Raw genomic sequence first — 56401 nt, forward strand, 5'->3', positions numbered from 1 at the left:
CGGGCATCCCCACGATGGTGGCGCATTCCGGGGGCCCGCCGCTGGCGATGTATCTGCTGCCGCTCGGACTGCCCAAGCTGGTCTATGCCGGCACCACCAGCCTGTTCTTCACGGTGGGCAATGCGCTGAAGGCCGGGCCGTGGCTGTATCTGGCGCAGCCTGATGCGAAAACCTGGTGGCTGATCGCCAGTTGCCTGCCGGTGGCGCCGCTCGGCGTCTGGCTCGGCTGGCGCCTGCATGAACAGCTCGACCAGCGCCAGCTCTATCGCCTGTGCTACGGTCTGCTGATGGTGACGGCTTTCAAACTCTTATGGGACGGCCTGTCAGGCTTCCTGCACGGCTGACCAGAAATCTTCGGCGATGCGCGTGCCGCGTTCGCGCGCGCGATAGAGCCGGATCTCGACCGGAATGCTCCAGCTGTCATCGCCGGCCGGCACCAGGGTTTTGGCAGAGAGATCGTCGACGATCAGGCTTTCCGGCAGCCAGGCGATGCCGCGGCCGTCGCGCGCCATGGCGCGCAGCACCGTGCCCTGCGGCGCGATGAAGCTGACGCGCAACGGCAGGCTGGTTTCGCGCCGGCCCAGCATCGCCGTGACGATGCGGCCGAGACCGGAATCCTCGGCATAGGCCAGATAGGGCAGGGTCTGGGGCGCATCATCCAGCGGGTGGCGCGGCTTGCCATTGCCATCCGCTGCACAGACAGGCAAAAGCCGATCCTGCGCCAGCCGGCGATAATGGAAACGATCGGGCGGCAGGCGGTTGGCCACGGCGTCGTGGCCATGGCAGAGCAGGAACTGGCTCTGGCCCTGCAGCAGAGCCTCTTCGCCGGCCTGCATGCTGCCCGACATCAGGCGGATGGCGCCGAGCCTTGCCGCGATATCGAGCCGGCGCAGCCAGTCGGGGAAAAAGGTCAGCGACAGCGCCTGGGTGGCGGCGAAGATCAGCGTCGCGGTTTCCGCCTGCTCGGCCTGGCGCGCCTCTTCGCGTGCCTGTGCCAGGCGACGCAGCATGTCGCGCACCGCCGGCATGAATTGTTCGCCGGCGGCGGTCAGCCGCACCGGCTGGGCCGAGCGGTCGAACAGCATGACGCCGGCCCAGTCCTCCAGCGCGCGGATGCGGCGGCTGAAGGCCGGCTGGGTCATATGCCGGGCCTCGGCCGCGCGGGAGAAATTGCCCGCTTCGGCCAGGGCCAGGAAATCCTCCAGCCAGTTGAATTCCATAAGCGGGCCTGTTCGTGCTGCGATGCGATATCGGAATGATCAATTCCGAATCTGGCATTGGCGCGCCCCGACTGTCCATGACTAGGATGCAGGCAGCAGAAAAGGAGCCTGTATTTTTCCATGCGTATCGTCGAAGTCCGCGAGAAAACCGCCTCGATCGCCTCGCCGATCGCCAATGCCTATATCGACTTTTCCAAGATGACCTGTTCGGTGGTGGCGGTGATCACCGATGTGATCCGCGATGGCCGGCCGGTGGTGGGCTTCGGCTTCAACTCCAACGGCCGCTACGGCCAGGGTTCCCTGATGCGCGAGCGTTTCCTGCCGCGCCTGATGGAAGCTGATCCCGACGACCTGGTCGACGTGGCGCACAACAACCTGGATCCGTTTGCGATCTGGAAGACGCTGATGACCAACGAAAAGCCGGGTGGCCATGGCGAACGTTCGGTCGCCGTCGGCACGCTCGACATGGCGATCTGGGATGCGATGGCGAAGATCGAGGGCGTGCCGCTCTGGCGCCTGCTGGCCGACCGTTACCGCGACGGCGTCGCCGACGACAGGGTCTGGGTCTATGCCGCCGGCGGCTACTACTATCCCGGCAAGGACCTTGGAGCTTTGCAGGATGAGATGAAAAGCTATCGCGACCGCGGCTATCGCGTCGTGAAAATGAAGATCGGCGGCGAACCGCTGAAGGACGATCTGAAGCGCATCGAAGCCGTGCTGAAGATCGTCGGCGACGGGCAGAATCTCTGTGTCGACGTCAACGGCCGCTTCGACCTCAAGACGGCCATCGAATACGGCAATGCGATCCGGTCGTATAATCTCTACTGGTACGAGGAAGTCGGCGATCCGCTGGATTATGCGCTGCAGGCGGAGCTCGGCAAACATTACGACAAGCCGATGGCGACCGGCGAGAACCTGTTCTCGCATCAGGATGCGCGCAACCTGATCCGCTTCGGCGGCATGAACAAGGAGCGCGACTTCCTGCAGTTCGACTGCGCGCTGTCTTACGGTCTTGTCGAGTATCTCCGCACGCTGGATGTGCTGAAGGAGCATGGCTGGTCGAGCCGCCGCGTGGTGCCGCATGGCGGCCACCAGATGTCGCTCAACATCGCCGCCGGCCTGCATCTGGGCGGCAACGAGAGCTATCCCGATGTGTTCAAGCCGTTTGGCGGTTTCGCCGACGGCATCGCGGTGCACGACAGCTATGTGTCGCTGCCGCAGATCCCCGGTGTCGGCTTCGAGGCCAAGGCGGAACTCTACAAGGTGATGAAGGGTCTGCTGGATTGATCAGATTGGGCATGGCCGCGCGGCAGGCGATGCGCTACACATCGTCTGCCGCTTACTCATGCCGGAACGCCGATGCGCCAGAAACTGCCTGCCCGCTACAATGCCATTGCCATGCCGCTGGCGCTGTCGTTCCTGATGACCTTCATCGTCTCGGGGATATCGACCTTCAGCGGCATCGGTTTCATTTCCGGCGCGGTCGAAAAGTGGATGCAGGCCTGGGGCCTGTCCTGGATCGTCGCCTTTCCCACCATGCTGTTCGTGTTTCCGCTGGTGCGGCGCCTGGTCGGCCTGATGGTCGAGCCGCCGAAAGGCTGATCGCGGACGGCTAGGCTTTCTGCACACAGACGGCGAAGAAACCGTCCATGCCACCGCGGCCCGGCCACATGGATGGCAGGGTGCGCAGGGCGCCGTCATGCGCCACGGCTTCGGATGGCAGATGCAGCTTTCCCGCATCGGCCGGGATCAGTTCGGCGCCCGGCAGCGCCAGCAGATGGCGGATCTGGTATTCGGCTTCCTCGGGCTGCAGCGAGCAGACGCAGTAGACCAGCCGGCCGCCGGGCTTCAGCAGGCTCCAGCTTTTGACGATCAGGCGGCGCTGCAGCTCGGCCAGCTTGGCGATATCGGTTTCGTCTTTCAGGTAGGGCAGGTCGGGATGGCGGCGGATCGTGCCGGTCGCCGAACAGGGGGCATCCAGCAGGATGGCATCGAAGCTCTCCTCCGGTTGCCACTGTTCGATCTCGGCGGTTCTCACGTCGACTTTGAGATTCAGGCGCTTCAGATTTTCCTTCAGCCGCTTCAGTCGCGGCTCCGAGCGGTCCACCGCCATGACACTGGCGCCCAGGGCGGCCAGCTGCGCGGTCTTGCCGCCGGGTGCGGCGCAGAGATCGGCCACGCGCTTGCCGGCCACATCGCCCAGCAGCTTCACCGGCAGGGCGGCCGCGGCATCCTGCACCCACCATGCGCCGTCGCTGAAGCCCGGCAGGGTTTCGACGCCGCCGGCGGCCATGCGCCGCAGGCTGCCAGTCGGCAGAATTTCTGCCTCCAGCTTTGCCGCCCAGCCGGCGGCATCGCTTTTCACGCTGATATCCAGCGGCGCTTCCTGCAGATGCGCCAGGGCAATATCGCGCGCGGCATCCTCGCCATAAGCATTGATCCAGCTGCGCCACAGCCAGTCCGGCGTATTCGCCTTCGCCGCATCCTGCTCGGCGACGATGGCGGCGCCCTCGGTGGCCACCTTGCGCAGCACGGCATTGATCAGGCCGCGCGGCTTTTTCTGCTCCGGATGCATCAGTTCGACGGCGGAATCGACCGCCGCATGGGCCGGCGCGCCGAGGAACAGCAGCTCGGCAGCACCCAGCCGCATGGCCTCGCGCGGCAGGCCCTTGGGCCACAGCGTGAGGAATTTGCGCAGACACCCGTCGATCTGGCCGCGGCGGCGGAGCGTGGTGGCGACCAGGCGGCGGACGAAGCCGCGGTCGCGCTCGCTCAGGTCGCGGAAGCCGGTCTTGCCGTCCAGCAGCGCATCGTCCAGCGCGCGGCCCTTGCCCAGCACCATATCGACCAGGACGGCGGCCACACGACGCGAGGTGATGACGGGAACGGTTGGAAAGGCGGAGTTGTCGGACATCGCCGCTGTTCTAGCCCCCGACCGGGCCGGTGGAAAGGCGATTCGGCCATAAAAAGCCCGGATTCGCCGGAGTTTGTGACCGGATGTCGCGACCCCGCTTGCTTGGCGTAGACCCCCAAATTTGCTAAGCCTGCCCCATGCCGCAGCAAGCCACCCGAATCGCCCCCTCGATCCTCTCGGCCGATTTTGCCCAGCTGGGCGCCGAAGTCGCCGCCATCGACAGGGCCGGCGCCGATTACATCCATATCGATGTCATGGACGGCCATTTCGTGCCGAACCTGACCATCGGCCCCGGCGTGGTGGGTGCCCTGCGCAAGCACACGAAAAAGCCCTTCGACGTGCATCTGATGATCTCGCCGGTCGATGCCTTCGTGCCGCAATTCGCCGAGGCCGGCGCCGACATCATCACCGTGCATCCGGAAGCCGGCCCGCATGTGCATCGCACGCTGCAGCTGATCCGCTCGCTGGGCAAGAAGGCCGGCCTGTCGCTCAATCCGGGCACGCCGGTGGAAACCGCGCTGGCGGTGCTCGATATGGTTGATCTCGTTCTGGTGATGAGCGTCAATCCCGGTTTCGGCGGGCAGAAGTTCATCCATACCCAGCTCGACAAGATCCGCATCCTGCGCAAGGCCATCGATGCCCATAGCGCTGCTACTGGTCGCGCCATCGATCTCGAAGTCGATGGCGGCATCAATCCCGAGACGGCGCAGCTTGCCGTCGACGCCGGCGCCGATGTGCTGGTGGCCGGCACCGCCACCTTCCAGGGCGGTCCGTCGGCCTATGCCGACAACATCGCGCGGGTGCGCGCAAAGCCGAAGTGACATAGCGTGGCTGCGGCGCCGCTGCAGGACTCTCCCGGAGCGAAGTTACGGCGCCGCCTGGCGACCGCCTGGTACGGCACGCGGTTCTATGCGCTGACGCTGCCACGCCGCGCGCCGCTCGAATTGCCGGTGCTGCCCGACGATCCCTGGCTTGGCACAGTGGCCAATGCGGATCGCCTGTTCCAGGGACGATTTCTCTTTGCCGGTGCCGAAGTCGTCTCGCCGCATGCGGCACCCTGGGCCCTGTCCGCTGCCGATGCGGGTCTCGATCCGGTCAGCCATGCGGCCTGGGCGGCCGGTTTGCATGGTTTTGCCTGGCTGCGCGATTTCGCTACCCAGGGCGGCGACATGGCGCGACGCATGGCGCGCAGCCTGGTCGCCGACTGGATCGCCAGGCACATAGTGCCGATCTGCGGCCTGCCCTGGCAGCCGCAGATTGCCGGCCGGCGGCTGACCCAGTGGCTGCTGGCGGCGCATTTCCTGCTCGATGGTGCCGACGAAAGTTTCGGTCATGACTTCCTGCTCGGCATTGCCCGCCATACGGCCCATCTAAAACGCGCCGCCATCACGGCGCCGCCCGGACTGCCGCGCTTCGATGCGGCTTTGGGTGCGGTCTATGGCACCGAGGCCCTCGGCGAAGGGCAGGATATGGCGGCGCTGCATGCGCTCTGTGCCGTACTTGATGCGCAGGTTCTGGCCGATGGCGGCCATGTCTCGCGCAATCCGTCCATTCTCTACCGCCTGCTGCGCGATGTGGTGGCGCTGTGGCGCTTTCTGCATGCGATCGATCCCGAACGTGCCGCCCTGCTGCAGCCGTATCTCGATCGCATGGCGCCGATGCTGCGGTTTTTCCGTCATGGCGATGGCGGCCTGGCGCTGTTTCATGGCGCCGAGGAGGAGGTTGCCGCCCAGGTCGATCTGGCCCTTGAACTCTCCGGGGCCAAGGGCAAGCCGCTCAATTCGGCAACGCCGAGCGGATTCGAACGCGCCGCTGCGAAACGTGCGCTGCTGTTGCTCGATGCCGGCGCGCCGCCCCCCGGTGGGAAGGCGCGCGGCCTCGCCGGCAGCACGCCGCATTCTGGTCTGCTGGCGTTCGAATTCAGCCACGGCAAGGATCGCCTGATCGTCAATTGCGGCGCATCGCGGCGTCCCGGCGGGGGCTGGGCGGCGGCGCTCAGCGGCGTGGCGGCGCATTCCACGCTCTGCCTCGGCAGCACGGAACCGGCCGCCAGCGCAACCGTGACGGTTACGCGCAACGAGCAGGATGGCGCGATCTGGTTCGAAGCGGAGCATGACGGCTGGCGCGCGACGTATCATCGCGTGTATCGGCGGCGCATCTATCTCTCGGCCGGCGGCGAGGATCTGCGCGGCGAAGAGATCGTCACCGAATCCCAGCCCTCGGCGAATGGCGGCATGCCGGTGGAAGCGGTGCTGCGGCTGCATCTGCATCCCGGCATGCATGCTTCGCTGATAGGCAGCGGCGATACCGTGATCCTGAAAACGGCGGGCGGCCAGGGCTGGCGCTGGCGCGGGATGGGCGGCATGGTACGTCTGGAAGACAGCGTCTACCTCGGCGGCGGCGGCGATCTGCGCCGCACGCAGCAGATCGTGATGGCGGGATCGGCCGGGACGGAAGCTTTGGTATTCAAATGGGCTCTGACAAAAATCAATTAGGCAAAGACCGGGCAGGTGGGGGCAGGCCCGTTTCCGGCGCGGTCGAGTCCAACACGCTGATCGCGCTGGGGTCGCTGGATGCGATGCCGTGGAAGAATGGCGGCGGCACCACCTATCAGATCGCGGTCGATCCGCCCGGTGCCGGCACCACCGGCTTCCGCTGGCGCATCAGTCGCGCGGTGATCGAAAAGGACGGGCCTTTCTCGACCTTCCCTGATGTGTCGCGCTGGATCGTGCTGGTGGCAGGTCCGGGCTTCACGCTCGATTTCGCCGATGGCACATCTTTCGATGTGGTCAAACCGTTTGAGGTGTACTGGTTCGATGGCGGTCTCGGCGTCGCCTGCCGGCTGAAGAATGACCGCCCGGCCACGGTGCTCAACGTGATGGCGCAGAACGATGCGGTGATGCGCGTCAATGTCGCGACCAGCCGCAGCGCGTTGCCGACCGCCGGTCATGCCATCGTGTCGGCTTTCGGCGCTTCCGTGCGGCTGGACGAGCGCCACGTGCTGACCGCGGCGGTCGACAAGCCGTTCTGAAATCCGGCGGCTTTGAATCTCAGCCCTTCAGGGCCTCGGCCACGAAGGGCTTCAGCGGCTTTTGCGGCCGCGGACCGATATGGCTGATCACTTCGGCGGCACAGAGCGAGCCGAGCCGGCCGGCGGCATGCAGGTCGAAATCATGCGTGAAGCCATAGAGGAAACCGGCGGCGTAGAGATCGCCGGCGCCGGTGGTATCGATCACATCGACGCCCTTCACTGCATCGATGATATGCACCTCTTCGCCGGACAGGATTACCGAACCCTTTTCCGAACGCGTCAGGGCCGCGATATCGACATGATGGCGCACATGCTGGAGCGCGGCGTCGAAATCGCCCACCTGGTACAGCGCGGTGATCTCTGCCTCGTTGGCGAACAGGATGTCGATATGGTGTTCGACCAGATGGCGGAATTCATCGCGATGGCGGTCGACGCAGAAGCTGTCCGACAGCGACATCGCTACCTTGCGGCCGGCATCGTGCGCCAGCCGCATTGCCTTGCGCATGCCTTCCTTGGCCATCGGCTGGTCCCACAGATAGCCTTCCAGATAGGTGATCTCGGCGGCATTCACCGAGGCCGGTTCGATATCGTCCGGCGTCAGGTCGATCGAGGCGCCCAGATAGGTATTCATGGTGCGCTGCGCATCGGGCGTCACCATGATCAGGCAGCGCGCCGTCGAGGGGCCGTCCGTTGCCGCCGCGGTGTCGTACTGCACGCCGAGCGCCTTGATGTCGCGGGCAAAGACCTCGCCCAGCGCGTCGTTGCGCACCCGGCCGATGAACTGCACCTTGCCGCCCAGCGCCGCGACGCCCGCCGCTGTATTGGCCGCCGAACCGCCGGAAACCTCCACGGTTTCGCCCATGGCGCCATAAAGCTGTTCCGCCCGGCCGCCATCGATCAGGGTCATGCCGCCCTTGGGCATGCCATGCTCGTCGAGGAAGGCGTTGTCGACGCGGGCCAGCACGTCGACGATGGCGTTGCCGATGGCGAGCACGTTGTTTCTGGGCTTGGTCATGGAGTGCTTTCCCGAGCAGGTCGAATCTCGTTACTCTGTAGCCGTTCGACAGAAGGAAGGCAAATATGGACGCGTTGATTAAGATGACCGCCCGCCAGGCCGTGGCCGCCCTCAGGGCCCGCGAGGTGACCCCGGGGGAACTGATCGATGCCGCGGCCGCCCGCATTGCCGAGGTCGAGCCCAGGATCAATGCCCTGCCGACGCTGTGCCTCGACCGCGCCCGCGCCATGGCCGAGCGGCTGACGCCGCCCGACCCGGCCCCGCCGGGCTATCTTTACGGCCTGCCGATGGCCACCAAGGACCTGGTGGATGTGGCCGGCGTGCGCTCCACCCAGGGCAGCCGGGTGTTCGCCGATCACGTGCCGACCAAATCCGGCTGGTCGGTCGAACGCCTGGAAGGCAACGGCGCGCTGATCATCGCCAAGTCGAACACGCCGGAATTCGGTGCCGGCTCGCAGACCTTCAACGATGTGTTCGGCACCACCACCAATCCGTGGAATACGGCGACCACGCCTGCCGGTTCGTCCGGCGGGGCCGCCGCCGCCCTGGCGGCGGGCGAGGTCTGGCTGGCCGATGGCTCCGATCTCGGCGGTTCCCTGCGCATCCCCGCCAGCTTCACCGGAGTGGTCGGCCTGCGGCCCTCGCCGGGTCGCGTCGCCTTCGGCCCGCGCGCGCTGCCCTTCGATCCGCTCTCGGTCTACGGCCCGATGGCGCGCACGGTCGGCGACTGCGCCATGATGCTGGACGCGATGAGCGGGTTTGAGCCGCGCGATCCGCTGAGCATTCCGGCGCCCGAGCGCAGCTTCGTTGAAGTGGTCGATCACGCCATGGTCACTGGCCGGCTTCCGAGTCGGTTTGCTAGTGGCTGTCGGGTCGGCTGGTCGGCGGATCTCGGTCTCTCGCCGGTCGATCCTGAAGTTCTGGCGCTGTGCGAGGCGGCGACCAGGACGATCGCCAGTCTCGGTGCCACCGTCAGCGACGATGTACCCGATTTCAGTGGGGCGGAAGAGTGTTTCCAGGTTCTGCGTGCCGCCAATTTCGCCGTGACCGTCTGGCCCAAGATCAAGGACAAGACCGATCTGGTGAAGCCGGAAGTGATCTGGAATGCCGAAAAAGGGCTCAAGCTCACCGGCATCGAAAAGGCCGATGCGCTGCGCATCCAGGGCGTGATCTACAATCGCGTCGCCGCCTTCTTCGAAAAACACGACTTCCTGGTGCTACCGACCTGCGTGGCGCCGCCCTTCGATCATCGCAAGCGCTATCTGGAAGAGGTCGCCGGCCGCAAGTTCGACACCTACATCTCCTGGCTGGTGCTGACCTTTGCCATCACCATCACCGGCACGCCGGCGATCTCGATTCCCTGCGGCTTCACGCGCAGCGGCCTGCCGGTCGGCCTGCAGATCGTGGCGCGACCGCGGGGCGAGGCGGAGCTGCTGGCCTTCAGCGCCCTGCTCGAAGCCGCGTTCGGCCTGAGCGGCCAGGTCCCCATCGATCCCCGCGAAGGCCAGATAGACGGGAAGGTGGCATGATCGCACCCGCTCTCCGCCGCGCCCTGGCGCAACTGCCCGATCCGACGTTTCGGCGGGTGCTGATCAAATCCCTGCTGGTCAGCCTCGTCGTCTTCGTTCTGCTCGGGATCGGGCTCTGGGCCGGGCTGCTGGTGGTGCCGCAAACCGGCTACGGCTGGCTCGACTGGGTGATCGGCGCACTGTCCAGCCTCGGTTTCCTGCTCGGCATGATGCTGCTGTTTCCCGCCGTGATGACCGCGTCGATCGGCCTGTTTCTCGATGATATCGCCGATGCGGTGGAGGCGCGCTATTACCAGGCCGATCCGCCGGGCCGGCCTCTCGCCACGCTGCCGGCGGTGTGGAGCGCGCTGCGCTTCCTCGGCATCGTTCTTGTGGTCAATATCGCCCTGCTGCCGCTTTATGCCATCCTGCTGTTCTTCCCGCCGCTGTTGTACGGCCTGTCGCTGCTGGTGAATGGCTGGCTGGTCGGGCGGGAATATTTCGAGGCCGTGGCCTTCCGCTATCAGCCCAGGGCGGAGGCCGATCTGCTGCGGCGTCGCCGGCGTGGCGATGTCTGGCTGTGCGGTGTGCTTATTGTCCTTCTGTTAACCATTCCTCTCGTAAATTTTCTCGTCCCGATTGTGGCAACTGCCTTCATGGTTCACGTCTACAAGCGGTTGCGGGCGACGGGCTGACCTGAGTTTCGGCATTGCGGGTTGGATGCCGGGTAGCGCATGTTGGGGATCAGAGGAGACCGCCCATGTTTGGTCGCAAGAAGCCGAGCACTGACAGTGCCGCGATGATGCCGCCGGCACCGCCTGCCCAGGCTGAACTGAAGCCGATCGAGCCGAAGCAGCCGGAAAAGGCCGTTGCCCCGATCAAGGCCGTCGATGACGAGTTGCCGCCGATGCCGAGCCATCTGCGTGCGGTCGGCAAACCCGTCCTCCCCGCCACTGCCCCCGTTACAACAGCAGGAGCCGCCGCCATGTCCGATACCAATCCGCCGACCCCGACCTTCCGTCCCGAAATTGCCAAGCGTCCGATGGATCTGGCGCCCAAGGCCGTGGTGCATGCCACTGCCGGCGCTGCGCCGGCGGTCGCTGCCAGGTCCGACACGCATGCCGAGCCCAAGGTGCTGCTGATCGGTCGTGAAATCAGCCTGAGCGGTCAGATCACTGCCTGCGACAAGGTCGTCGTCGAAGGCCGCGTCGAGGCCCAGCTGACCGAAAGCCGTTTCGTCGAGATCACCGAGACCGGCCAGTTCAAGGGCTCGGCCGAAGTCGAGGAGGCCGAAATCCGCGGTCGCTTCGAAGGCCGTCTCAGCGTGCGCGGCCGCCTGCTGATCCGCGGCACCGGCAAGGTCTCGGGCGAGATCGCCTATGGCCAGGTCGAGATCGAATGCGGCGGCGAGATTTCCGGCACGGTGCAGACCGTGGCTTCGGGCGGTCGCCTGGCGTCGCCGGCCGCTGCCGAATAGTTGTTCTCCGGCCATCGTTGCGTTTAAGCTGCGCGGCGTGAAAACGCCGCGCATTCTTTTTGTCCTGCCGCTTCTGCTCGCGCTGGCCGCCTGCGGTGGCCGGCCGGCGCCCAGCACCACCGGCGTCCTGCCGGGCGAAGACCTCGATCTCTCGCTGGTGCACCAGAAACCCGACGAAACGCCGCGCCGCGCGGTCAGCGCCGATGTGGTGCGCAAGACCGAAGCCGAGGCGCGCGCCCTGTTCGGTGCGCCGGCGGCGTTGCGCCGCGAACCGCCGGGCGAAGTCTGGCAGTACCAGGCCGAGGCGCCGCGCTGCACCCTGCTGCTGTTCCTCTACCCCGACGATGCCTCGGCGCGGCTGCGCGTCAGCCATGCCCAGGTGCTCAGCCGCGTGCGCGGCCAGACGGTGGATGACAGCGACTGCCTTGCGGCATTGCTGAAGACCACGCCGCTGCCGCAGCGGCCAGTGTCCTGAGATAGCAGGCTAAAAAGAGACACCCTCACCCCGGCCCTCTCCCGCAAGCGGGAGAGGGAGTCTACTAGACCCTCGCCCGCGTGAGCGGGAGAGGGAGGGGCCCACTGCGCAGCAGTGGGAGGGTGAGGGCTTTGGGCGCATGGTAGGCGCTACATCAGGTCAGAAATTCTGTTCTGAAATCTTCGTAAGTCAACACGCGCAGGGCGGGCGCTGTTTTGGCAAGCTGTACGATCAGCTGCCTGTCGTCGGTTACCAATATGTCTGCATACATCGCTGCTGTTGTGCCGATAATCAGGTCACGAGAGGCATTCCACGGCATTCCGGGTGCAACAACAGGCTGTCCCATCATAAAAAGCGACATCAGTTGGTTTCGCTTAAAACCGTCGCGGATTTGTGCGATTTCATCCTCTTGAGCATCTGTTCTGATCACCTCCAGATGAGCAGCTTTGATGCGCTCAGAGTCTCCGTTCTTCAGGATCGCGTCATAGGCGTTGCTGTCGAACATCACGCGGAGCGTCATGGCATATCCCGCCACTGCGTCGGGGTGACGCCGGTCCAGCTTTTGAAGGCGCGATGGAAATTGGCCACGTCGGCAAAGCCGAGCCGGGCGGCGATGGCGGCAATGCCCTGCGCCGGATCGCGCAGCAGGTCTTTCGCCAGCGCGCAGCGCAGCGTGTTCACCTCGGCCTGGAAGCTGGTGTCGCGTTCGGCCAGCCGGCGCTGCAGCGTGCGCGGCGTCAGCGCCAGGGCCGCCGCCGCCGCCTCGATGCCGGGCGTCTCGCCCGCGCCCAGCGCGGCGCGTAAGGAATCGGCCAGCCGGCCGCGCAGCGGGTCGTCATTATTCAGTCGCGCCAGTTCGGCCTGCACGAAACCGGACAGCACGGCCTTCAGCGCCGGATTGGCCTGCCGCACCGGCAGCCCCAGCACCGCGCTGCCGAGCAGGATGGAATCTTCATCGGCATCGAACTGCGGCACCACGCCGAAGATGCGGCAGTGTTCGCCGATCGTGCCCGGCGCCGCATGGCCGAAGCTGACCGAATGCGGCTGCACGGCATTGCCGCAGAGCCAGCGCGTGAAGGTGAGTGTCGCCGCCAGCACGGCTTCGACGCGCTGGCGGCGGCAGGGCCAGTCGGGATCGAACGGCAGATAGAGCAGGCGGATGCCGGTCGCCTCGGTCCTGGCCGCGAAGCGGCCGCCGCCGCCGACCAGCGCGGCGAAGCGGTCGGCCTGCTCGGCGGCTTCGCCCAGCGTGGCGCAGGTCATCAGCAGCTGGCCCAGCGCATCGAAGGAGCCTGGCCGCACCTGTTCGCCGACATGCAAGCCGAGTTGCGCATCGCCGGTCAGGCGCAGGGCGGCCAGCCAGATGGCGGAAACCGTGTCATGCGGCAGGCGGGCGACCTCGCCTTCCAGCAGGCCGGCGGGCAGTCCGGCCTCCGCCAGCACCGCCGCCGCCGTCACGGGGCCGGCCGCCAGCCTGCGCGCGGCAGCAGCACCATCCTGCACGGCGTCCAGCAGGGTGCGGACATAACCGGCGGCGACACTGCGCGGACTGGTGGTGGGCGGACTGGTATTGGGCGTATTGGTCTCGGCGCCCATCTCTCCCTCGGTTTGGCGGCAATCGGTCTGGCGGCAATTTGTCGTGCCCGGACAGTCCCTGTCGTCCGCAGCCATCGCTCTGCCCATGCTTCTGCCGCACAATGCCGCAGCAAACCGGCCGAAACAACAGCGCCGGACAGGGGGAGACCCCGGGAGGAACCATGGCCGACGCATCGATCGATGCCGTCCTGATCCAGATCGATTCCACCGGCCAGCTCGCGCTCGGCGTCGTGCTGGCCCTGATCATGTTCGGTGTGGCGCTGGATCTGCGCCTTGGCGATTTCATCGAGGTGTTTCGCCGCCCGCTGGCGCCGCTGTCCGGCCTTGCCGCGCAGCTGCTGGTGCTGCCGGCGGTGACCTGGGCGATCACCATGCTGCTCCAGCCGCAGCCCAGCGTGGCGCTCGGCATGATCGTGGTGGCGGCCTGCCCGGGCGGCAACCTGTCGAACCTAATGACGCATATGGCCAAGGGCAACACGGCACTGTCGGTGTCGATGACCGGCATGTCGAGCATCCTCGCCATCGTCACCACGCCGCTCAACATCCTGTTCTGGGCCTCGCTCAATCCGGCGACCGCCGTGCTGCTGCGCCAGGTCAGCATCGAGCCGGTCAGCTTCCTCGGTTCCACCGTGCTGCTGCTGGGCCTGCCGATGGCGGCCGGCATGCTGACCGTGCGTTACTGGCCGGTACTGGCGACCCGGCTGCGGCGGCCGTTCCAGATTCTCTCTTTCCTGTTCCTGATCGTCTTCATTGTCGGCGCCACGGTGGCGAATGGCCGCTCCTTCACGGCTTTTCTCAGCCAGGTACTGCCGCTGGTGGTGCTGCACAACACCATCGCCGTGCTGATCGGCTGGCTCGCGGCCAGGCTCTGGCGGCTGAACGATTTCGATACGCGGGCCATGACCATCGAGGTCAGCATGCATAACTCGGGTCTTGGCCTGGCACTGATTCTCAACCATTTCGACGCGCTGGGCGGCGCCGCGCTGATCGCGGCGGGCTGGGGCATCTGGCATATCGTCTCGGGCTGGGGCCTCGCCGCCTGGTGGCAGTATCGCGACCGCAGACGCGTCGCCGCATCATGAGCAATACCGGCGTCTTCATCACCGGCGCGGCCGGCTTCATCGGCCGCAGCCTGGTCGCCGCGCTGGCCGGCGATCCGCAATGGCAGCCGCTGGTCGCCTTCGACCTGCGCCCGGTGCCCGCGGCCGAGCGTCTGCCTGGCGTCGTCTACATCGCCGGCGATATCCGCGACCCCGCCATCGCGGCGCATGTTCTGCAGCACCGGCCGCGCAGCGTGGTGCATCTGGCCTCGGTGGTGGCGGCCGGCGGCGATCCGCAGCGCGATTACGAGATCGACGTGAAAGGCACGGAGACTGTGCTGCGCGCCTGCCGCGACAGCGGCGTGGCGCATCTGGTGGTCACCTCCAGCGGCGCGGCCTATGGCTATCATGCCGACAATCCGGTGCCGTTGCGCGAAAGCGATGCGCTGCGCGGCAACGAGGATTTCTCCTATGCCCGCAACAAGCGCCTGGTCGAGGAGCTGCTGGCGCAGTGGCGGCACGACTGCCCGGCGCTGGCGCAGACCGTGTTCCGGCCCTGCACCGTGCTTGGCCCCGGCACGTCGAACCAGATCACCGCGATGTTCCGGCGACCGCTGGTGCTTGGTCTCACCGGTACGGCGACGCCGTTTTCGCTGATCGCCGACAGCGACGTGGTCGCCGCGCTGGCGCAGGCGGTGCGCAGCGGCCAGGGCGGGCAATACAATCTCGCCGGCGACGGCACGCTCAGCCTGCGCCAGATCGCGCTGCGCCTGGGCAAACCCTATCTGGCGATTCCGCCCTTTCTGCTGAAGGCGGCACTCTGGCTGCTGCATGCGCTGGGCGTGACACAGCTCGGGCCGCAGCATGTGAAATTCATCCAGTACCGGCCGGTGCTGGACAACACGCAGCTCAAATCCGCTTTCGGCTATGTGCCGGAGCTGGATGCATCCGCCGTTTTCGAGCGCTACGCAGGGAGCATGTCATGACCTGGCTGGTGATCGGTGCGGGCCCGGCGGGCCTTGCGGCGCTGAAGAGTTTCAAGGCGGCCGGCCTGCCGGTCGAGGCGGTCGAGCGCCATGCCGATCTCGGCGGCCAGTGGCTGTTCGGCGCCGGGAGCAGCGCGGTTTATGCCTCCACGCATCTGATCTCGTCGAAAAAGACCACGGCCTTTGCCGATTTCCCGATGCCCGAGGACTGGCCGGCTTATCCCGGCCATGCCCAGGTGCTGCAATACCTGCGCGATTTCGCCGCGCATTTCGGCCTCACGCCGTTGATCCGCTTCAATACCGCCGTGCAGGCGCTGGTGCAGGCCGGCACCGGCTGGCGCGCGACGTTTTCGGATGGCAGCACGAAGGATTACGACGGCGTGGTGATCGCCAACGGCCATCTCACCGATCCGCTGCGACCGGAAATTCCCGGGCAGTTCTCCGGCACCCTGCTGCATGCCAAGGATTACAAGTCGGCGGATATCTTCGACGGCAAGCGCGTGCTGGTCGCCGGCATGGGCAATACCGGCTGCGACATCGTGGTCGATGCCATCCATCGCGCCAGATCGGTGCTGTGGAGCGTGCGCGGCGGCAATCATTTCGTGCCGAAATTCCTTGCCGGCAAACCGGCCGATGAAGCCAACCACAAGCCGAAGCGCTTCATCCTGCCGCCGCGCCTGCGCGCCATGCTGCATGAACCGATCCTGCGCCTGCTGGTCGGCCCGCCGGAACGCTTTGGCCTGCCGCGCCCCCGGCATCGCCTCTATGACCGCACGCCGATCGTCAATTCCCTGGTGCTGCAGCATCTGGGGCAGGGCGACGTGGCCCTGCGCAAGCCGATCCGCGAATTCCGTGGCGATACCGTGGTGTTTGCCGACGGGCGGCAGGATGCGGTGGATATCGTGCTGCTCGCCACCGGCTATCGCATCACCTTCCCCTTCCTGTCCGATCTCGCGCCGCTGAACTGGCAGGGCGGGAAGGATGCGCCGCGCCTGCATCTCAATATCTTCCCGCCGCAGGACAACAACCTGTTCGTCGCCGGCCTGCTGGAAGGCGCCGGAGTCGGCTGGGCCGGGCGGGCGCTGCAGACCGACCTGATCGCCGCCTATGTGACAGCGCGCGCGGCCAGGCCGCAGGCGGCAGCGGCTTTCCGCGACGGGATCGTGCAGGCCTGTGCCACACCGGCGGAAACCGGCCGCGGCGAGCATGGCATCTTCGTCGATTTCCTCACCTACAAGCGCGATCTGCAGCGCGAGATCGCGGCGCTGTCCTGAAGGACTAGTCTTCGTCCGGCGCTTTGGTCTTCGGCTTGAAGGAACAGTCTTCTGCCACGATGCAGCGCCAGCAATCCGGCTTGCGCGCCTTGCAGATATAGCGGCCGTGCAGGATCAGCCAGTGATGCGCATGCTGGCGGTATTTCGCCGGAATCACCTTCTCCAGCTTCAGCTCGACCTCCAGCGGCGTCTTGCCTTTCGCCATGCCGGTGCGGTTGCCCAGCCGGAAGATATGCGTATCCACCGCGATGGTCGGTTCGCCCCAAAGCACATTCAGCACCACATTGGCGGTCTTGCGCCCCACGCCGGGCAGGGCCTGCAGTGCGTCGCGGTCGCGCGGCACCTCGCCGTCGTGCTTGTCGACCAGGATCTGCGACAGTGCGATCACGTTCTTTGCCTTGGCATTGAACAGGCCGATGGTCTTGATGTGCTGTTTCAGGCCGTCCTCGCCCAGTTTCAACATCTGCACCGGCGTGGTGACTTTCTTGAACAGGTCTTTCGTCGCCTTGTTGACGCCCACATCGGTGGCCTGGGCCGACAGCACCACGGCCACCAGCAGGGTATAGGCATTGATGTATTGCAGCTCGGTCTGCGGCTCGGGATTGGCGGCCGACAGGGTGGCGAAGAAATGCTCGATCTGGGCGGGTTTCATGGATCGCGGATGGGGGCTTGTCTGGCGAAGGCTGGTCAGTGATCTTTAGACCGCGATGAAACACTTAGGCAAGCTTGCCCTGCTGGTGCTCCTGCTTGTCGCGCCGGCCGCGACGGCGCAGGAACAGTGCCGGCTGCCGTCGCGCATCGAGGTGGCGCCCTGCCCCAATGCCGCCCGTGAAGAGGCGCGCGGGCAGAAAGGCGATTTCGATCACTATATCCTGAGCTTCAGCTGGTCGCCCGCCTTCTGCGCCACCCCGGCGGGCCGGCGGGCCACGCTGCAATGTCGCGACAACAGTTTCGGCTGGATCGTGCATGGCCTGTGGCCGCAATATGCGCGAAAGCGCGCCGGCCAGAGCTGGCCGCAGTATTGCGGTGCCATATCCCCGGTGCCCGAGCTGGTGCTGCGCCGGCATTTGTGCAGCTCGCCCGATCCGCGGCTGATGCAATGCGAATGGGCCAGGCATGGCAGCTGCAGCGATTTCGCCACCCCGGCCGAGTATTTCGCCGCCCAGGCCGGTGTCGCAACCAGACTGACCCTGCCCGAGCCGCAGCCGGGCCAGTCGGCGCAGGCCTTTATGGCGGCCGTTGTCGCGGCCAATGATGCATCCCACGGCCATGATCGCCTCGAACGCCGGCATCTGCGCGTCGTCGGCGGGCCGGATGGAATCCGGGAATTGCGCATCTGCCTGGAGCGTGACCTGAGGCGGTATCGTGCCTGCTGATGTCTTCTAATACAAAACCACAGGGCGAATAAAATAGCCCGCTGTACCCCCGTCACTATTGTTAAGCCTGCTCGCTTCCTGTGAAATCGCTCCCGCAACCGTATGTTGCCGGGAGGAAACCATAATGTTGAAGCGCTCGATCGCGGCGCGGCTCATAGCCGCCATGCTCGGAATCACCTTTGCCGCCATCGCGGTCATTGCCGGCTATATGTTCATCAAGCAGGTGAGCACCGCCGAGGGCGACCTGCGCGACGATCTGCTGGCGAACTATGCCGCGGTGCTCGAAGCGATCGATTTCGAAGGCCGGACGGCGTCCAGTGTCAGCAGTGCGCTGAGCGGCCTGCGCGCCCTGCAGGAAGCCGTGGCCAGCGGTGATCGCGCTGCCGGTCTGGCTCTGCTGGCCGAGCCGATGAAGACCGTGCGCGAGCGCGAGGGCATCGGCCTGATCACCATCCAGACTCCCACGGGCGTTGCTTTCCTGCGCGCCCATTCGCCAGCGAACTTCGGCGACAACGTGCTGAGCCGGCGTCAGACGGTGAAGCAGACCATCGACACCGGCAAGGCCCATACCGGCATCGAGCCGGGTCGCGAAACACTCAGCCTGTTTTCGTCGCATCCGCTGCGCCTGGACGGAAAGCTGATCGGCGTGATCGACACCGGCATCGCGCTGGGCGAGGAATTCCTCCAGCGCATGAAGCGCCGGCTCAATGTTGAACTCACCATTCATCTGCTGGCGGATGACAAGCTCAGCGTTTATTCCAGCACCTTTGCCGAAAAGACCACGATCAGCGAGATTGAATATCGCGCCGCGCTGAATGGCGAAACCGTGCTGCGTCATACCCGTCTGAAGGGCCGCGACAGCGCCACGCTGGCCATGCCACTGAAGAATTTCTCCGGCAAGCCGATTGCCGTGGTCGAGATCGTTGCCGACCGCGAGAAGCAGGCCGCCACGCAGCGCCAGGAATTGCTGATCCTGTCGCTGCTGGCCCTGGTGACGCTGATCGCCACCGGTGCGGTCGCGGTGATCCTGGCGCGCAGCCTGGTTCGTCCGATTGCGGCGATGACCGGCGCGATGCAGACGCTGGCTGGTGGTGATCTGGATAGCGAGATTCCGGCGCAGGATCGCGTCGATGAACTCGGCGCGATGGCAAAGGCCGTGCAGGTCTTCCGCGAACAGGCGGTGGATAACCGCCGCATGTCGGCCGAACGCGCCAGCCAGCGCCAGGCCTTCGAAGAGCAGCGCCAGGCCCAGGAGGCCGAGCTGGATCGTTCGATCGGCGCCATCGTTGCGGCTGCCGCGGCAGGCGACATGGGCGCACGGATCGCCGTCGATAATATGGAAGGCGTGATGCGCCGGCTGGGCGATGGCGTGAACACGCTGGTTGCCACCACCGACGGGGCGCTGCGCGAACTCGGCCAGGTGCTCGCGCGCCTTGCCGACGGCGATCTCAGCGGCCGTGTGCAGGGCAACTATGCCGGGGTCTTTGCCGAGTTGCAGCAGGCAACCAACCGCATGGCTGAACGGATCAGCGAAGTGGTGCGCGGCCTGTCGGAAAATGCCGAGGCGGTGAATGCCGCGGCGGCGGAAATTTCCACTGGCAGCCAGGACCTGGCCAGCCGCACGGAATCGCAGGCGGCTTCGATCGAGGAAACCGCCGCCTCGATGCATGAGATCACCACCACGGTGAAGCAGAATGCCGACAACGCCCAGGCCGCCAATCAGCTGGCCACCGCGGCCCGCAGCACGGCGGAGAAGGGCGGCAGCGTGGTGGCCGATGCCGTCACCGCCGTGACCCAGATCGAAGAGAGTGCGCGAAAGATCTCCGATATCGTCGGGCTCATCGACGAGATCGCCTTCCAGACCAACCTGCTCGCACTCAATGCCTCGGTCGAGGCCGCGAGAGCGGGCGAGGCCGGCAAGGGCTTTGCCGTGGTGGCGCAGGAAGTGCGTGCGCTGGCGCAGCGCTCGGCCAATGCCAGCAAGGATATCAAGGGCCTGATCCAGGCCTCGAATACGCAGGTGAAGACCGGCGCCAGTCTGGTCAACCAGACCGGCGGGTCGCTGGCGGAAATCGTCGGTGCCATCAAGAAGGTGGCCGATATCGTCGCCGAGATCGCGGCGGCCAGCCGCGAACAGGCCACCGGCCTGGAGCAGGTCAATACGGCCGTCGGCCAGATGGACGAGATGACCCAGCGCAACGGCGCGCTGGTCGAGGAAACCTCGGCGTCAGCCCAAGCCCTGGCCGGGCAGGCGCGACAATTGGCCCAGTTGGTCGGCTTCTTCCGGCTCTAGGCTGCCCGCCCGCCTTGCAGCGATGGCGGAAAACCGCCATCGCTGCAGCTTTCTGCTGGCCCATGCTGTGTAGTTACCGGATAGTAACAGGCTGCCTGACGGTACATTCTGATAGAATCTAACGTGGAACAGCACAACCAATATCGGTAGTATTGTTTTCCGGGGAAGCCGAATCATCCAGGAGTAGCGTTGTGCGTCAGTCCGCGGAAAATGCCAGAGTACGGCGCGAAACCCTGCGCCTGCTGGCCCAGGTCGAAAAGCAGGGCCTCGCCATCGCCGAGGCCTATCGCAGCGGCCATGGCGTTTCCGCCCAGTTCATCGATTTCAAGCGCTTCATCGAGAAAGTCGATCATTTCTACGTCTTCATCGACCTGGTCGAGGAACGCCTGCCCGGTTTCGATGACGACAAGCGCGAGGCACTGACCCGCCACCTCGCCGATATCCGCTGGCGCATCATCGTCGTGGAAGTCGACACCACGCAGATTTTCCTGGTCCGCATCGGCGAGACGCACAAGCCCTGGCCGCTCGGCAGCCGCGAGTTCCTGCAGCGCCGGCTTGGCCGCCTTGGCGAGATCGCGGCCTATTACGACAGTTTCGGCGAGCAGCAGCAGCTGACGCCGCTCAGCGATGTCATGCTGCGCGCGGTTGAGGAACTGCTGAAGCAGCAGATCGACCGCGCACCGGCGCTGGCTGATTTCTCGGATAACGCGGCCAGCTATATGGCGGCCAGCAAACGTACCGAAGATATGACCCTGCGTCTCGACAGCGGCGGCCGGCGTCGCCGGCGGGAAACCAGGCCGCCGCAGCGCCGCGAACCGCCGCCGCCATTCCGGGTGCGCGAGATGGAAGGGCGGTTTTATGCCGAACGCGACGGCATCGTGGCGGTCAGCGAAGTCTGCCGCAACGCCAATTTTTCGCTCGACCAGCTGGCCAGCCGCATGGGCGTCAGCCGGCCGTCGCTGGTGCTGATGCTGAACGGCAGCGATCCGATGACCCGGCCGATGATGGAGCAGCTGCAGTCTTTCCTCGACAAGAACGGCCCAGCCTGACGGCAGCATACCGTGTCGCTTTCCTCCAGCCCCCCGCCGGCGACCAGCCAGCACCTGGCCTACGAAATCGACGAGGCGACGAATATCGTCACCATCGTGTATATCGGCTCGCTGACCGACGACGAAGTGGCGACCTTCTATGCCCGTCTGGTCGCGCGGCATCCCCGGGCGCCGGCGTATAACTACCTGCTGGACATGCGCTACACCGACTGGGCCGCGTCGCCGGCCCTGGTTGCCCGCGTCGATGCGATCTTCGACAGCACCGAACTGCAGACTCACTGCCGCCGCATCGCCATCGTGCGCAAGGATGCCGCTCTCGCCCAAAAGCACCAGGAAAGCATGCTGAGCCGGGGCATGAACGACCGGATCTTTCGCTACTTTTCCAGCCTGGACCAGGCGCGTGGCTGGCTGCTTGCCGGCGCCGGGCCTGCCTAGACCCGTCAGAGGCTATCGTTTGGATACCCTAAACGGAAAATAATATCGGCTGCGCCCGTTGTTCTTTAGTCTGGACTTACGGCGCTCCGCCGCAATGAAAGGTCTGCCATGCAGACGACCAGCAGCAAGGTTTCCGGCCGCGAGGCCGCGCTCGCGATGATCGCACAGGTCGAACGGCAGGCCGGCGGCATTGCCAGGCATTATGCCGGCGGCACCGGCATTTCCGACCGCTTCACCGATTTCCAGAGCTTTATCGGCCAGCTGGGTGAATTCCAGCTGTTCATCGATCTGGTCGAAAGCCGCCTCGGCGCCTTCGAGCCGGAGAAACAGGCGGCGCAGACCAAGAACCTGACCGAAATCCGCTGGGGCATGCTGCAGATGGAGGTCGAGGCGAGCAGCATTTTCCTCGATCGCATGGCAACAAGCGGCAAACCCTGGCCGATGGGCAGTCAGCCGTTTCTGCGCCGGCGCCTGAAACGGCTCGACGATATCGCGGCTTTCCATGCCGATCATGTCGCGCAGTATCAGCTGGCCGCGCCGAATGCGACGATGATACAGCAGATTCGCGACCATATCGGCGCGCAGATCGACAGCAGCCTGAATCTGAACGATTTCAGTATCGCCGCGCCGCCGTCGGCTTTCGAGCCGGCACCGCTGTCGGCCGAGCCCCGGGCGCGCAAGCCGGCGCCCCGGCCGGCCAAACCGGTTGTGGCGGTGCCCAAGGCACCGCTGCGCCTGATGGTGCGGGAAGCGGATGGCTACAAGTATATCGACGGCGAGGGCCTGGCGGTGATCACCGAAGCCTGCAAGGTGGCCAATACCAGCATCGACGAATTCGCCAAGGCGCTGGAACTCAGCCGGCCGGGCCTGGTGCTGATCCTGAACGGCCGCGATCCGGTCAGCACCGAACTGCTCAAAACGCTGCGGCGCTTTGTCACCCGCACCGGTGGACTTATCTAGGCGGCCTGACCTGACGTCAGAACTCGACGTCGAGCTCGTCGAGCTCGTCCGGCTCGGCTTTGGCGGCCTCGGCCCAGTCCTGGATGATCGGCCAGGCCATGATGGTGCGGCAGTAGGCGGCGCATTCCGGATCGAGCTTCACGTCATAGGTGAGGAAGCGCGAGCAGACCGGCGCATACATCGCATCGGCCACCGTCGGTTTGGCGCCGAACAGCCAGGGCCCGCCATAGGCGGTGAAGCAGTCGCGCCAGATCGAGACGACACGGTCGATATCGGCCTGGGCACCGGCCCAGACTTTGAAACCGGGATAATGCGCTTTCAGGTTCATCGGCAGCGCCGAACGCAGATTGGAGAAGCCCGAATGCATCTCGCCCGAGATCGAGCGGCAATGCGACCGCTGCGCCGTGTCGGTGGGCAGCAGATGGGCCGCGGGGAAGAGTTCCCCGAGGTAAGCCGCGATCGCCAGGGTGTCCCAGACCGACACCGCGCCATGGGTGAGGCGCGGCACCAGGAAGCTGGGCGACAGCAGGAGCAGCTCGGCCCGGGTGGAGGGATCGTCGCTGGAGAGCAGGACTTCCTCGAAATCCAGCCCGGCCATGCGGCAGAGCAGCCAGCCGCGGAGCGACCAGGACGAGTAATTCTTGCTGCTGATGGTCAGTGTGGCCTTCATCCGCCGGCGTCCCCCCACAGGTCCTCAGACTTTCGTCTGCTACATATATCTCGCATTGCAGCAAAAACTGCATTAGCTTTTTTAGCCAAGAGGCGGTGGGTCGTCATTTTCGTTCTCCGGGGGGAGGGCGGGGACCCCGGCCGTAACCAGCTGACCCGCACCCGCCGAACAGAAACGCCACCCGCCTCATGATGTATCTGGCCTACCAGACCCAAGCCAACCTGATGGCGCCGTTGCGCCGGATGGCCGAGCAAACCCTGCCCGGCCTGCAGCAGGCGGCCGGCAGCAACCCCTTCCTGCGCGGATTTGCCGCGGCCACCGAGATGCTGGCCCGCGCCGGCCTCAGCCATGGCCGCCCGCCCTACAGCATCAATCATGTGCGGATCGGCAACCGCGAGGTGCCGGTGGTGGAAGAACCGGCGCTGGTGACGCCGTTCGGCACGCTGCTGCGTTTCAGGAAGGACTTCGACGCCTCGCAGGCGCATCTGGGCGAACAGCCGCGCGTGCTGGTGATCGCGCCGCTGTCGGGCCATTTCGCCACCCTGCTGCGCGACACGGTGGCCACCATGCTGCCGGATCACGATGTCTATATCACCGACTGGCACAATGCCCGCGACGTGCCGCTGAGCGCCGGCCGCTTCGGCTTCGAGGATTATGTCGACCACCTGATCAAGTTCCTCGAGGCGATCGGCCCCGGCGCCCATATGGTGGCGGTGTGCCAGCCCTGCGTGCAGGCGCTGGTGGCGGCCGCCGTGATGGCCGAGGAGAAGAACAAGGCGGCGCCGCGCTCGATGACGCTGATGGCCGGGCCGATCGACACCCGCGTCAATCCGACCAAGGTGAACGATCTGGCCAAGGAAAACCCGATCGAGTGGTTCAAGGACAAGCTGATCGCCACCGTGCCGCCCGGCCTGCCCGGCGTGGGCCGCAAGGTCTATCCCGGCTTCATCCAGCTCACCGCTTTCATGAGCATGAACATGGACCGCCATGTGAAGGCGCATGTCGAGCTGTTCCAGAATCTGTGGAAGGGCGACCTCGACCAGGCGGCCAAGACCAAGGATTTCTACGACGAGTATTTCGCCGTGCTCGATCTCGATGCCGATTTCTATCTCGAGACCGTGGAATGGGTGTTCCAGCAGCACCGGCTGGCCACCGGCGAGCTGATGCATCGCGGCAAGCCGGTCAATCCGAAGGCGATCAAGAAGACCGCGCTCCTCACCGTGGAAGGCGAGCGCGACGATATCTGCGCCATCGGCCAGACCGTGGCGGCGCATGACCTGTGCACCGCCATCAAGCCGTATATGAAGCGGCACCACCTGCAGGCCGGCGTCGGCCATTACGGCGTGTTCAGCGGCAAGCGCTGGCACAGCCAGGTCTATCCGATCGTGAAAAACATGATCCTGGCGATGGAATAGGCGCCTCTTTCAGGCGCATTTCACGGCAAGCGATTGATTTCAAACGACCAGCGCAGGCCTGGCGGCTGCCGGTTGGCGGCCGGTTGAAGCCGGTTCGATGCCAATTGGATCCCGTTCGATGCCAGTTCGATCCCGTTCGATGCCAATTGGATCCCGTTGGATCCCATGCGATCCGGTTCGATCCGGCAAGCGGGCGTAACGACAGATTCACGATGGGCAAGAACAAGGTGATGGAGTGACACCACGCTAGCGATGTATGGCATCGCGTGCGATATTCAACACATTCACTATTCTTTCGGGATGCAAAATTTGGCAGCGAAGAATGTCAGTGGCTTCTCGGAAGGGGCTGTTTTATGGAACTCAGCCAATATCAGCGGATTCCGCGATCCGGATGCGGCATTACGACTAGAAATATTTCAGTATCTCCGAGAACTCGGCGGAGAGGATGGCCTTGTTACTGCAGCCCAATTAAGTGCTGGCTATATTCGTAACGATGGCGAGCACGTTGCATTGATTACGCGACCTCGCGGAATATTCAAACCGCGGCAAATGTCATCTCTTCTCTCGATAAAAACTGTCGTTCCACGGTCGGGGCGAGGTGTTTGGTACGATGACCAGCGTGAGGCACATAACCAAATTTATAACGGGCGAGAGGCGGTCAGTTATTCATTCATGGGACAGAATCCTGACGCCGGCGACAATCTTCTATTAAAGCAGGCCTGCGATGCAAAAATCCCAGTGGTTTATTTTCTGGGGATTTCGCCCGGAGTATATGAAGTTCTACTGCCGACATTCGTGGACCACTGGAGTGCAGATGATTTAAAAGTGCGTCTAGTGTTTGGGAATACCACACAGGATAAATTGCAGGACGAGATTGATACTTCTCCACCAAAGAATGATTTGCAGCGACGTTATGCATTAACTGCAGTGAAGCGTCGGCTTCATCAAGACGCTTTTAGGCAGGCTGTCATACATGCATACGGTGGCCGTTGCGCGTTCTCCGGGCTACCGGTTCCAATATTACTTGATGCGGCTCATATCGTTGCAGATAAGCATGAATTGTTGGGTCAGCCGGTTGTGACGAACGGCATTCCGTTATCCAAGACCCACCATGCTGCGTTTGATGCGCACCTTATCGGCATAGACCCAGATTATAAAATCCATGTCTCTCAGCGACTGCTCTTACAAAAAGACGGCCCAATGCTGGAAGCGCTAAAAGACCTGAAAGGGAGTAGCTTGCGCCGGCCAACGCGAGAAAAGGATTATCCTGACAAAGACAGATTAGCTGTCCGATTTGGCGAATATCGCTCCCGCCTCTGATTTATTGTTGCGAGGTCTTCGCAGCTACGGAATGCCGTGCGACAACAATCCCCCCGTATCCAAATCTCAACCTCCCGCCCGGCGCCCGGCTGCGGCATAGCTGCGGTCCCGATTAGTCAACCCCCGTTCGGACGGCCGATGATCCTCGAGGCCAATCCGGTGCTGCAGACCGCGCTTGAGTTCTGGCGCGACCTGCCCAAGCCGGTCAACATTCCCGATATCCGCCTGCTGGATGTGGCCGCCATCCCGCGCGCCCTGCTGCCGCATCTGATCATCGCCGAAACCACCAATGCCAATTTCGATCTCAGCCGCCTGCGCCTCGTCGGCGCCGAGATCGCGCGCTGGTTCCGCGAAATGCCCGAAGGCATGGATGCCCGGGCCTATGGCGCGCTGACCGATCCGGCCTATATCCGCCATATGCGCGACCTGATGGCCGAGCTGATCCAGCGCCGCAAGCCGATCTACTGCCGCAGCGTCTATACCCTGCCGGGCCTGACCGAGGGCGATGCCGAGAATATCGTCACCGCCGAACGCCTGGTGCTGCCGCTGGCCGACGGCGCCACCGCGGTGGAATGCGTCATCGTCGTCGAGACCCTGCATGCCAGCGACAGCCGCGCCGGCCCGATCCGCATGCTGCCGCCCGAGCCGGGCATCAGGGTGCAGCACGATCCCTTCGAACCGGTGGCCTGACGCCAGGTCATCCGGGGCGTCATCTGCCACGGTCACGGCCACGGTCACGGCCTGTGCGACTTTCGCGATCCGGCCAAATGCTTACACTGGCCTCCGGGATGTGAAACGCCGGGAGTGCAGCGCGCCGATGTCGATCCGCAATCAGGCCTATATCGCTGGCGCCTATGAACATCCCACGCGCAAGGCCACCGGCATCTCGCTGGCCCAGCTGCATGCCGAGGTGGCGAAGGGCGCGCTGGAGGATGCGGGTTTAGCCAAGGACGATGTCGACGGCTATTTCTGCGCCGGCGATGCGCCCGGCCTCGGCCCGCTCAACATGGCCGACTATATGGGGCTGAAACTGCGCCATGTCGATTCCACCGATACCGGCGGGTCGTCCTACCTGATCCATGTCGCCCATGCGGCGCAGGCGATCGCGGCGGGCAAATGCAATGTCGCGCTGATCACGCTGGCCGGCCGGCCGCGCAGCGAGGGCATGGCCACCGGCACGGCGCCGCGGGTATGGAATGCCGCCGCCCCCGATGTGCCTTTCGAGTATTTCTACGGCCCCACCGTGGTGAACATGTATGCCATGTGCGCCATGCGCCACATGCACGAATTCGGCACCACGGCCGAGCAGCTCGCCTGGATCAAGGTGGCGGCCTCGCAGCATGCGCAATGGAACGACCACGCCATGCTGCGCGAGGTGGTGACGGTGGAAGACGTGGTCAACTCGCCGCTGATCGCCGATCCGCTGCACCGGCTGGATTGCTGCGTGATCAGCGATGGTGGCGGCGCGCTGATCGTCGTGCGGCCGGAAATCGCCAGAAGCCTGCAACGGCCGAAAGTGCGGCTGCGCGGCGCTGGCGAGGCGCCCAAGCACCAGATGGGCGGCAAAATCGATCTCACCTATTCCGGCGCGCGCTGGTCCGGCCCGGCCGCCTTCGCGGAGGCCGGCGTCACCCCGGCCGATATCAAATACGCCTCGATCTACGACAGTTTCACCATCCCCGTCCTGATGCAGCTCGAAGACCTCGGCTTCTGCGAAAAGGGCCGGGGCGGGGCTTTTGTGGCCGACGGCAACCTGATCTCGGGCGTCGGCAGGCTGCCGTTCAACACCGATGGCGGCGGGCTGTGCAACAACCATCCGGCCAATCGCGGCGGCATGACCAAGGTGATCGAGGCGGTGCGGCAGCTGCGCGGCGAGGCGCATCCCAGGGTGCAGGTGCGCAACTGCGACCTGGCGCTGGCCCAGGGCACCGGCGGTTCGCTCGGCACCCGCCATGGCAGCGCCACCCTCATTCTGGAACGGGAGTCCTGATCATGGCCGAGGCGCTGGCGCTGCCGTCCAATCCCGAGACCGAGCCCTTCTGGCAGGCCTGCCGCGAGGGCCGCTTCCTGGTCAGGCGCTGCGATTCCTGCGGCCAGGCGCACTGGTATCCGCGCACGCTCTGCCCCTTCTGCTTCAGCGACAGAACCGTGTGGCAGGACGGCAGCGGGCGCGGCACGATCTACAGTTTCAGCATCATGCGCCGCGTGCCCGAGCCCTATGCCATCGCCTATGTGACGCTGGACGAGGGCCCAAGCATGATGACCACTATCGTCGACTGCGATTTCGACACCATCCGCATCGGCATGCCGGTGACCGTGGCATTCAAAACGCTGGACGACGGCCGTGCCCTGCCGGTGTTCCGGCCGGCCTGACCCGAGAGGACATCCGATGCAAGCCGCCTGGTATACGAAAAACGGCGAGGCGAAAGACGTGCTGGTGCTGGGCGAACAGCCGACACCGACGCCCGGCGCCGGCGAGGTGCTGGTGCGGCTGCACACATCGGGCGTCAATCCCTCCGATGTGAAAAGCCGGCGCGGCCGGCCGCTCGCCTGGCCGCTGGTGGTGCCGCACAGCGACGGTGCCGGCGTGATCGAGGCGGTGGGCGATGGCGTGCCGGCGACGCGTGTCGGTGAGCGCGTCTGGACCTGGAACGGCCAGTGGCAGCGTCCGCTGGGCACGGCGGCGGAGTATATCGCGCTGCCGGCGGCACAGGCGGTCGCTCTGCCCGCTGCGGTGGATTTCGCGACGGCGGCCTGTTTCGGCATTCCGGCGCTCACCGCCATCCATGCCGTGCGGCTGGCGGTGCAGGCCGGCGCGCAGTCCGTGCTGGTGACCGGCGCCGCCTCGGCGGTCGGGCATTACGTCACCCAGATCGCCGCCGGCAAAGGCCTGCGCGTGATCGGCACGGCATCTGCCGCGCGTGCCGTCACCGCGCGCGATGCCGGCGCCAGCGATGTGATCGACTACAAGAACGAGGATGTCGCGGCGCGGGTGCTGGCACTCACCGGCGGCCAGGGCGTCGAGGCGATCATCGACATGGACCTGTCGTCGACCGCGCCGCTGCTGGCGAAAGGCGTGCTGGCGCCGCATGGCACGCTGGTCTGCTACGGCTCCAATGCGATGGGCGATGTGCCGGTGCCGTTCCGCGACCTGCTGTTCCGCGGATTGACCCTGCGCTTCTTCGTGGTCTACGAGCTGACAGCGGAAGACCGCCGCGCGGCGATTGCCGATCTGGCGGCGATCCTGCAAACGGACAGGCTGGTCACGCGCATCGCGGCGCGCTATCCGCTGGCGCAAATCGTGCGGGCGCATGAAGCCGTCGAAGCCGGCGCCACCGGCAACGTGGTGCTCGAGATCGCCTGAGCCGGCCGGGGATCACGCCGCGGGATGGGTTTTCCGGATCGCGCATTCCTCCTGCGCCCAGACCGGTTCCAGCGCCAGGGCAAGCGGCGCATCGGCGGCGCGGCTGAGCGGCGTCAGCGGCAGGCGCAGCGTGTCGGCGCACAGGCCGAGCCGCGACAGCGCCCGTTTCACCGGGATCGGATTGCTTTCCAGCGCCAGCGCCTGGATCAGCGGCTGCAGGCGGACCTGCAACCGCATCGCGGCGGTCATGTCGTCGGCATCGAACCGCGCATGAAGCCGGGCGCAGAGGGCCGGCGCGACATTGGCAACCACCGATATGCAGCCATGGCCGCCGGCGACGCGGTAATGCAGCGCCGTGGCATCGTCGCCGGACAGCTGCGCGAAATCGGTGCCGGCCAGCTGTCGCAGGCGCGCCGGGCGTCCCAGATCGGCGGTGGCATCCTTGATGCCGATGACGCGGGCGAGTTCCGACAGGCGGCCGACGGTTTCGTCGGAAAAGGCGCAGGCGGTACGGCCCGGCACATCGTAGAGCAGGATCGGCAGCCGCACCGCGTCGTGGATCGCCCTGATATGCCGGAACAGGCCTTCCTGGGTCGGGCGAACGTAGGAGGGCGCGCTGCAGAGCAGCATGTCGGCGCCGCTGCGTTCCGACTGGCGGGCGAGGAAAACCGCGCGTTCCGTGCCGGGCGATCCGACCCCGGCGATGACGGGCACGCGGCAGCGCGCCGCTCTCACGGCGGCCTCGACCAGCTGCGCATGTTCCTCATCGGCCAGCATGGAGGCTTCCCCCGTGCTGCCGCCGGCCACGATGGCGGCGGTGCCGCGCTCGATCTGGCGCACGACCAGCCGGGCGTAGCATTCCAGGTCGATCAGATTGCCCCGATAGGGCGTGACGAGCGCGGTGATCGAGCCGTGCAGATCGAGTGTTTGGCGGGGCATGGCATTCACCCATGGGCCAGCAAGACGATCCGCGTGCCGACGCAATGCGTGCTGTCGACATGCAGGCCGAGACGTTTCATATAGCGGATCAGGCGCTGCATCCCCTTGCGGGCGACAAGCACGGTCGCGTCGATAGCGACGCGACCGCTCTTGCCGACACGCCGCAGCGCCATCTTCACGGCGTTGTCGCAGTCCTTCGGTTCGGAGATACCGGTGATCCAGGCCAGATCGGCATGCTCGGCATGGGGCGCGACGACATCGACGCGCAGCTCGGCGGCATGGCGGCAGCCGCGATTCAGCAGGGCGAGAAAGACCGGCAGGGTGCCGTGGCCGATGACGACCACATCATCGGTCCGGCCGGTCGGCGTGATGGCAACAAGATCGTTGGCGGTGAGAGTAGTATAGGAAGCGGCAACCTGCTGGTGCAGCCGCTTGGGCATGCTGGACACGGATCGTCTCCTTGGCCGTTGTCGATGCCGGCAGACTTGGCGATATGCGGCGAAAGCCGCCATGTGGCTTTTCCGCCGCCGCCATAAGAAATGCGTAAATACCGCCGGGCTGCCGGTCAGCAGGGCTGTCCTGTTTTGCAGACAGAACAGGGCGTTACGGGACAGCGCGGCGCCATCTTTATGCTTTCCTTATGCCGGGCATTGATCTCCCGCATGGCGGCTTAATGCGGAGCGGGCCTAGATGGAGGCCTCAATCGGAGACTTTCCATGACCGATCTCGTCTTCCTCGCCCTCGGCGGAGCTTTCTTCGCCGGCTTCATCGCCTACACGCTGCTCTGCGAGCGGCTCTAGGAGGCTTCACCATGACCTTCGATTTCATCCTGGGCGGCGGCATCGCGCTCCTGCTCGCCATCTACCTGATCTACGCCCTGCTGCGCGCAGAGAAATTCTAAAGGCCAGCCATGACCCAGAATGACACTCTGCAACTCGGCCTGTATCTCGCCATCATCCTGGCGGCGACCCCGGTCCTCGGCCTGTACCTGACCCGCCTGTTCAACGGCGAGATCGGCTGGCTGCGGCTGATCGAACGGCCGGTCTATGCGGCTGCCGGTGTTGCGCCGGAGCGCGAACAGCACTGGTCGGCCTATGCCATTGCCATGCTGGTTTTCAACCTGGCCGGCTTCCTTCTGCTCTTTGCCATTCTGCGCCTGCAGGATGTGCTGCCGCTGAATCCGCAGGATCTGCCGGCACTGTCGTCGGATCTCGCCTTCAACACGGCGGTCAGCTTCGTCACCAATACCAACTGGCAGGCCTATGGCGGCGAAAGCACCATGAGCTATTTCAGCCAGATGGTCGGCCTGACGGTGCAGAATTTCCTCTCGGCCGCCACCGGCATTGCCATCGCGCTGGTGGTGATCCGCGCGTTTGCCCGCAAGTCGGCCAGGACGGTCGGCAATTTCTGGACCGACATGACGCGCGCCACCCTTGGCCTCCTGCTGCCCGGCGCCGCGATCATCGCCGTGATCCTGATCTGGCAGGGCATGCCGCAGAATTTCGATGCCTATACCACGGCGACGACGCTGGAAGGCGCGCAGCAGGTGATCGCGCAGGGGCCGGTGGCAAGCCAAGTGGCGATCAAGATGCTGGGTACCAATGGCGGCGGCTTCTTCAACGCCAATGCGGCGCATCCCTTCGAGAATCCGACCGCGCTGAGCAATTTCCTGCAGATGCTGGCGATCTTCGTGATCGGCGCGGCGCTGACCAATGTGTTCGGTCGCATGGTGAAAGATCAGCGGCAGGGCTGGGCGATCCTCGCCACCATGATGGTGCTGTTCGTCGCCGGCGTGCTGATCGCCGGCCATGTCGAGGCCGGTGCCAATCCGCTGCTGGCCCAGCTGGGCGCCGATCCGGCGCTGGGCAATATGGAAGGCAAGGAGGTTCGTTTCGGCACTTTCACCTCCGCGCTGTTCGCCGTCATCACCACGGCCGCCTCCTGCGGCGCGGTGAATGCCATGCATTCCAGCTTCCTGCCGCTCGGCGGCATGATCCCGCTGCTCAACATCATGCTGGGCGAGGTGATTGTCGGCGGCGTCGGCGCCGGCTTCTATGGCATTGCGCTGTTCATCGTGGCGACGCTGTTCATCGCCGGTCTGATGGTGGGCCGCAGCCCCGAATATCTCGGCAAGAAGATCGAGGCACGCGAAGCCAAGCTGGCCGTGCTCGCCATCCTGATCTCGCCGATGGCCATCCTGGTCGGCACGGCGATTGCGCTGGTGACGGAGCCCGGCCTGGCCGGCCTGCTCTCGGCCGGGCCGCATGGCCTGAGCGAAGTGCTCTATGGCTTCACGTCTGCTGCCGGCAATAACGGCAGCGCCTTTGCCGGCCTGACCGCCAATTCGGTCTTCTACAACACGGCGCTGGGCATCACCATGCTGCTCGGCCGCTTCGCCATGATCGTGCCGGTGCTCGCCATGGCCGGCGGCCTGGCGGCCAAGAAGGCGACGCCAGCCTCGGCCGGCAGTTTCCCGACGCATGGCCCGATGTTCGTGCTGCTGCTCGCCGGCACCATCCTGATCGTCGGCGGCCTCACCTTCTTCCCGGCGCTGGCGCTGGGGCCGATCGTCGAGCATCTGCTGCTCGCCGCCGGCCAGACGTTTTAAGGAGCATTCGTCATGAGCAAACGTTCCCTTGCGGCGCAGCCGATCTTCGACCCCTCGCTGGTCGGCGAGGCTGTCCGCCAGTCCGTCGTCAAACTCGATCCGCGCGCCCTGTGGCGCAACCCGGTGATGTTCGTCACTGCCGCTGTTGCGGCGGTCTCCACCGTCATTTTCATCCGCGACATCTTCGCCGGCAATGCAGGAAGCGCCCTGCTGGGGCAGATCTCCGCCTGGCTGTGGTTCACCGTGCTGTTCGCCAATTTCGCCGAGGCGCTGGCGGAAGGGCGCGGCAAGGCCCAGGCCGAGAGCCTGCGACGCGGCAAGACCGAAACCGTCGCCAAGAAGATCGGCTCCGACGGCCGTATCGAGCAGGTGCCGGCGACCAGCCTGCGCGTCGGCGACGTGGTTCTGATCGAGACCGGCGACCCGATCCCGGGCGACGGCGACGTGATCGAGGGCATCGCCTCGGTGGACGAATCAGCCATCACCGGCGAGTCCGCGCCGGTGATCCGTGAATCCGGCGGCGACCGCTCGGGCGTCACCGGCGGCACCCGCGTGCTGTCGGACTGGATCAAGGTGCGGATCAGCGTCAATCCGGGCGAAAGCTTCCTCGACCGCATGATCGGCCTGGTCGAGGGCGCCAAGCGGCAGAAGACGCCGAACGAGATCGCACTCACCGTGCTGCTGGTCGGCATGACGCTGATCTTCCTGGTCACCACCGGCAGCCTGGAGGCGCTGGCGATCTATTCCGGCATGCCGGTGCCGGTGGTCTACCTGATCGCCCTGCTGGTGACGCTGATCCCGACCACCATCGGCGGGCTGCTCTCGGCCATCGGCATCGCCGGCATGGACCGCCTGATCCGCCATAACGTGATCGCCAAGTCGGGCCGCGCCGTTGAGGCCGCCGGCGACGTGGATACCCTGCTGCTCGACAAGACCGGCACCATCACCCATGGCAACCGCATGGCTTCGGCTTTCGTCGCCATGCCGGGCGTGTCCGAGCATGATCTGGCCGAAGCCGCCCTGCTGGCCTCGGTGGCCGACGAAACGCCGGAAGGCAAATCAATCGTCGCGCTGGCGGTGGAGAAATACGGACTGGGACAGCAGGCGGATCGCGCGACGAAAGGCAAGTTCATCGCTTTCAGCGCCCAGACCCGCATGAGCGGCCTGGATCTGGAGGGCCGCGAGATCCGCAAGGGCGCCCTGGATGCCGTGCTGCGCTATGCCGCAACACAGGCCTCCGCCGATCTGACAGTTGCGGTGGAACGCATCGCCAAGTCGGGTGGCACGCCGCTGGTGGTGACGACCGACCGCCGCATCCTCGGCGTCATCCATCTCAAGGACATCGTCAAGACCGGCATCCGCGAACGCTTCGCCGAACTGCGCCGCATGGGCATCCGTACCGTGATGGTGACCGGCGACAATCCGCTGACCGCCGCCGCCATCGCGGCCGAGGCCGGTGTCGACGACTTCATCGCCGAGGCCACGCCAGAGAAGAAACTGGAGCTGATCCGCAAGGAACAGGCCGAGGGCAAGCTGGTCGCCATGTGCGGCGACGGCACCAACGATGCCCCGGCGCTGGCCCAGGCCGATGTCGGCCTGGCGATGAATATCGGCACGGCGGCGGCGCGCGAGGCCGGCAACATGGTCGATCTCGACAGCAATCCGACCAAGCTGATCGAGGTGGTGATGATCGGCAAGCAGCTGCTGATGAGCCGCGGCTCGCTCACCACTTTCAGCCTGGCCAACGACGTGGCGAAATACTTCGCCATCATCCCGGCGCTGTTCGCGGCCACCTATCCGCAGCTTGGCACGCTGAACGTGATGCAGCTCAACTCGCCGCAGAGCGCCATCCTGTCGGCGGTGATCTTCAACGCGCTGATCATCATCGCCCTGATCCCGCTGGCGCTGAAGGGCGTGCGCTACCGGCCGTTGCCGGCCGCCACGCTGCTGCGGCGCAACCTGGTCATCTACGGCGGCGGCGGTGTCATTCTGCCGTTCATCGGCATCAAGGTCATCGACATGGCCGTGGCCGCCCTCGGTCTCGCCTGATCGGCAGGAGAAACATCATGCTCAGTCACATTCGTCCCGCCCTGGTTCTCCTGGCCCTGCTTACGGCCATTACCGGCCTGCTGTATCCGCTGGCCATGACCGGCATCGGCCAGAGCCTGTTTCCGCGCCAGGCCCATGGCAGCCTGATCGAACGGGACGGCAAGGTTGTCGGCTCGGCGCTGATCGCACAGGGCTTCTCCGCGCCACAGTATTTCCAGTCGCGTCCCTCGGGTGCCGGCAAGGACGGCTTCGATGCCACCTCGTCCAGCGGCTCGAATCTGGCCCCCACCGCCAAGGCACTGGTCGAACGCGTCGCCGGCGATGTCGAGACCTATAAAGGCCGCGACGGCTCGGCATCCGTACCGATGGATGCGGTCACCACCTCGGGCAGCGGGCTGGATCCGCATATCTCGCCGGCCAATGCGGCCCGGCAGACCGCCCGTGTGGCAGAGGCGCGCGGCATGAGCATCGCCGAGGTCAAGGCGCTGGTCGACAGCCATACCGAGGCGCCAGGACTGGCTTTCCTCGGCCAACCGGGCGTGAACGTGCTGACGCTGAACCTGGCCTTGGATAAGATCAGGCCGGTGACGAAATAATGCGACCCACGAGCCTGCATGGCCGACGACCGTTCGGATAGCGATAACAGACCCTCGCCGGAAGCCTTGCTGCAGACGGCCGCGCAGGAAAAGCGCGGCCGTCTGAACGTATTCCTGGGCGCGGCGCCTGGCGTGGGCAAAACCTACGCCATGCTTGAGGCCGCCCATGTTCGCCAGCGCGAGGGCGTCGATGTCGTGATTGGCGTGGTGGAAACCCATGGCCGGCAGGAGACCGCGCTGCTGATGCGCGGCCTGGAACAGCTGCCGCAACGACGCGTGGCCTATCGCGACCGCGTGTTCAACGAGCTCGATGTCGACGAGGTGCTGAAGCGCCGGCCGCAGCTGGTGCTGGTCGACGAGCTGGCCCATACCAATGTGCCGGGCAGCCGGCATGAGAAGCGCTATCAGGATATCGAGGAAATCCGCGCCGCCGGCATCGATGTCTATACCGCGCTGAACATCCAGCATCTGGAAAGCCTGAACGACGTGGTGGCGCAGATCACCCGCGTGAAGGTGCGCGAAACCGTGCCCGATTCCGTGCTGGCGCAGGCCGACAGCATCGAGGTGATCGACCTGCCGCCCGAAGATCTGATCAAGCGGCTGAAGGAGGGTAAGGTCTATGTGCCCGACCAGGCCGCCAGGGCGGTGCACCACTTCTTCGCGCCAGGCAACCTGACCGCGCTGCGCGAACTGGCGCTGCGCAAGGCGGCCGACCAGGTCGACAGCCAGATGCTGTCCTACATGCAGTCGCATGCGATTGCCGGGCCGTGGCCGACGCGGGACCGCATCATGGCCTGCATCAGTCCGAGTCCGCTGATGCCGCGCCTGGTGCGCACGGCGCGCCGCATCGCCGAACGGCGCCGCGCGCCATGGATCGCACTGTATATCGAGACGCCGGCGCATGACCGCCTTTCGGACGCGGAGAAGACGCAGATCAACCGGGCGCTGACGCTGGCCGAGGAATTCGGTGCCGAGGTTGTCACCGTGGCCAGCGGCAACGTGCCGATGGAAATCATCCGCCAGGCGCGCCAGCGCAATGTCACCGAGATCGTGGTGGCACGCAGCCATCGCAGCCGATTGGTCAACCGCCTGCGCGGCACGCTGACCGACCGGCTGGTCGAGCTGGGCGACGGCATCAACATCCATGTCATCACTGGATCACCCGAGGCCGAATCCTGGCTCGGTGTGATGCGGGCGCGGCTGTCCAGCATGAGTTTCGGCGGGCTGGTGCCGGCCTCGGCGATCTCGCTGGTGGCAGTGGGCATGATCAAGGCCGCCGAACCGTGGCTGCCGCCCTCCAGCGTGCCGCTGCTGATTCTGGTTGCCGTCTTGTTCAGTTCGTTGCGCTATGGCTATGCGGCGGCGGTGCTGAGTTCGATGCTGACGGTGCTGGGTTACAATTTCCTGTTCCTGCCGCCGCTCTACACCTTCACCATCGCGAATCCCGAGAATATCTATACCTTCTTCGTCTTTCTCGCGGTGGCGCTGATCACCAGCAACCTCACGGCGCGTATTCGCGCGCAGGCGGAAGCCGCCCGCATACGCGAATCCCGCACCGCCTCGCTTTACGATTTCAGCCGCATGGTGACCGGCGCGGCTGCCGAGGACGATATTCTCTGGGCCGTGGTCCATCACGTTGCCTCCATTACAAAGGCGCAGTCGCTGGTGCTGATGCCCGACCAGATGACCGGGCATGGGGGCCGCCTGACGGTGCGCGCGGCCTATCCGCCGGAAGACGAGATCGACGACAAGGCCAAGATCGCGGCCGAATGGGCCTGGGACAGGGGCGAGCAGGCGGGCCGGGGCACCGGCACGCTGCCGTCGTCGGACTGGCTGTTTCTCCCCTTGCGCACCGCCGAAAGGAAGCTGGGCGCATTGGGGATTCGTTTCCCCGACGACCGGCCGGCACTGGGTCCGGACGAGCGGCGCCTGCTGGATGCCCTGGCCGGACAGGCGGCACTGGCCATCGAACGCAGCCTGCTCAACCGCGATGTCGAGGAAGCCCGCGTTTCGGCCGAGACCGAGAAGCTGCGGTCGGCGCTGCTGTCCTCGATCAGCCACGACCTGCGCACACCGCTGGCCTCCATCATCGGCGGCGTGTCCAGCCTGATGAATTTCGACAGCCGGCTCGATGCACAGGGGCGCAGCGAACTTTTGCAGACGGTGCGCGACGAGGCCGAGCGGCTCAATCGCTTCGTCGGCAACCTGCTCGACATGACGCGGATCGAGGCCGGCGCGATGCAGCCCAAGCTCGACTGGGTCGATCCGGAGGAACTGGTTGCCACGGCCGTGAAACGGGCCGGCCCGCTGACCCACGGGCATGACATCCGGATCGAGATCGCCCCCGCGATGCCGCTGCTGCGCGTCGACTACATCCTGATCGAGCAGGTGCTGATCAACCTGCTGGACAACGCGGCGAAATACTCGCCCAAAGGCAGCCCGGTCGATCTCCGCCTGCGGCGGGAGCGCGATCGCGTTGTGCTGACGGTCACCGATGCCGGCTCGGGCATTCCGGCCGGCGAGCTGGAGCAGGTCTTCGACATGTTCTATCGCGTGAAGGCCGGCGACCGGCAGGTGGCGGGCACCGGGCTGGGCCTGTCGATCTGCCGCAGCATCCTGCAGGCCCATGGCGGCGACATCCGCGCCGAAAGCCCGGTGGCCGATGGCCAAATGGGCGGCCCGGGGACGCGGATGATCGTCACCCTGCCGATTGAAGACCAGCCGGCCTTGCCCGGTGAAGACAAGGCGGCGGAAGAGCAGATGCCCCATGGCTGACGGTGCGAAGATACTGGTGATCGACGACGAGCCGCAGATCAGACGGTATCTGCGGGTCAGTCTGGAGGCGCATGATTTCAGGATCGTGGAGGCTGCCGGCGGGCAGGAGGGGTTGCGGCTGGCGGCGCTGGAGAAGCCCGATCTGATCGTGCTCGACCTCGGCCTGCCGGATATGGATGGCCAGGCGGTGATCGCGCGCCTGCGCGAATGGACGGCTGTCCCCGTTGTGGTTCTGTCGGTGCGGGCCGACGAGACCGACAAAATCGCCGCGCTCGATGCCGGCGCCGACGATTATGTCACCAAACCCTTCGGCACCGGCGAGCTGCTGGCCCGCATCCGCGCGGCCTTGCGCCATACGGTCGGCGCCAGCAGCGGCCTTGCGATTTTTGCCACCGGCGATCTGAAGGTCGACCTCGAAAAGCGGCAGGTGAGCCTGAAAGGCGAGCCGGTGAAGCTCTCGCCCAGGGAATACGATCTGCTCAGGCTGCTGGTGCAGCATGCCGGCAAGGTGCTGACGCACCAGTTCATCCTGCGCCAGGTCTGGGGCCCGGCGCATGAGAGCGATGTGCAGTATCTGCGGGTGTTCGCGCGCCAGCTGCGCCAGAAGATCGAGACCGATGCGGCGCGGCCGAAGCTGCTGCTGACCGAGCCGGGCGTGGGTTACCGGCTGGCGATGGAGTGAAGGAAGGCTTCGGCATCCGCGCGGCTGGTCAGGCGGATGAAGGCGATCCGTGCATGGGTGGGATCGGTCATCAGTGCCGCGATGCTGCGGCGGTTCCCGGCAAAGGTTTTGATCGTCCACCAGAGGATCGAGTCACGGCTGAAGAAGGTCTGGCGGAAGGACTCGCGGTTGCCGGTGCCGGGCCATAGTTCCTGTCTGCGCCATGCCCGCTGCAAGGCACGCATCACCGCCTGGGTGAAGGTGACGGCAAAGGGATAGTCGAGCCAGATCACGGCATCGACGCTCGCCCATTTGACCGGGATGCTGCGCGAATAGTTGCCGTCGAGTACCCAGCGCGGCCCGTCCAGTGCGGCGGTCAGGTCGGCGAGGAAATCCGCTTCCGGTGCCTGCTGCCAGCCCGGCCGCCAGAACAGCCGGTCCATCTCGATATGCGGCGCCTGCAGAATTTCGGCCAGCCGGCGGCTGAAGGTCGATTTGCCGGAGCCGCTGGTGCCGACCACGTTGACGCGCCTGAGGCTGCGCAGGGTTTCGGCGGAGAGGGCATGATCCATGGCTTGCGGAAAATTGGTGGAGCCGAGGGGAATCGAACCCCTGACCTCCTCATTGCGAACGAGGCGCTCTCCCATCTGAGCTACGGCCCCAAGCCGGTGCGCCGGCCGTCAGAAGAGGGACCTCGCAAGGGTCCGGGCCGGGCGGCCAAGCAAGTAGCAAACGGGCCCGGCTTTGTCCACCGCCCTGATCGCCTAAATGGGTCCGGATCGGGGGCGCGCCGACCCGGCAGCCAGCCGTCGCCCGGCCGGCGGCCAGGGCGCCGGGCGGGCACCGGGCGGGCGGCATTTCCGAGGCATTTTCAGGGGTTTTTGTGCCGGCCGGCCGGGAGTTTGCCGGGCTCGGGTTGCGTTTCGCCGGGCCTGCCTTTATCACTCCTGCACAGTTGCCGGCCTGCCCCTGTCCCGGGCCGGCCGGTGCCGCCAGCAGCCGCGTTTCCCGGTGCCTGACCCCGGGGCCGGCTGCGCATCCCGGAGGCCGGAGTGCAGTCGCTGATCATCCTCGTCGATATGGTGCTGAACCTTTACATGTGGGTGCTGATCGCCTCGGCGATCCTGAGCTGGCTTGTCGCCTTCAACGTGATCAACACGCGCAACCGCGTGGTCTATGCGATCGGCGATTTCCTCTATCGCATCACCGAGCCGGTGCTGCGGCCGATCCGCCGCTTCCTGCCCAGTTTCGGCGGCATCGACCTGTCGCCGGTGGTGCTGATCCTGCTGCTGATCTTCCTGCGCAACCTGCTGTGGGAATACGCGGTCTGAGCGAGGCTGCGCCTCTGCCCTGGCGGCTGACCGCCGAGGGTCTTCGCCTCGCCGTGCGGCTGACCCCGAAAGCCGGCCGCGACGGCATCGACGGGCTCAAGGCCACCGCCGGCGGCGGTGTCGAGATCGCCGCCCGGGTCACCGCCGTGCCCGAGAAGGGCCGCGCCAATGACGCGCTGCTGCGCCTGCTGGCCAAACAGCTGAAACTGCCGGCCGGGCGACTCAGCGTGGTGGCCGGCGAGACCGACCGGCATAAACAGATTCTGATCGATGGCGAGGCGGCGGCGCTGGACGCGGCGCTGCGGCCCTGGCTCGCCACCCTGGCACTGAAGGAGTGACCCGATGACGGCAACCCGGATCGACGGCAAGGCGGTGGCGGCAGACCTGCGCGCCGAGGTGGCGGCGAAGGTGGCGCGGTTCCAGCGGCGTACAGGGCGACTTCCGGGATTGACGGTCGTGCTGGTCGGCGACGATCCGGCCAGCGAGGTCTATGTGCGCAACAAGGGCATCCAGACCCGCGAGGCGGGCATGATCTCCAACGAGATCAAGCTGGAAGGCAATACCAGCCAGGCCGAGCTGCTGCAGATCGTCGCCGCGCTGAATGCCGATCCCACCGTCGACGGCATCCTGGTGCAGATGCCGCTGCCCAGGCAGATCGACACCCAGGCAATCATCGAGGCGATCGATCCGGCGAAAGACGTCGACGGCCTGCATCCGGTCAATGCCGGCAAGCTCAACCAGGGCATCGCGGCGCTGACGCCCTGCACGCCGCTCGGCTGCATGATCCTGCTGGAGCGTGCCGGCGTGGCTGTCGCCGGCGCCAGTGCGGTGGTGATCGGCCGTTCGATCCTGGTCGGCCGCCCGGTCGCGGCCTTGCTGCTGGCCGCCCATGCCACGGTGACCATCGCGCATTCCCGCAGCAAGGATCTTCCGGCAATCTGCAGACAGGCCGATATCGTCATCGCCGCGGTGGGCAAGCCGGAGCTGGTGCGCGGCGACTGGATCAAGCCGGGCGCCGCGGTGATCGATGTCGGCATCAACCGCGTGCCCAAGGACGACGGCAAAACCAGACTGGTCGGCGATGTGCATTTCGCTTCGGCGGCCGAAGTGGCCGGGGTGATCACCCCGGTGCCCGGCGGCGTCGGCCCGATGACCATCGCCTGCCTGTTGCAGAACACGCTGACGGCGGCCTGCAGCCGCGAAAAGATCGACCCGAAGGGGCTGTGACGCCTGCCGCTGAGGCAGCCGGTTTCCGCTTGTCTGACGTTACGTCACGGCTTCCCATCCGGCTGAATCGTCCTAATCTGGCGGTATGTCGAAACGACTGCCGCCGCTGCTTGCCCTGGAAGCCTTCGACGCCGCCGCGCGAAGCCTGAGTTTCAAGGCGGCCGCCGCCGAACTCAATCTGACGCCCTCGGCGATCAGCCATCGCGTCAAGCAGCTGGAGCAACATCTCGGCCTGGCGCTGTTCCGCCGGCTCAACCGCGAGATCCGCCTCACCGAGGCCGGCCAGGATTATTACGGCACCGTGCGCCGCGCCTTCGACCAGGTGGCGCAGGTCAGCCTGCGTGTCGGCCGCGCGCCGCAGGTCGAGGAATTGCGGCTCTCGGCCGTGCCGCATTTCGCCGCCGGCTGGATCATTCCGCATCTGGAGGAATTCCTGAACCGCCGGCCGGGCCTGCGCGTCTATGTCGAATCCAGCATCCGCAATGCCGATTTCGCCCGCGATGCGGTGGATGCCGCGGTGCGCTACGGCGATGGCAACTGGCCCGGCCTGGCGATCACCAGGCTGACCGATCTTGCAGTCGCCCCGGTCTGCACCCCGGCGATGCTGAAGCGTCTGCGCAAGCCGGCCGATCTGCGCGAGGTCACGCTGATCCATTTCAGCCAGTTCCCGCACAGCTGGAGCGAATGGCTGGCGGCCGCCGGCCTGCCGGCCTTCCGTCCCGGCCGCGAGGTTTTCGTCGACAGCGTGACGCAGGCGATCGATGCGGCCGAGAACGGGCTGGGCATCGCGCTGGGCATCGCGCCGCTGATCGGCCCGCGGCTGGCCTCGGGACGGCTGGTGATGCCGTTCGGGCCGCTGCTGCCGCTGCAGCACGGCTACTGGCTGGCCTGCCGCAAGGCCGAAGCCAACAAGCCGGCGATCCAGGCGCTGCGGCTCTGGCTGCTCGACCTGATGCAGCGCGCCGAGGTCTCGATGAAACCGTATCGGCCGAAGCGGCTGGCGAAAGCAGCGGCGGCCCGAAAGTCCGCGGCGAAAAAGCCGGTCGCCGGAAAACGCCGCGCGCCGCAGCGTCAGGTGAGCTGAATTCACCCGAAACCGCCGGCCTTTGCGTTTGTCGGCATCGCCCCGGTTTCCTAGAGTCGCGCCATGAGCGACACAGCTTTCGTTTCCGAACCGGTCAATATCTCCTGCAGCGACGGCCAGCAGCTGGCCGCCACCCTGTATCTGCCGCAGCAGTCCAACGGACTCTCGCTGCAGATCAATGCCGCCACCGGCGTGCCGCGCGGCTATTACAATGCCTTTGCCGGCTATCAGGCCGCGCGCGGCTTCACCGTGCTGACCTTCGATTATCGCGGCATCGGCGGTTCGCAGCAGAGCGCCGGCGCCCCGAAGGGCATTCCGGCGCCGCGCATGCTCGACTGGGGCATGCAGGATGTGCCAGCCGCCGCCGCCTTTCTCGCGCAGCGCTTCCCGGCGCTGACGCCGACGCTGCTGGGCCATTCCTTCGGCGGCCAGGTGCTCGGCCTGATGCCGCAGGCCGATGCTTTCGCCGCCATCGTCACCGTCGCCTCGCAGCATGGCTACTGGCGCAACTGGCCGCGCTCGCATCAGGCCAAGCTGTTTTTCGCCTGGTACATGCTGGTGCCGGTGCTGCTGGCGGTGCGGGCAAAGGCGCCGTCGCGCCTGTTCGGCGGCGAACCGCTGCCGCGCGGCGTGCTGGCCGACTGGTCGCGCTGGTGCCGCTCGCCGCATTATGTCTGCGACGAGCGCGGCGCGCCGCTGCGGCCCTATAATGAGCGTGTGCGGGCGCCGATCCGCATGATCAGTTTCAGCGACGATGACGATTTCGGTCCGCGCAAAGGTGTCGACCGGCTGGCGGAGTATTATCCGCAGGCGCAGATCGAGCGGCTGCATGTGATGCCGGCCGACTGGGGGCTGCAGCGGATCGGTCATTTCGGTTTTTTCAAACGCGAGATGCCGGCCGAGCGCTGGGCCGAGATCGGCGACTGGCTGAGCAGAACGGCGGCGGCGCGACAGCAGGCGGCCTGAATCCGCATTGCGGCCGACTGACATCAAGCGAATCGCAGTGCCGCAGCGGCATGCCGGCGAAGTAATCCCTTTGCATTATTGAGGCAGTGAATCCGGGTTGGTAGCCCGCTGGTATGGCACATTCGCAGATTCGATTTACCTCCGTTTCGATTCCCACGTCCGACGGCCAGCGCCTGGCCGGCACCCTGGTCGAGCCGCTGCACTCCAATGGCGTGAGCGTGCAGATCAATGCCGCCACCGGTGTGGCGCGACGCTATTACGAAACCTTCGCCGGATTTCTCGGCACGCGCGGTTTCACCGTGCTGAGCTTCGACTATCGCGGCATCGGCGGCTCGCTGCGCAGCCCGGCGGCGGCGGAACCGCGCATGCTGGACTGGGGCCGGCGCGACATCCCCGCCGCAGCCGATTTCCTGGCCGCCCGCACGCCGGGCCTGCGTCGTGCCATGGTGTGCCATTCCTTCGGCGGCCAGATGCTGGGCCTGATGCCGCAGGCCGGCGAGATCGCCGCCGTGCTGGCGATCGCCGCGCAGAACGGCTACTGGCGGCATTTTTCGCTGCCGCACCAGCTGCGGCTGCTGCTGTCGTGGTATGTCGCCTTTCCGCTGGTGGTCGGGCTGATCGACCGGATTCCGGGCTGGTGGCTGGGCGGCCAGCCCCTGCCGGGTGCGGTGGCGCGCGACTGGCGGCGCTGGTGCTGCACGCCGCATTACCTGGTCGATGACGATGGCTATCCGCTGCGCCCGCATAATCATGCGGTGCGGGCGAAGCTGCGGCTGGTCAGCTTTGCCGACGATCATGATTTCGGCCCGAAGAAGGGCGTCGATGCGCTGATGGCCTTCTATCCGAATGCCGAGATCGAGCGGCTGCATGTGGCGCCGGCCGACTGGGGCCTGCAGCGTATCGGCCATTTCGGCTTCTTCAAGCGCGACATGCCGCTGCCAGTATGGGGCGCCCAGGCCGACTGGCTGCTGCAGGCGGCGCAGACGCCATTCAATGCCCGGCGGTCTTCGAGAACAGGTTGATCACCGCGACGCCGGCGATGATCAGGCCGCAGCCGAGCAGGGCGGCGGCATCCAGCTTCTCGCCATAGACGATCCAGCCGATGGCAGCGATCAGCACGATGCCGATGCCGGACCAGATCGCATAGGTGATGCCGACCGGTATGCTGCGCAGCGCCAGCGACAGGCAGTAAAAAGCAATGCCGTAACCGACCACGGTGCCGATGCTGGGCCAGACCTTCGTGAATTCGGCCGAGGCCTTCAGCAGGCTGGTGGCGATCACCTCGGCGAAGATGGCGATGCCGAGATAGAGATAGGCCATGGCGACTCCTGCACGTGACGATGCGGCATGGACTATAGCATCGTCACGTCACAGAAGTGCTATTCGGCGGCTTCGGCCAGTTCGTTGATCAGTGCCGGATTGCTGACCTTGCCTTTCGGCACCGTCGACTCCCGATAGGGAATCCAGGGCAGGTTCTGCAAGCCGTCGAAGTCATCTTCCGCCCGTTTCAGGCGGGCGCAGGTCGTCATGATAGTGCTTTCAGTCCGCCGCAGGAAATGGTTGATGATGTCGATGGGATTCCGGGGCGCTCCGCTGGGCCAGGTCTCGCTGCTGCCGGCGATCGCGGCCAGGAACGCATCCTGCACATCGGCGGGATCGGTGTAGCCGAGTTCCCTGGCCAGTTCGAAACCGTCGGTTTTGCCGGCGAACCAAGCGGCGCTCAGGTCAAGATCGCCGCCTTCCCAGCCGAATTCATTCTTCAGGCGGTTCTTGACGGAGTCGAAGCACATCTGCACGCGAATGGCATAATCGCGTATTTCATCCCGCGTGCGTGAATCGGGATCGGACGACAGTTCCGCCAGTTTCTTCTTCAGGTCGAGGAACAGCTTGCCGACATTTTCGAGAATTTCGTCGACCGTCTTTGCCGCGAAAACCTTGTCGACGAGCTTTTCATTGTAGATATGCCCGCTGTGTTTCCACTCTGGTATATCGGCGGCAATATCCCTTCTATAAGTGCCCTGCGGCCCGTAGTTCTTCTCCAGCTCGTCCAGGCGGGATTGTGTCCGTGCCAGCGAATTGTCCAGACGCTTGATATAGCCGGTCAGCTGATCACGCAGCGCCATGTTCTCGTCGTCGAACGGGATGGTCGCCAGCTTTTCGGTCAGGTCGTTACGGGTCTTTTGATATTTCTCGATCTCGGCGACCATGTCGCCTTTCAGGCCGGCATAGGCATTCAGCGTGTCCTGTCGCGCTTCGATGGTGCCGGTGCGGGTCTCTCTTGAACGGGCAATCGAGTCGAGCGGGGGCTTGCCAAAATCGGCATTCTGGAAGGACCCGATCTGCCCTTCCTTCAGCGGTGGCGGGCCGGGCGGCGGCAGCTCGAAGGTATAGCCCAGGATGCCCGACACCTGCTCCGGACTGCGGTATGTCTTCCACTCTTCCTTCGAATGGGTGATGAGGGTTTTGCCCCAAATGATTTCCGTCGTGGGCATGCCGCCCTCCTGCTCACTCTGCTTCTGCGCAGTAGAAGTTGCAGGCGTCATGCCAGCGGGTTGTGCGGGTTAGCTATCCGGTAAGAGGTTGAATCGGTTGCGCGACGATAACGCCGTATGCACGCCGATACCGGCAGAATCTGCCGCGGCGGAAGTTTCTTCCCGACAGGTATGGTGAATAAGAGGTTAGTTTGTCTGTGCAGTCGGCCCGAGCACGCTGCCGTCCCAGCCGCCGCCGAGCGCCTTGTACAGGCTGACATTGGCGCTGTAGCGGCTCAGTGCCGCCTGCACCACCGTGTCGTTGGCCGAGAAGAGCGAGCGCTGCGCATCCAGCAGGTCGAGGAAGCCGACGGTGCCGGCACGGTAGCGCGCCTCGACGATACGGTAGGCGTCGTTGGCCTGTTCGTAGGCTTCCGAGGCGAAGCCATACTGCCGGCCGGTATTCACCGTGGCGCCCAGCGCATCCTCGGTATCGCGGAAGGCGCTCAGGATGGAGGCGCGATAGGTTTCCACCAGTTCGTCCTTCTGGGCGCGCGACAGTTCCTCGCCGCCTTCCAGCCGGCCGCCCTGGAAGATCGGCGCGGTGAGCGAGGCGGCAATCGAATAGATCATGGTGCCGGGATCGAACAGCGTGCTGCTGGTCGAGGTCTGCGTGCCGATGCGGCCGGTCAGGTCGAGGCTGGGGAAGCGCGCGGCGCGGGCGGCGCCGACATCGAAATTGGCGGCGCGCAGGTCGGCCTCGGCCTTGCGGATATCGGGCCGGCGCAGCAGCAGTTCGGATGGCAATCCTGCCGTGACCGGCGGCAGGACCAGCACGGCGAGCGTATCGCCCTGCACGACGAAACCCTGCGGCGGCCGGCCGAGCAGCACGGCAAGGGCGTCCAGCGTGGTGCGCTCGGTCTGCTGCAGGCTGGCGACGGTGGCGCGCTGGGTGGCGACATTGCTGCGCTGCTGCGCCACTTCGTAATCGGTGATCACGCCGTTGGTGCGCTGGGTTTCCAGCAGGTCGAGGATGCCCTGCGCGGCGGCCAGCGTTTCGTTGGCGAGCCGGATGCGGTCGCGCAGCGACAGCAGCTGGAAATAGGTGCTGGCGATATCGGCATAGAGCGTGATCGCCACGGTCTCGCGGTTGTAGCGGCTGGATTCCAGCCGGGTCAGCGCCGCGTCGGCGGTGGCGGCGTTGCCACCGAAGAGATCGACCTGGTAGCCGGCGGTGAGGTCGCCGCTGAAGCTGTTGCGGACCGTATGGTCGCTGCGGCTGCTGCTGGTCGACGTGGTGCCGGTCGTGCTGCTGGTGGTCTGGCGACCCTGGCGCGTGCGGCTGGCACCGCCATCGGCGCCCAGCGTGGGATAGAGATCGGCACCGGAGATCTTCGCCTGCGCCTCGGCCTGGCGGATGCGGGCGACGGCGACGCGCAGGTCGGTGTTGTTGGCCTGCGCCTCGGCGATCAGGCGGTTCAGCTCGGTGCTGCCGAAGCCGGTCCACCATTGCGTGTCGGGCCACAGATCGGCGGCATCCTGGCGACTGTCCCAGGCCTTCGGCGTTTCCACCGCCGGCTTGAAATAGTCGGGCACCATCGAACAGGCGCCAAGAGAAAGGGCAACCACCGCGGTGGCGGTGAGGCGGAGAGGGGAGCGCATGGATTATTCCGCGGCGAGGGCGACAACGGGATCGAGATCGGCGGCCTTGCGCGCCGGCAGGTAGCCGAACAGCAGGCCGGTGGCGAAGGCGCAGAAAAAGGCGAGCAGCACCGGTTCGGGCGAGAAGATCACCGGCCGGCCGAACCAGGCGAACAGCCAGGTGACGCCGAGGCCTAATGCTACGCCGATCAGGCCGCCGAGCGTGCAGATCGCCAGCGCCTCGGAATTGAACTGCATCATGATGTTGAGGCGGCGCGCGCCGGTGGCCATGCGCACGCCGATCTCGCGCGTGCGCTCGGTGACGCTGACCAGCATGATATTCATCACGCCGATGCCGCCGACCAAGAGCGAGATGGCGGCGATAGAGCCCAGCAGGATGGTGAGCGTGTTCTGGGTTTCCATGGCGGTTTCGATGATGGAGGCCATGTTGCGGATCTGGAAATCCTCGGCACGATGGCGCGCCATCAGAAGCTGCCGGATATTCTCCTGCGTGTCATTGATCTGCTTCACGTCCTGTACCTGGACTGTGATGGTGCGCACATAGCGCTGGCCGAAAAGCCGCAGCATGCCGGTGGAGAGCGGCACGTAGATGATGTCGTCCTGGTCGGCGCCCCAGGGCGTGGCACCCTTGGGACTCATGATGCCGATGACCTGGAAGGGAATGTTGTTGAGCAGCACGTAGCGGCCGATCGGGTCGGTGCCCTCGAACAGGTTGTTGACCACGGTCTGGCCGATCACCGCCACCGGCAGATAGGATTTCACATCGCTTTCGGAGAAGAAGATGCCCTCGGCCACCGGCCATTCGCGCGCCACCGGGAAGGGCGCGGTGGTGGCGTTGACCTGGGTGACATAGTCGCGGCTGCCGGTGCGCACGGTGACATTGCCGGTATATTCCGGCACGGAAGCCAGGATGTTGTGCACCTCGGCGGCGATGGCGTCGGCGTCGTCCGCCGTCAGTGTCGCGGTGACGCCGCCGGATTGCCGGATATTCGGCGCGCCGGGGCGGATCAGCAGCAGGTTGGTGCCCATGGCGGTGATGCGGTCGAGCACCGACTGCTTGGCACCATCGCCGATCGCCAGCATCGCCACCACCGAGGCGACGCCGATGATGATGCCGAGGAGGGTGAGCAGGGTACGCAGCAGGTTGCTGTGCAGCGCCTGCAGCGCCATGCGGCCAGCCTCCAGGACGTCGAACAGGGCAAAGCCGGCCATGCGGTTGCGTTCGGGACGTTTCGGGGCGGCCTGCGGCGGCGTCCCATCGGCATGCTGCACCGGCTGGTCGGCGATGATGTTGCCGTCCTTCAGCTCGATGATGCGGTTGGCCTGGGCAGCAACCTCGTGGTCGTGCGTGATCAGCAGGATGGTGTGGCCCTGCGCATTCAGGTCGTGCAGCAGGCGCATCACCTCGGCGCCGCTTTTGCTGTCCAGCGCGCCGGTCGGTTCGTCGGCCAGAATCACGGCGCCGCCATTCATCAGCGCGCGGGCAATCGAAACGCGCTGCTGCTGGCCGCCCGAGAGCTGCGTCGGCCGGTGATCGAGGCGATCGGCGAGGCCGAGCTGGCCCAGCAGGGCCTCGGCGCGCTGGCGGCGCCGGCCGCGCGGCAGGCCGGCATAGATCGCCGGCATTTCCACATTGGCCGTGGCGCTTTCGCTCGGCAGCAGGTTGTACTGCTGGAAGATGAAGCCGAAAGCCTCGCGCCGCAGCAATGCACGGCCATCGGCCTCCAGCGCCGAAACTTCATCGCCGTCGAAGCGGTAGCTGCCGCTGGTCGGCCGGTCGAGCAGGCCGATCAGGTTCATCAGCGTCGATTTTCCAGAACCCGATGCGCCCATGATGGCGACAAATTCGCCGGCATGAATGTCGAGCGAGATGCCATGCAGCACTTCGACGGCCAGCGCGCCGCGGTAGAAGGTCTTGCGGATGTCGCGCAGGGCGATGATCGGCGCCGGATCCGCCGCCGCTGTCGTCTCTCTGCCGGGGAGCATCACGTTCATGGGGTTTACAGCCGCGGCGGCGGGCCGGACCGCTGCTGGCCACTGCCGGACGGCAGTTTGACGCTGGCCGCATCGATCACCACGTCCTCGCCGACGGCGAGGCCGGTGCTGACGGCGGCATTGACGCGGTTGCTGGCGGCCACCTCGACGATGCGGCGCACCGGTGCGCCATTCTCGATCACCCGCAGGGCATATTTATTCTTGCCCAGAGCTTGTCCTGAAGTCTGCGGCAGTGCGCGCAGCGCCGCCATCGGCACCACCGGCAGATTCTCGGCCTTCGACACCACGAAGAACACCTGCGCGCTCATCTGGGTCAGCAGATCCTTATCGGGATTGGCGACATCGAACAGCGCCGAATACAGCACCACATTGTTGACCACTTCCGGCGTCGGCAGGATCTGGCGCAGCTTGCCCTCGCGGCGCTTGTCGGGCTGGCCCAGCGTGGTGAAATAGGCGTTCATGCCCAGTGTCAGTTTCGGCACATCGGCTTCCGATACCTGGGTCTTCACCGTCATGGTGTCGAGATCGGCGATGCGCAGGATGATTGGCGCCTGCTGGTTGGCATTCAGCGTCTGGCCCTGCTTGGCGGTGATATCCACCACCGTGCCGGTCATCGGCGCATAGATTTTGGTATAGCTCAGATTGGCCTGATCGGAGCGCAGCGTCGACTCGCCCTGCTGGATCTGGGCGTCCAGCACGGCGATCTGCGCCTGCAGCGACTTGCGGCTGGCCTCGGCACTGTCATAGGCATCCTGGCTGGTGGCGCGGCCGGCCAGCAGGTTCTTCTGCCGTTCGAACTGCCGCTCGGCCAGGCCGAGCTGCACCTGCTTGTCGGTCTTCTGCGCGCGCAGCGCCAGCAGGTTGGCCTGGTCTGCGGCGACACGGGCCTCGTAGATGGTGGGATCGATCAGCGCCAGCAGCTGGCCCTGCTCAACGCGCTGGCCGTAATCGACGGCGATCACCTTGAGCTGGCCGGAGACCTGCGTGCCGACATCGACATAGGTCAGCGGCTGCAGGGTGCCGACGGCGGAGACGGTGTCTTCCACCTGGCCGAGCGCCACGGTCTGGGTGCGAAATGCCGGTTTGGTATCGGCGCGCGCCGACCACAGCCACCAGGCGCCGCCGGCCAGCAGGGCGACGACAATCGTAGAGGTCAGGATGAGGGGGATGCGTTTCATGATCTGGGTTTATGGGCCGCTTTTCGACTCAAACGGAAGCGGCCTGTGAATCCTGCGGTATGCCGGTGCGCGCGATGGCGATTCTGCTTTCAATATGGTGCCTGTTGCCGGGAAGCCACTGTGCCGGAAATAAGTTTGCAAATGAGTTGCAAACGCGGCTCGACCGATGCTAAGTGATCCGCGTCCGGCGGGCAAAAGTCCCGACACGGACAAATTGGGGGGAGGCAGGCCTTCTGGCCATAATCCCTGTATAACATATTGCTTCGGCTCGGACTTTTCCGGGCCCCGGCGCATGACCAAGCCAGCCTTATCCGGCCCTGTGCAGCAGGATCGGGGCGCCAGCCAGGTTCCCACCCTTTCTTCCAAGGTGAACCATGGCTATCTCCGACATTTCTATTGCGAATCCCGCACCGACCCCCGCTCCGCCCACGGTGGGCCGCCTGCGGCTTGGCCGCGTCAATCCGCGCATCCTCGGGGCCGCCTCGGCGGTTGCCCTGGGTGCCGTCACCCTGCCGGCCGCCGCCCAGGAGACCAAGCCGGCCCAGCTGCCGGCCATCTCGGTTGAAGGCCAGAAGCCGGCCGAACAGCCGCAGGGCTACAAGGTCGAGGAATCCGCCTCGCCGAAATTCACCGCGCCGCTGCTCGATACGCCGAAATCCGTCACCATCATTCCGCAGGAGCTGATTCAGGAGCGCGGCGCCACCTCGATGAGCGAAGTGCTGCGCACCACGCCGGGCATCAGCCTCGGCGCCGGCGAAGGCGGCACCGCGATCGGCGATCGCGCCTTCATCCGGGGCTTCGATGCGCTGGCCAGCACCTATATCGACGGCCTGCGCGACACCGGCGCCCAGTCGCGCGATCCGTTCAATCTTGAACAGGTGGAAATCACCAAGGGTACCAACGGTACTTTTGTCGGTCGCGGTTCGACCGGCGGCACGATCAACCTGGTGAGCAAGACGGCCAAGGCCGAAGACTTCAATGCCGGCAGCGTTACGCTCGGTACCGACATGACCAAGCGCATGACGGTCGACATCAATCGCGTGATCGACGGCAATATCGGCATCCGCCTGAATGCCATGGCGCAGGATTCCGAAGTGGCCGGCCGTGACGAGGTCGAGGCCACCAAATACGGCTTCGCGCCGACGGTCACCCTGGGCATGAACAAGCCCACGCGCGTGATCCTCAGCTATTACCATTATCAGCTCGACGACATCCCGGATTACGGCCACCCCTTCGACCCCACCACCGGCAAGCCGGTCAATGTGGATCGTGACAACTTCTACGGCCTGACCAGTCGCGACTTCCGCGAAACCTATTATGACGGTGTAACGGCGCGGGTCGAACATGATCTGACCGATGCCATCACCGTCAGCAACACCACCCGCTATGTCTACGCGGAAAACAAATACATCGTTACCAAGCCGAACCTGTCCACGGCACAGCTTGCGGCCGGCACGGTCGCGCGCGAAAGCCGCAGCCGCAATGCCGACACCGAAACCATCGTCAACCAGACCGATATGAAGTCCGAGTTCGAGGCCGGTGGCTTCAAGCACAATGCCATTGCCGGGATCGAGCTGTCGCGCGAACAGAATGCCAATCGCGGTTACGCCCTCGATCCGGCCACCGTCACCGGCAGCAGCCTGTACAATCCCAATCCTTCCGACCCCTATACCGGCACGATCGGGCCATCTTCCAGCTTCGCCGATACGCGGGTGGATACCCAGGCGATCTATGTGCTCGACACCATCGCGCTGGCGCCGCAATGGGACCTCAACCTCGGCCTGCGCTTCGAAAACTACGACACCCGTTCGGTCGGTGCCAACACCACTGGCGCCTTCGATTTCGGGCGTCGCGACACCTTCCTGAACTACCAGACCGGCCTCGTCTACAAGCCGGCCTCCAACGGCAGCATCTACGCGGTCTATAGCACGTCGTCCAATCCGTCGGGCGGCAGCGCCGGCGAGGGCGGCGACGAAAGCAGCCTGTCGGCCACCAATGACAGCCTGAAGCCGGAAGAGAATGTCACTTACGAGCTGGGTACCAAGTGGGATGTCCTGGACCGGAAGCTGTCGCTGACCGCGGCGGTCTTCCGCACGGAGAAGGAGAATGCCCGCGTCTCCGGCATCAACAACACGGCGGAAAACCTGCCGGTCGGCGAGCAGCGGGTGGATGGCTTCGAAGTCGGCGCCAGCGGCAACCTGACCGAGCAGTGGAAACTGTTTGCCGGCTATACGTTCCTGAAGAGCAAGATCGTCGACGACGGTCCCAACGCCAGCAACGACGGCAACAAGTTCCCGAACGTTGCGCCGCATAACCTCAGCCTGTGGACCACCTACGACCTGACCAAGGAATGGATGGTCGGTGCGGGTGCGGTCTGGATGGCGGAGCGCTTCGCCAATGCCGCCAATACCTACCAGTTGCCGAGCTACTGGCGGTTCGACGCCATGGCTGCCTACAAGATCACCCCGAGCGTCGATCTGCAGCTCAACGTCATGAACATCTTCGACGAGACGATCTACGACTCCACGCATAACGGCCAGTTCGCGCCTGTCGCCCCGGGGCGGGTGGCGCTGCTGACCACCAACTTCAAGTTCTGAGTCCGAGTACCGCGTAAAAATCGCGCAGGAAACGCGCGCCCCGCCCGTGGATAAGACGGGCGGGGCATTTCCGTCTTTATCGTAACGGCGTTCGAGGGGGAATCCGGCCATGATGCTGCGCATACCGGAGGTGCTGAGCAAACAGCAGGTTGCCCACTGCCGGCAGGTCATGGATGCGGCGCAGTGGATCGACGGCAATGCCACATCGGGGCATCAGTCGGCCCTGGTCAAAAATAACATGCAACTGCCCGAAACGAGCGTGGAGGGGCGCCAGCTCGGCGACCTTGTCCTCGATGCGCTGGAACGCAGCGCGGTCTTCATTTCAGCGGCGCTGCCGCTCAAGGTGTTTCCGCCGCTGTTCAACCGCTATGCCGGTGGGCAGGCCTTCGGCATACATGTCGACAATGCGATCCGGCCGCTGGCGGGCAGCGATTTCCGTATCCGCACCGATCTGTCCTGTACGCTGTTTCTGGCCGAGCCCGACGAATATGACGGCGGAGAGCTGATCGTCGAGGATACCTATGGCGCGCATCGCGCCAAACTGCCGGCCGGCGATCTGGTGCTGTATCCCTCCACCAGCCTGCACCGGGTGACGCCGGTGACGCGCGGAGCGCGCGTCGCCTCCTTCTTCTGGCTGCAGAGCATGGTGCGTGACGATGGCCAACGCACCATGCTGTTCCAGCTCGACACCTCCATCCAGCAGCTTGCTGCCCGGCTCGGCAACGATGATCCGCAGGTGGTGCAGCTGACCGGCCTTTATCACAACCTGCTGCGGCGCTGGGCCGACAGCTAGTCAGGAACTGAATGTCATGGCAGGCAAACCGAAAACCGTGCGCTACTGGCTGCAGCAGCTGCATCTCTGGGTCGGACTGATCCTGCTGCTGCCGCTGGTGATGATGGGCATCACCGGCGCCGTGCTGGTCTATGCCCACGATATCGAGCATCTGCTGGGTCAGGGCGGCCCGCAGGTCACCACGCCCGGCGAATGGCGCAAACCCAGCGAGCTCATCGAGGCGGCCAGGGCTGCCAATGCCGAGCCGGGCCGCATGCCGATCGCGGTGCGCTGGCCGACCGAAATCGGCGAGCCGGCCGCCGTGCGCCTGTCGCGCCCCGGCATGGCCGGCGAACGGTCGCAGATACGTGGCGGACAACAGGCTGGCCAGCAGGGCGCGCAGCCGGCGGCCGGTCAGGCCCAGGGCGCGGTGCCGGCAGTCAGTCCCTTTGCCGGCAGTCTGCAGATCCTGGTCGATCCGGTGTCGCTGCAGGTGCTGGACACCCAGCAGGCGATGACCGGCTGGGTGCGGTTCTTCCACGACCTGCACGGCCATGTCTTCATCAGCGGCGGGCTGGGCCGCGAAATCGTCGGCTGGCTCGGCGTCGCCATGCTGGTGCTGGGCACCAGCGGCCTGATCATCTGGTGGCCGCGTCCCGGCCAGTGGAAGGGGGGGCAGTGGAAAAGCGCTTTCACCATCCGCAGGGGCGCCAAGGGCCTGCGGCTGCATCGCGACCTGCACGGCGCGGTCGGTATCTGGACTCTGCTGCTGTTCCTGCTGGTGAATGTCACCGGTGTCTATATCGCTTTCCCGCAGCAGGTCGGCGCGGCCATTAACGCTGTCTGGCCCGGCCGCGACATGCGGGCGGCGATGTTCCAGGCCCGCGTCGAGCGGCCGCAGCCGGGGCAGACCGCGATTGCGCTGGATGACGCGCTGGCACTGGTGCAGGCACGGCTGCCCGATGCCCGCTTCCTCAATGCCTTCCTGCCGAGCCGGCCGGACCAGGCCCTGCGCATTGGCATGATCCGGCCCGGCCATGAGGAGGGCGCGCCGGTGATCACCGTGCTGGTCGATCCCTGGCGCCACAGCGTGATCGATGTCTTCGATCCGCAAGCCTTTTCCACCGGCGAGACGATCATCGCCTGGCAGCGCGCGCTGCATTACGGCACCGGCCTGGGCGGGGTCTACAAATTCCTGGTCTTCCTGTCTGGCGTGATCATCCCGATCTTCGGCGTGACCGGCTTTTTCATGTGGTGGATCAAACGCCGCAACCGCCGCGCCACCGAACTGGCCAAACAGGCCGTTCTGCGGCAGGCTGTGGGGGCTCGGGCCCCGGAGACACGGGCGGCGGAATAATCCACACAGGTCGCCCGGCTGTCACAGCCGGGGCGTCCGCGCCGTCTAAGGGGTATCTGACAGGAAAGGATACCCCCATGACCGATCTGGTTGCCCGCCCGCATTCGCCGTCTTCCTCCAATACCGGCATTGCCCTGCAGCAGGTTGCCGCCAGCGAGGCCGTTCTGGGCGTGCGCCTGGACTACATGCGCGAGATGGCCGAACTGGGCTCGCCGGTGCTGGCGCGGATGCAGGCGCTGACCGCGCTGAACCGGGATACGCTGCCCGCCAGCGCGCTGGCGGGCGACATCCGTGCCTTTGCCACGCTGGGCGCCATCATGCAGGACGACTGCGGCGAATGCGTGCAGATCCATATCAACCTCGACCGTGCCGCCGGCATCGACGCCGCCCTGCTGCAGGCCGCACTCGACCGTCGCATTGACGACCTGCCGGCCGATCTGGCGCTGGCCTGGCGCTTCGGCCAGGCCGTGGCGGCAAACGATCCGGCCATGGATGAACTGCGCCAACAGCTGGAACAGGCGCATGGCCGCGCGGCGATCATCGATCTCGGTTTCTCGATGGCGGTGGCACGCTTCTATCCCACGGTGAAGCGCGCCATGGGCTATGCGCAGAGCTGCAGCTTGGTACGGGTGAAGGCGGCCTGACGTGACCGCGCCAGCCGACGATATGCTGATCGAAAGCTTCGAGCCGCATCGCCGCCGCCTGTTCGGCCTGA

General features: G+C 65.5%; 56 protein-coding genes and 1 tRNA gene (1 of these 57 cut by a window edge). 41 read left to right on the plus strand and 16 right to left on the minus strand.

The window, feature by feature from the left end; translation table 11 throughout:
- The coding region (locus OJJ21_RS10920) for a sulfite exporter TauE/SafE family protein (RefSeq protein ID WP_297686092.1) at positions 1-344 on the plus strand (344 nt) is incomplete at its 5' end.
- Here OJJ21_RS10920 and OJJ21_RS10925 read toward each other — a convergent pair.
- Positions 324-1220, minus strand: a complete 897-nt coding sequence (locus OJJ21_RS10925) for a LysR family transcriptional regulator (protein ID WP_297686094.1) — start codon at positions 1218-1220, stop codon at positions 324-326. The two genes, OJJ21_RS10920 and OJJ21_RS10925, sit on opposite strands and share 21 nt — an antisense overlap.
- 120 nt (positions 1221-1340) lie before the next feature.
- On the opposite strand from OJJ21_RS10925, the gene OJJ21_RS10930 reads away from it, so the two are divergent.
- Together OJJ21_RS10930 and OJJ21_RS10935 are read left to right on the plus strand one after the other, a co-directional pair.
- Complete coding sequence (locus OJJ21_RS10930) at positions 1341-2507, plus strand: mandelate racemase/muconate lactonizing enzyme family protein (protein ID WP_297686096.1); 1167 nt, start codon at positions 1341-1343, stop codon at positions 2505-2507.
- A 72-nt stretch (positions 2508-2579) separates the two neighbouring features.
- On the plus strand, positions 2580-2822 hold the full coding sequence (locus OJJ21_RS10935) for a DUF2798 domain-containing protein (RefSeq protein WP_297686098.1): 243 nt from the start codon (positions 2580-2582) through the stop codon (positions 2820-2822).
- Between the two features lie 10 nt (positions 2823-2832).
- On the opposite strand, the gene OJJ21_RS10940 is transcribed toward OJJ21_RS10935, so the two are convergent.
- Positions 2833-4134 (minus strand): transcription antitermination factor NusB, encoded by a 1302-nt coding sequence (locus OJJ21_RS10940; protein ID WP_297686099.1) that lies wholly within the window; start codon positions 4132-4134, stop codon positions 2833-2835.
- Positions 4135-4271: 137 nt separating this feature from the next.
- Here OJJ21_RS10940 and rpe point away from each other — a divergent pair, with 137 nt between their 5' ends.
- The 3 genes from rpe to OJJ21_RS10955 are packed head-to-tail and all read left to right on the plus strand — an operon-like array spanning position 4272 to position 7165.
- Positions 4272-4955, plus strand: a complete 684-nt coding sequence (gene rpe / locus OJJ21_RS10945) for a ribulose-phosphate 3-epimerase (RefSeq protein ID WP_297686100.1) — start codon at positions 4272-4274, stop codon at positions 4953-4955.
- Between the two features lie 6 nt (positions 4956-4961).
- Positions 4962-6629 carry a heparinase II/III family protein gene (locus OJJ21_RS10950; RefSeq protein WP_297686102.1) on the plus strand — a complete coding sequence of 556 codons (1668 nt, stop codon included), beginning with the start codon at positions 4962-4964 and terminating at the stop codon, positions 6627-6629.
- Positions 6605-7165, plus strand: coding sequence for a HutD family protein (locus OJJ21_RS10955; protein WP_297686104.1), 561 nt, complete (start codon positions 6605-6607; stop codon positions 7163-7165). Before OJJ21_RS10950 ends, OJJ21_RS10955 begins: the two co-directional genes overlap by 25 nt.
- Before the next feature lie 19 nt (positions 7166-7184).
- Here the strand turns inward: OJJ21_RS10955 and OJJ21_RS10960 are convergent, their stop codons facing one another.
- Positions 7185-8180, minus strand: coding sequence for an adenosine kinase (locus OJJ21_RS10960; protein ID WP_297686106.1), 996 nt, complete (start codon positions 8178-8180; stop codon positions 7185-7187).
- A 65-nt stretch (positions 8181-8245) separates the two neighbouring features.
- Between OJJ21_RS10960 and OJJ21_RS10965 the strand changes: the two genes are divergently transcribed.
- From OJJ21_RS10965 to OJJ21_RS10980, 4 genes are all read left to right on the plus strand, one after another.
- Positions 8246-9709, plus strand: a complete 1464-nt coding sequence (locus OJJ21_RS10965) for an amidase family protein (protein WP_297686108.1) — start codon at positions 8246-8248, stop codon at positions 9707-9709.
- Positions 9706-10383, plus strand: a complete 678-nt coding sequence (locus tag OJJ21_RS10970; RefSeq protein ID WP_297686110.1) for an EI24 domain-containing protein — start codon at positions 9706-9708, stop codon at positions 10381-10383. The genes OJJ21_RS10965 and OJJ21_RS10970 overlap by 4 nt, the downstream gene beginning before the upstream one ends.
- A 65-nt stretch (positions 10384-10448) precedes the next feature.
- Positions 10449-11165, plus strand: coding sequence for a polymer-forming cytoskeletal protein (locus OJJ21_RS10975; RefSeq protein ID WP_297686112.1), 717 nt, complete (start codon positions 10449-10451; stop codon positions 11163-11165).
- Between the two features lie 37 nt (positions 11166-11202).
- Positions 11203-11640: a hypothetical protein gene (locus OJJ21_RS10980; RefSeq protein ID WP_297686114.1), complete on the plus strand. Its 438-nt coding sequence runs from the start codon at positions 11203-11205 to the stop codon at positions 11638-11640.
- A gap of 154 nt (positions 11641-11794) precedes the next feature.
- On the opposite strand, the gene OJJ21_RS10985 is transcribed toward OJJ21_RS10980, so the two are convergent.
- Both OJJ21_RS10985 and OJJ21_RS10990 read right to left on the minus strand, forming a co-directional pair.
- The gene (locus tag OJJ21_RS10985) at positions 11795-12160 is read right to left on the minus strand and encodes a hypothetical protein (RefSeq protein ID WP_297686116.1); all 366 of its coding nucleotides are present in this window, start codon (positions 12158-12160) and stop codon (positions 11795-11797) included.
- The gene (locus tag OJJ21_RS10990) at positions 12157-13236 is read right to left on the minus strand and encodes an AraC family transcriptional regulator (protein ID WP_297686118.1); all 1080 of its coding nucleotides are present in this window, start codon (positions 13234-13236) and stop codon (positions 12157-12159) included. The genes OJJ21_RS10985 and OJJ21_RS10990 overlap by 4 nt, the downstream gene beginning before the upstream one ends.
- Positions 13237-13397: 161 nt before the next feature.
- On the opposite strand from OJJ21_RS10990, the gene OJJ21_RS10995 reads away from it, so the two are divergent.
- From OJJ21_RS10995 to OJJ21_RS11005, 3 genes are read left to right on the plus strand one after another with little or no spacing between them, the layout of a single operon-like run.
- A complete protein-coding gene (locus OJJ21_RS10995; RefSeq protein ID WP_297686120.1) occupies positions 13398-14318 on the plus strand; it encodes a bile acid:sodium symporter family protein in 921 nt (306 codons plus the stop codon).
- Positions 14315-15262 (plus strand): NAD-dependent epimerase/dehydratase family protein, encoded by a 948-nt coding sequence (locus tag OJJ21_RS11000; RefSeq protein WP_297686122.1) that lies wholly within the window; start codon positions 14315-14317, stop codon positions 15260-15262. Before OJJ21_RS10995 ends, OJJ21_RS11000 begins: the two co-directional genes overlap by 4 nt.
- The gene (locus OJJ21_RS11005; protein ID WP_297686124.1) at positions 15259-16536 is read left to right on the plus strand and encodes an NAD(P)-binding domain-containing protein; all 1278 of its coding nucleotides are present in this window, start codon (positions 15259-15261) and stop codon (positions 16534-16536) included. Before OJJ21_RS11000 ends, OJJ21_RS11005 begins: the two co-directional genes overlap by 4 nt.
- A 4-nt stretch (positions 16537-16540) precedes the next feature.
- Here OJJ21_RS11005 and nth read toward each other — a convergent pair whose 3' ends face one another.
- Positions 16541-17188: an endonuclease III gene (gene nth, locus OJJ21_RS11010; protein ID WP_297686126.1), complete on the minus strand. Its 648-nt coding sequence runs from the start codon at positions 17186-17188 to the stop codon at positions 16541-16543.
- 55 nt (positions 17189-17243) lie between these two features.
- Between nth and OJJ21_RS11015 the strand changes: the two genes are divergently transcribed.
- The 5 genes from OJJ21_RS11015 (at position 17244) to OJJ21_RS11035 (ending at position 22649) form a co-directional block, all read left to right on the plus strand.
- Positions 17244-17912 carry a hypothetical protein gene (locus OJJ21_RS11015; protein WP_297686128.1) on the plus strand — a complete coding sequence of 223 codons (669 nt, stop codon included), beginning with the start codon at positions 17244-17246 and terminating at the stop codon, positions 17910-17912.
- A gap of 124 nt (positions 17913-18036) precedes the next feature.
- On the plus strand, positions 18037-20205 hold the full coding sequence (locus OJJ21_RS11020) for a methyl-accepting chemotaxis protein (protein ID WP_297686130.1): 2169 nt from the start codon (positions 18037-18039) through the stop codon (positions 20203-20205).
- Positions 20206-20396: 191 nt separating this feature from the next.
- A complete protein-coding gene (locus tag OJJ21_RS11025) occupies positions 20397-21254 on the plus strand; it encodes a hypothetical protein (protein WP_297686131.1) in 858 nt (285 codons plus the stop codon).
- Between the two features lie 12 nt (positions 21255-21266).
- Positions 21267-21689, plus strand: a complete 423-nt coding sequence (locus OJJ21_RS11030) for an STAS/SEC14 domain-containing protein (RefSeq protein WP_297686134.1) — start codon at positions 21267-21269, stop codon at positions 21687-21689.
- A gap of 108 nt (positions 21690-21797) precedes the next feature.
- Entirely contained in the window at positions 21798-22649 is an 852-nt protein-coding gene (locus OJJ21_RS11035) for a hypothetical protein (RefSeq protein ID WP_297686136.1), read from the plus strand.
- Positions 22650-22665: 16 nt separating this feature from the next.
- On the opposite strand, the gene OJJ21_RS11040 is transcribed toward OJJ21_RS11035, so the two are convergent.
- Positions 22666-23319, minus strand: coding sequence for a glutathione S-transferase family protein (locus OJJ21_RS11040; RefSeq protein WP_297686138.1), 654 nt, complete (start codon positions 23317-23319; stop codon positions 22666-22668).
- Positions 23320-23507: 188 nt separating this feature from the next.
- Here OJJ21_RS11040 and phaZ point away from each other — a divergent pair, with 188 nt between their 5' ends.
- The 6 genes from phaZ to OJJ21_RS11070 all read left to right on the plus strand — a co-directional run bounded on the left by phaZ (position 23508) and on the right by OJJ21_RS11070 (position 29418).
- Positions 23508-24734, plus strand: coding sequence for a polyhydroxyalkanoate depolymerase (phaZ, locus tag OJJ21_RS11045; RefSeq protein ID WP_297686139.1), 1227 nt, complete (start codon positions 23508-23510; stop codon positions 24732-24734).
- Between the two features lie 309 nt (positions 24735-25043).
- Entirely contained in the window at positions 25044-26054 is a 1011-nt protein-coding gene (locus OJJ21_RS11050) for an HNH endonuclease (RefSeq protein WP_297686141.1), read from the plus strand.
- 138 nt (positions 26055-26192) lie between these two features.
- Complete coding sequence (locus OJJ21_RS11055; RefSeq protein ID WP_297686143.1) at positions 26193-26744, plus strand: hypothetical protein; 552 nt, start codon at positions 26193-26195, stop codon at positions 26742-26744.
- Positions 26745-26871: 127 nt separating this feature from the next.
- Entirely contained in the window at positions 26872-28044 is a 1173-nt protein-coding gene (locus OJJ21_RS11060) for a thiolase domain-containing protein (protein ID WP_297686144.1), read from the plus strand.
- A gap of 2 nt (positions 28045-28046) precedes the next feature.
- A complete protein-coding gene (locus OJJ21_RS11065; RefSeq protein ID WP_297686146.1) occupies positions 28047-28427 on the plus strand; it encodes a Zn-ribbon domain-containing OB-fold protein in 381 nt (126 codons plus the stop codon).
- Positions 28428-28443: 16 nt separating this feature from the next.
- Positions 28444-29418 carry an NADPH:quinone reductase gene (locus OJJ21_RS11070; RefSeq protein WP_297686148.1) on the plus strand — a complete coding sequence of 325 codons (975 nt, stop codon included), beginning with the start codon at positions 28444-28446 and terminating at the stop codon, positions 29416-29418.
- 12 nt (positions 29419-29430) lie between these two features.
- Here the strand turns inward: OJJ21_RS11070 and dapA are convergent, their stop codons facing one another.
- Both dapA and OJJ21_RS11080 read right to left on the minus strand, forming a co-directional pair.
- Positions 29431-30357 carry a 4-hydroxy-tetrahydrodipicolinate synthase gene (gene dapA, locus OJJ21_RS11075; protein WP_297686151.1) on the minus strand — a complete coding sequence of 309 codons (927 nt, stop codon included), beginning with the start codon at positions 30355-30357 and terminating at the stop codon, positions 29431-29433.
- A 5-nt stretch (positions 30358-30362) separates the two neighbouring features.
- On the minus strand, positions 30363-30806 hold the full coding sequence (locus OJJ21_RS11080; RefSeq protein WP_297686153.1) for a hypothetical protein: 444 nt from the start codon (positions 30804-30806) through the stop codon (positions 30363-30365).
- A gap of 362 nt (positions 30807-31168) precedes the next feature.
- Between OJJ21_RS11080 and kdpF the strand changes: the two genes are divergently transcribed.
- From kdpF to OJJ21_RS11110, 6 genes are read left to right on the plus strand one after another with little or no spacing between them, the layout of a single operon-like run.
- Positions 31169-31258 carry a K(+)-transporting ATPase subunit F gene (gene kdpF / locus OJJ21_RS11085; protein WP_297686155.1) on the plus strand — a complete coding sequence of 30 codons (90 nt, stop codon included), beginning with the start codon at positions 31169-31171 and terminating at the stop codon, positions 31256-31258.
- Between the two features lie 9 nt (positions 31259-31267).
- Positions 31268-32965, plus strand: coding sequence for a potassium-transporting ATPase subunit KdpA (kdpA, locus tag OJJ21_RS11090; protein WP_297686157.1), 1698 nt, complete (start codon positions 31268-31270; stop codon positions 32963-32965).
- Between the two features lie 12 nt (positions 32966-32977).
- Complete coding sequence (kdpB, locus tag OJJ21_RS11095; protein WP_297686159.1) at positions 32978-35014, plus strand: potassium-transporting ATPase subunit KdpB; 2037 nt, start codon at positions 32978-32980, stop codon at positions 35012-35014.
- Positions 35015-35031: 17 nt separating this feature from the next.
- Positions 35032-35610: a potassium-transporting ATPase subunit KdpC gene (gene kdpC, locus OJJ21_RS11100; RefSeq protein WP_297686161.1), complete on the plus strand. Its 579-nt coding sequence runs from the start codon at positions 35032-35034 to the stop codon at positions 35608-35610.
- 18 nt (positions 35611-35628) lie between these two features.
- On the plus strand, positions 35629-38385 hold the full coding sequence (locus OJJ21_RS11105) for a sensor histidine kinase KdpD (protein ID WP_297686163.1): 2757 nt from the start codon (positions 35629-35631) through the stop codon (positions 38383-38385).
- Positions 38378-39067, plus strand: coding sequence for a response regulator (locus OJJ21_RS11110; RefSeq protein ID WP_297686165.1), 690 nt, complete (start codon positions 38378-38380; stop codon positions 39065-39067). Before OJJ21_RS11105 ends, OJJ21_RS11110 begins: the two co-directional genes overlap by 8 nt.
- On the opposite strand, the gene OJJ21_RS11115 is transcribed toward OJJ21_RS11110, so the two are convergent.
- Both OJJ21_RS11115 and OJJ21_RS11120 read right to left on the minus strand, forming a co-directional pair.
- Positions 39046-39618: a hypothetical protein gene (locus OJJ21_RS11115; protein ID WP_297686167.1), complete on the minus strand. Its 573-nt coding sequence runs from the start codon at positions 39616-39618 to the stop codon at positions 39046-39048. The two genes, OJJ21_RS11110 and OJJ21_RS11115, sit on opposite strands and share 22 nt — an antisense overlap.
- Before the next feature lie 14 nt (positions 39619-39632).
- A tRNA-Ala gene (locus OJJ21_RS11120) sits at positions 39633-39708 on the minus strand.
- Positions 39709-40098: 390 nt separating this feature from the next.
- Between OJJ21_RS11120 and OJJ21_RS11125 the strand changes: the two genes are divergently transcribed.
- The 6 genes from OJJ21_RS11125 (at position 40099) to OJJ21_RS11150 (ending at position 44676) form a co-directional block, all read left to right on the plus strand.
- Positions 40099-40377: a YggT family protein gene (locus tag OJJ21_RS11125; protein WP_297686169.1), complete on the plus strand. Its 279-nt coding sequence runs from the start codon at positions 40099-40101 to the stop codon at positions 40375-40377.
- A complete protein-coding gene (locus OJJ21_RS11130; protein WP_297686171.1) occupies positions 40359-40715 on the plus strand; it encodes a DUF167 family protein in 357 nt (118 codons plus the stop codon). Before OJJ21_RS11125 ends, OJJ21_RS11130 begins: the two co-directional genes overlap by 19 nt.
- A gap of 4 nt (positions 40716-40719) precedes the next feature.
- Positions 40720-41604, plus strand: a complete 885-nt coding sequence (folD, locus tag OJJ21_RS11135) for a bifunctional methylenetetrahydrofolate dehydrogenase/methenyltetrahydrofolate cyclohydrolase FolD (protein WP_297686173.1) — start codon at positions 40720-40722, stop codon at positions 41602-41604.
- 85 nt (positions 41605-41689) lie between these two features.
- Positions 41690-42688: a transcriptional regulator GcvA gene (gene gcvA / locus OJJ21_RS11140; protein WP_297686175.1), complete on the plus strand. Its 999-nt coding sequence runs from the start codon at positions 41690-41692 to the stop codon at positions 42686-42688.
- A 63-nt stretch (positions 42689-42751) separates the two neighbouring features.
- Positions 42752-43654 (plus strand): alpha/beta fold hydrolase, encoded by a 903-nt coding sequence (locus tag OJJ21_RS11145; RefSeq protein ID WP_297686177.1) that lies wholly within the window; start codon positions 42752-42754, stop codon positions 43652-43654.
- 113 nt (positions 43655-43767) lie between these two features.
- Positions 43768-44676 (plus strand): alpha/beta hydrolase, encoded by a 909-nt coding sequence (locus OJJ21_RS11150; RefSeq protein ID WP_297686179.1) that lies wholly within the window; start codon positions 43768-43770, stop codon positions 44674-44676.
- On the opposite strand, the gene OJJ21_RS11155 is transcribed toward OJJ21_RS11150, so the two are convergent.
- From OJJ21_RS11155 to OJJ21_RS11175, 5 genes are all read right to left on the minus strand, one after another.
- On the minus strand, positions 44645-44974 hold the full coding sequence (locus OJJ21_RS11155; RefSeq protein ID WP_297686181.1) for an SMR family transporter: 330 nt from the start codon (positions 44972-44974) through the stop codon (positions 44645-44647). The two genes, OJJ21_RS11150 and OJJ21_RS11155, sit on opposite strands and share 32 nt — an antisense overlap.
- Positions 44975-45033: 59 nt before the next feature.
- Positions 45034-46146: a hypothetical protein gene (locus tag OJJ21_RS11160; RefSeq protein ID WP_297686183.1), complete on the minus strand. Its 1113-nt coding sequence runs from the start codon at positions 46144-46146 to the stop codon at positions 45034-45036.
- A 186-nt stretch (positions 46147-46332) separates the two neighbouring features.
- The gene (locus OJJ21_RS11165) at positions 46333-47787 is read right to left on the minus strand and encodes an efflux transporter outer membrane subunit (protein WP_297686185.1); all 1455 of its coding nucleotides are present in this window, start codon (positions 47785-47787) and stop codon (positions 46333-46335) included.
- Positions 47788-47790: 3 nt separating this feature from the next.
- Complete coding sequence (locus OJJ21_RS11170; protein ID WP_297686206.1) at positions 47791-49773, minus strand: MacB family efflux pump subunit; 1983 nt, start codon at positions 49771-49773, stop codon at positions 47791-47793.
- 14 nt (positions 49774-49787) lie between these two features.
- On the minus strand, positions 49788-50960 hold the full coding sequence (locus OJJ21_RS11175) for an efflux RND transporter periplasmic adaptor subunit (protein ID WP_297686187.1): 1173 nt from the start codon (positions 50958-50960) through the stop codon (positions 49788-49790).
- Positions 50961-51334: 374 nt separating this feature from the next.
- On the opposite strand from OJJ21_RS11175, the gene OJJ21_RS11180 reads away from it, so the two are divergent.
- The 5 genes from OJJ21_RS11180 to OJJ21_RS11200 all read left to right on the plus strand — a co-directional run.
- Positions 51335-53557: a TonB-dependent siderophore receptor gene (locus OJJ21_RS11180; protein ID WP_297686189.1), complete on the plus strand. Its 2223-nt coding sequence runs from the start codon at positions 51335-51337 to the stop codon at positions 53555-53557.
- A gap of 109 nt (positions 53558-53666) precedes the next feature.
- Complete coding sequence (locus tag OJJ21_RS11185) at positions 53667-54350, plus strand: Fe2+-dependent dioxygenase (RefSeq protein WP_297686191.1); 684 nt, start codon at positions 53667-53669, stop codon at positions 54348-54350.
- Positions 54351-54366: 16 nt separating this feature from the next.
- Positions 54367-55686, plus strand: a complete 1320-nt coding sequence (locus tag OJJ21_RS11190) for a PepSY-associated TM helix domain-containing protein (protein WP_297686193.1) — start codon at positions 54367-54369, stop codon at positions 55684-55686.
- A 77-nt stretch (positions 55687-55763) separates the two neighbouring features.
- The gene (locus OJJ21_RS11195) at positions 55764-56330 is read left to right on the plus strand and encodes a hypothetical protein (RefSeq protein ID WP_297686195.1); all 567 of its coding nucleotides are present in this window, start codon (positions 55764-55766) and stop codon (positions 56328-56330) included.
- A 1-nt stretch (position 56331) separates the two neighbouring features.
- Positions 56332-56401: the start of an RNA polymerase sigma-70 factor gene (locus OJJ21_RS11200; RefSeq protein WP_297686197.1), read on the plus strand. 836 nt of this gene lie beyond the right edge of the window; only the first 70 of its 906 coding nucleotides appear in the window; the start codon lies at positions 56332-56334; its stop codon lies off the right edge, out of view.

The sequence above is a fragment of the Ferrovibrio sp. genome, from assembly GCF_025869515.1.
In the GTDB taxonomy this organism is placed as follows: Bacteria; Pseudomonadota; Alphaproteobacteria; order Ferrovibrionales; family Ferrovibrionaceae; genus Ferrovibrio.

Coding starts and splice junctions, on each gene's coding strand:
- OJJ21_RS10925 (WP_297686094.1), bottom strand. CDS start 1,220: ATGGAATTCAACTGGCTGGAGGATTTCCTGGCCCTGGCCGAAGCGGGC.
- OJJ21_RS10930 (WP_297686096.1), top strand. CDS start 1,341: ATGCGTATCGTCGAAGTCCGCGAGAAAACCGCCTCGATCGCCTCGCCG.
- OJJ21_RS10935 (WP_297686098.1), top strand. CDS start 2,580: ATGCGCCAGAAACTGCCTGCCCGCTACAATGCCATTGCCATGCCGCTG.
- OJJ21_RS10940 (WP_297686099.1), bottom strand. CDS start 4,134: ATGTCCGACAACTCCGCCTTTCCAACCGTTCCCGTCATCACCTCGCGT.
- rpe (WP_297686100.1), top strand. CDS start 4,272: ATGCCGCAGCAAGCCACCCGAATCGCCCCCTCGATCCTCTCGGCCGAT.
- OJJ21_RS10955 (WP_297686104.1), top strand. CDS start 6,605: ATGGGCTCTGACAAAAATCAATTAGGCAAAGACCGGGCAGGTGGGGGC.
- OJJ21_RS10960 (WP_297686106.1), bottom strand. CDS start 8,180: ATGACCAAGCCCAGAAACAACGTGCTCGCCATCGGCAACGCCATCGTC.
- OJJ21_RS10965 (WP_297686108.1), top strand. CDS start 8,246: ATGGACGCGTTGATTAAGATGACCGCCCGCCAGGCCGTGGCCGCCCTC.
- OJJ21_RS10970 (WP_297686110.1), top strand. CDS start 9,706: ATGATCGCACCCGCTCTCCGCCGCGCCCTGGCGCAACTGCCCGATCCG.
- OJJ21_RS10975 (WP_297686112.1), top strand. CDS start 10,449: ATGTTTGGTCGCAAGAAGCCGAGCACTGACAGTGCCGCGATGATGCCG.
- OJJ21_RS10985 (WP_297686116.1), bottom strand. CDS start 12,160: ATGACGCTCCGCGTGATGTTCGACAGCAACGCCTATGACGCGATCCTG.
- OJJ21_RS10990 (WP_297686118.1), bottom strand. CDS start 13,236: ATGGGCGCCGAGACCAATACGCCCAATACCAGTCCGCCCACCACCAGT.
- OJJ21_RS10995 (WP_297686120.1), top strand. CDS start 13,398: ATGGCCGACGCATCGATCGATGCCGTCCTGATCCAGATCGATTCCACC.
- OJJ21_RS11000 (WP_297686122.1), top strand. CDS start 14,315: ATGAGCAATACCGGCGTCTTCATCACCGGCGCGGCCGGCTTCATCGGC.
- OJJ21_RS11005 (WP_297686124.1), top strand. CDS start 15,259: ATGACCTGGCTGGTGATCGGTGCGGGCCCGGCGGGCCTTGCGGCGCTG.
- nth (WP_297686126.1), bottom strand. CDS start 17,188: ATGAAACCCGCCCAGATCGAGCATTTCTTCGCCACCCTGTCGGCCGCC.
- OJJ21_RS11015 (WP_297686128.1), top strand. CDS start 17,244: ATGAAACACTTAGGCAAGCTTGCCCTGCTGGTGCTCCTGCTTGTCGCG.
- OJJ21_RS11020 (WP_297686130.1), top strand. CDS start 18,037: ATGTTGAAGCGCTCGATCGCGGCGCGGCTCATAGCCGCCATGCTCGGA.
- OJJ21_RS11035 (WP_297686136.1), top strand. CDS start 21,798: ATGCAGACGACCAGCAGCAAGGTTTCCGGCCGCGAGGCCGCGCTCGCG.
- OJJ21_RS11040 (WP_297686138.1), bottom strand. CDS start 23,319: ATGAAGGCCACACTGACCATCAGCAGCAAGAATTACTCGTCCTGGTCG.
- phaZ (WP_297686139.1), top strand. CDS start 23,508: ATGATGTATCTGGCCTACCAGACCCAAGCCAACCTGATGGCGCCGTTG.
- OJJ21_RS11055 (WP_297686143.1), top strand. CDS start 26,193: ATGATCCTCGAGGCCAATCCGGTGCTGCAGACCGCGCTTGAGTTCTGG.
- OJJ21_RS11060 (WP_297686144.1), top strand. CDS start 26,872: ATGTCGATCCGCAATCAGGCCTATATCGCTGGCGCCTATGAACATCCC.
- OJJ21_RS11065 (WP_297686146.1), top strand. CDS start 28,047: ATGGCCGAGGCGCTGGCGCTGCCGTCCAATCCCGAGACCGAGCCCTTC.
- OJJ21_RS11070 (WP_297686148.1), top strand. CDS start 28,444: ATGCAAGCCGCCTGGTATACGAAAAACGGCGAGGCGAAAGACGTGCTG.
- dapA (WP_297686151.1), bottom strand. CDS start 30,357: ATGCCCCGCCAAACACTCGATCTGCACGGCTCGATCACCGCGCTCGTC.
- kdpF (WP_297686155.1), top strand. CDS start 31,169: ATGACCTTCGATTTCATCCTGGGCGGCGGCATCGCGCTCCTGCTCGCC.
- kdpA (WP_297686157.1), top strand. CDS start 31,268: ATGACCCAGAATGACACTCTGCAACTCGGCCTGTATCTCGCCATCATC.
- kdpB (WP_297686159.1), top strand. CDS start 32,978: ATGAGCAAACGTTCCCTTGCGGCGCAGCCGATCTTCGACCCCTCGCTG.
- kdpC (WP_297686161.1), top strand. CDS start 35,032: ATGCTCAGTCACATTCGTCCCGCCCTGGTTCTCCTGGCCCTGCTTACG.
- OJJ21_RS11105 (WP_297686163.1), top strand. CDS start 35,629: ATGGCCGACGACCGTTCGGATAGCGATAACAGACCCTCGCCGGAAGCC.
- OJJ21_RS11110 (WP_297686165.1), top strand. CDS start 38,378: ATGGCTGACGGTGCGAAGATACTGGTGATCGACGACGAGCCGCAGATC.
- OJJ21_RS11115 (WP_297686167.1), bottom strand. CDS start 39,618: ATGGATCATGCCCTCTCCGCCGAAACCCTGCGCAGCCTCAGGCGCGTC.
- folD (WP_297686173.1), top strand. CDS start 40,720: ATGACGGCAACCCGGATCGACGGCAAGGCGGTGGCGGCAGACCTGCGC.
- gcvA (WP_297686175.1), top strand. CDS start 41,690: ATGTCGAAACGACTGCCGCCGCTGCTTGCCCTGGAAGCCTTCGACGCC.
- OJJ21_RS11145 (WP_297686177.1), top strand. CDS start 42,752: ATGAGCGACACAGCTTTCGTTTCCGAACCGGTCAATATCTCCTGCAGC.
- OJJ21_RS11150 (WP_297686179.1), top strand. CDS start 43,768: ATGGCACATTCGCAGATTCGATTTACCTCCGTTTCGATTCCCACGTCC.
- OJJ21_RS11155 (WP_297686181.1), bottom strand. CDS start 44,974: ATGGCCTATCTCTATCTCGGCATCGCCATCTTCGCCGAGGTGATCGCC.
- OJJ21_RS11160 (WP_297686183.1), bottom strand. CDS start 46,146: ATGCCCACGACGGAAATCATTTGGGGCAAAACCCTCATCACCCATTCG.
- OJJ21_RS11165 (WP_297686185.1), bottom strand. CDS start 47,787: ATGCGCTCCCCTCTCCGCCTCACCGCCACCGCGGTGGTTGCCCTTTCT.
- OJJ21_RS11170 (WP_297686206.1), bottom strand. CDS start 49,773: ATGCTCCCCGGCAGAGAGACGACAGCGGCGGCGGATCCGGCGCCGATC.
- OJJ21_RS11175 (WP_297686187.1), bottom strand. CDS start 50,960: ATGAAACGCATCCCCCTCATCCTGACCTCTACGATTGTCGTCGCCCTG.
- OJJ21_RS11180 (WP_297686189.1), top strand. CDS start 51,335: ATGGCTATCTCCGACATTTCTATTGCGAATCCCGCACCGACCCCCGCT.
- OJJ21_RS11185 (WP_297686191.1), top strand. CDS start 53,667: ATGATGCTGCGCATACCGGAGGTGCTGAGCAAACAGCAGGTTGCCCAC.
- OJJ21_RS11190 (WP_297686193.1), top strand. CDS start 54,367: ATGGCAGGCAAACCGAAAACCGTGCGCTACTGGCTGCAGCAGCTGCAT.
- OJJ21_RS11195 (WP_297686195.1), top strand. CDS start 55,764: ATGACCGATCTGGTTGCCCGCCCGCATTCGCCGTCTTCCTCCAATACC.